We start from the raw sequence: 57,671 nt of genomic DNA, 5'->3' as shown, positions 1-57,671 counted from the left end.
GCAACACCGCCGCCGACCAGGCCAACTCGGTGGGCATGCACCATGACGGCATGCACTTCTTCCCGATCAATGGCAGCTCCGAAGACGGCCTGCTGGCGATCAACCACGAATACATCGACGCCGATGCCCTGCACCCCAACGGCCCGACCAGCGACAGCAGCGGCAAGCGTCCGGTCGAGGAAGTGCGCAAGGAAATCAACGCCCACGGCGCCGGGGTGATTCGCCTGAAAAAAGTCAGCGGTCGCTGGCAGGTGGTCGACAATGACCCGCTGAACCGCCGCTTCACCACCGCCACGGTGATGAACATCGCCGGCCCCCTGCGCGGCAGCGATCACGTCAAGACCCGCTTCTCGAAGAACGGCACCCAGGCCCGCGGCACCAACAACAACTGCGGTAACGGCTACACCCCATGGGGCACCTATCTGACCTGCGAAGAGAACTGGCCGGGGATTTTCGTCAACACCAGCAGCACCCTGCCAACTGACCAGAAACGCATCGGCGTCAGCACCAAGACCGGCAACTACAAGTGGGAAAGCGTAGCGGGCGATCCGTCGGAAGTGGACGGCGAATTCAGCCGCTTCAACGTCACCCCAAGCGGCGCCAGCGCCACCGACGACTTCCGCAACGAGGCCAGCACCTACGGCTACATCGTCGAGATCGACCCCTACAACGCCAGCACCCTGGCGGTAAAACGCACGGCGCTCGGGCGCTTCCGCCACGAGGGCTGCTGCCCGGGCTTGCCGGTGGTGGGCAAGCCGCTGGTCTGGTACATGGGCGATGACTCCAACAACGAGTACCTGTACAAGTTCGTCTCCACCGCGCTGTGGCAAGCGGCCGATGCCAACCCCGCCGATCGCCTGGCCACCGGCAACAAGTACATGGACCAGGGCAAGCTGTATGTCGCCCGCTTCAACGCCGATGGCTCGGGGGTATGGCTGCTGCTCGATGTCAACACCCTGACCAGCAGCGGCAAGACCCTGGGCTCGATCTACGCTGACCTGCCAGGGATCATCCTCAACACCCGCGGCGCTGCCGACGCCGTTGGCGCAACGCCCATGGACCGTCCGGAATGGACCACGGTCAACCCGCTCAATGGCGACGTGTACCTGACCCTGACCAACAACAGCGCGCGTACCGCCGCCAAGGTCGATGCCGCCAACCCGCGCGGGCCGAACCGCCACGGCCATATCATCCGCTGGCACGACAGCGACGATCAGCTGAGTTTCACCTGGGACATCTTCGTCTTTGGCGCCAACGCTGCCGGCACCGCCGACATCAACCGCTCGGGCCTGACCGAACTCAACCAGTTCGCCAGCCCCGACGGCATGAGCTTCGATAGCCGCGGCATCCTCTGGTTCCAGACCGACAACGGCGAAAAAACCCTGACCGACTACACCAACGACCAGATGCTCGCGGTGATCCCCACCGACCTTGTGAATGCCGCTGGCAAGCAGGTGCCGGTCAACGCCCAGAATCAGGTCGATCTGCGCCGTTTCTTCGTTGGCCCCAATGGCTGTGAAGTCACCGGGATTGCCTTCACCCCCGACAACAAATCGATCTTCGTCAATATCCAGCACCCGGATAACTGGCCATCCACCGACGTCGCCACGACGGTGACCCCGGCCGGGACCAAGGTACGCCCACGGGCGTCGACCGTGGTCATCCAGCGTGCCGATGGCGGTGAGATCGGCGTGTAAGCCAAGCCAGGTTCGCCGCAGCCCTCATCAGGGTTGCGGCGAACGGCTGAGCACCTGCACCTGCTGGGCCGGTACCAGTGCGTGCCACTGCACTATCCCTCTGGCCCGCAGCTGAAATTCGCTGTGCATCAGTTGCCCGTCCTGCTCGAACTCCAGCTGCAGGACAAAATCGCCGCTGTTGAGCAACAAGCCGTCGCTCAAGCGCGCGAACGTCGCGTCGTCCATCGCCCCCAGTGCCTGGCGCAATGCCCCGGCATCGTGATAGCCGCCTGCCGGTCGTGCAGTGATGATCCGGCTCAGCAACGAACGCGACACCTGCCCTTCATACATGGCCTCAAGCAACGGCAACTGTTCAAGACTCAAGGCATTGGCGTTCAAGCGCCAACCGCTGGTCTGCGGCAGGGCACACAACTGCGGATAGCGGGTTTGTCGCCGGGCATCGGGTTCGAGCAGCAGGTTCAGTTCGCTCATGTCGACCATCATCTGATTGGCCGCCAGACGCGCAGGCGACTGGCGCAGGTACTGGTCGCTCTCGGCGCCGTTGAGACGGGCCTGCTGGTCGGGGTCGATCCAGTCCGCCAGGGCATCGCTCAGCCGTTGCGCGGCCAGGTCATCGCCCAGCAGGTAGCGCAATTGCCGCCCGGCCCGTTCGGCCTCCTCGCCAATCAGCGCGTTGACGTTGAAGCAGCTGTGCAGGTCGCGGATGCGCAGGGCCGCTGAACCGCCGGCAAAGGCATAGGACAACGGCTGCCCGCGCAGGGCCTGCCAGAACAGCGGGCTGGCGCGCCAGGCCGGATCTTTCAGAGCCTGCTCGGCAAAGGCCAGGCCAGCGGTTTCCATGGCCCTGGCCTGCACCCGTTGTTGCACCAGGCGCACGCTGTCGACCTGCTGGCGACCGTCCTGCACCAGCCAGGCCAGGCCGCCGGCGAGCATCGCCAGCACCACCAGCACCATCAACAGCGCCGCCCCTTGTTGTTGCTTTGCACCCATGACCTGCACATCCCGAGCAAATGAGGCGTCAGTCAACACAACGGATGTTGCAGGCACATGGCAAATACATCTGCACGTCACTTTGGCGTCATAAAGCCCAGGCAGGATAAGGCCTTCTTTTTCATGAGCTTGGAGCGCTTTTCATGGGTGGTATCGGGATCTGGCAGTTGCTCATCGTGTTGATGATCGTGTTCATGCTGTTCGGCACCAAGCGCCTCAAGGGCCTGGGTGCCGACGTCGGTGATGCGATCCAGGGCTTTCGCAAATCCATGGGCAATGGGCCGAGCGAGGAAGACGCCATCAGCCAGGCCAAACCCCAGGCGCCACTGCAGGCCGACAGCGTGCAGCACACGGAACACCAGCGCTGATGTTCGAAGTCGGTTTTACCGAACTGCTGCTGGTGGGCATCGTCGCCCTGCTGGTGCTTGGCCCCGAGCGCCTGCCGGTGGCGGCGCGCACCCTGGGCCGCGGCGTTGCCCAGGCCAAGCGCGCTTTGGCCACCATCAAGGCCCAGGTGGACCGCGAACTGGACACCCAGGCCTTGAGCCAGGAGCTCGATGCCCTGCCCTTGCAGCGCCTTGAGCAGGACCTGCGCCGCGGCGTCAGCCTGCAACCGGACAACAGCCCAACCAGCGGAACCCCTTGATGGACACAGCAACCCAAGATCCCGGCATGCCGCTCACCGGCCACCTGCGCGAATTGCGCAGGCGCCTGCTGCGCTGCCTGTTGGCCATCGCCGTGATTTTCCTCGGCCTGTTCCCGTTCGCCCAAGCCCTCTACACCCAGGTCTCGGAGCCGCTGCGCCGCTACCTGCCCGAGGGCGCGAGCATGATTGCCACCAGCGTCACCTCGCCGTTCCTGGCACCGTTCAAACTGACCCTGATGGCAGCCTTGTTCGTGGCCATGCCGGTCCTGCTGCATCAAGCCTGGAGCTTCATCGCCCCAGCGCTGTACCGCCAGGAAAAACGCATTGCCCTGTCGTTGCTGGTGTCGAGCATCGTGCTGTTCTACTCGGGCATGGCCTTTGCCTTCTTCGTGGTGTTCCCGATGATGTTCGGCTTCTTCGCCAGCGTCACCCCGGACGGGGTGGCGATGATGACCGACATCGGCCTGTACCTGGACTTCATCCTCGCCCTGTTCCTGGCCTTTGGCCTGGCCTTCGAAATTCCGGTGGCGACCTTCATCATCGTCTGGGTCGGCGTCACCGACGTTGCCACCCTGCGTAAAAGCCGCCCATATGTAATCGTCGGTTGCTTTGTGGTCGGCATGCTACTGACCCCGCCGGATGTGTTCTCGCAAACCCTGCTGGCGGTGCCGGTGTGGATATTGTTTGAAGTCGGATTGCTGGCCTGTGCCGCTATTGAGCGCAAGGGCAACCAGGAGATATCTGCCCAGGCTTCCTGAAGCCGGGCCAAAGATACAGGCGATGTGACGCCCTGCTCAGTTGAGCAGGGCGCAAGCCAACGCTATCAGACGTACTGCTTTTTACCCTTGCGTTCCAGCGGTTCACCTTTGAATACGTGCGGACCGTCCATGGTCAGCTCCAACTGCTCCCCTTTGCGCGTAAGCCATGGCGTGGCCTCGCTGCCGGATTTGGACGTCGCCCCACTCGGGCTGAGCACGATGTGCTCGTGATCGATTTCAATCAGCCCGATCACGTAGGTGTAAATCAGGCTGCTGAACAGCCCGCTCTTGAATTCGAATGCACATTCGACCACCTGGTTGCCGTACTCCATGCGCATCTTCGGCTTCAGCGCCGCCACCGATACCGCACCGTTATCAACAGCCGAGTAAACGCTGCAGACTAGCGCGACCTTGCCACCCATCAGTTGGGAAATGGCCGGGTTGATTTCCACTGTTTCCACGGCCGGGGCCGAGGCGCTCGCGCTCACAACGTCACCGGTATGGAACACGAAGGGATCAACGTCAAAGGCACCGCCTTTGTCCGGCGCCTGGATGATCGACATGCGGCCATCCGGACGCAGAATGCCGATGCGCAGATCCAGGTCGTCATTGTCCTGGCCATCGCCGTTGTCGATCCAGGTGGCGCTGACCTTGATCGACTTGGGCGCAGCAGCACCTTTCTCCAGGGAAACCTTGTGAGAGGTGCCGGGCTTGTCCAGGGTGATGACCGTCTTCGTCATGTTGACCGGCTTCGACGCGGGCGGCGCCTGTACGCTTGGCGCGGCTGGCGCTTGCTCTTCGACCTCGACCCCGTACAGACCGCACAAGCCGGCAAGCCCCGAGGCGAACCCCTGCCAGACCGAGCGGGCCTTCGCCTCGCCGTTGCGCACATACAGATCGACGACGATGATCCCGGTCTCCCGGTCAAAGGGCTCAGGTGCCAACTCCAGCACCTGATCGCCAGTACGCACCTGGGCACAAAGGTCACGCACCTGCGAGAAGCCACCGGCACTGCCATCCTGGGTCAGGGTGATGGCAATTTTGCTGATCGAGGCCGGCAGCCGGTCAAGGTCGAAGCTGATGCTGTGGCTGACGCTGCCGCTCTGAGTCACAGGAGCACTGAACGCGGCTGCACCCGAGGCATGTTCCGGGGCATTGAAGAACACCATGCCGCTGTCATCCAGCACTTTGCCGGCGTCTGTGACGAGGAACGCGGTGAGGTTCACGTCCAGGTTACTGCCGGCTGCGTGGCTGACCACGACCTGCCCTTTGCGCTGGCTGAGTGAGGTGTTCTGACCTGGTTTGAGGGACTGATTCAACTGTGATCGCCTATTCCTTGGTTGTCATGACGGCGCTCAGCGCCTGTTCTGTGCAGCACGATACATCCCGCGAATTAAAAAACCACCTTTGCCAGCGCAGCGTGATCCAGGCGAATAGACAAGTGGTATTGACGTGGTATTCAAGTGGTATTAGATTTTCAATACCACTCGCTAGCTGAAGCCTATGCCATGCCTCCGTTGACCGCCCTGCGCCCCGACGACACCCTGGCCACCCCGCTGTACCTTCAGGTGGCGCGCAACCTTGAACAGGCCATTCATGCCGGGCAATGGAAAGCCGAACAGGCGCTGCCGTCGGAAAGAAGCCTGAGCGAAGCCCTGGACATCTCCCGGGTCACCGCGCGCAAGGCCCTGGAAGTGCTGCTCGAACAAGGCCTGATCCGCCGCATCCAGGGCTCCGGGACCTTCATCACCCCGCGCCTGGAACAGCCGCTCTCACGCCTGTCGAGCTTCAGCGAAATGCTCCGCCTGAAGGGCTTCACGCCCACGTCGCAGTGGCTGGAGCGCAGTGTCGACGCGCCCTCGGCCGATGAACTGGTACGCCTGGGCCTGTCGCCCAACGAACAGGTGGTGCACCTCAAGCGCCTGCGCAAGGCCGATGACATTGTCATGGCAGTCGAGTACAGCACCCTGCCCGCCCGCTTGCTGAACAACCCCGAAGCCATCGGCGATTCGCTGTACCAGCACCTCGACCAGATCGGCAAGCCTGTGGTGCGCGCCCTGCAACACATTCGCGCAATCAACGCCAGCGCCGAGCTGGCTGCACGGGTCGGCATCCAGCCCGGCACCGCCATGCTGCTGATGACCCGGGTCGGCTACCTCGACGACAACACCCCCATCGAACTGACTGACACCTACTGTCGCGACGACTACTACGATTTTGTCGCCGAGCTGCGACGCTAGCGGAGCCCCCATGAGCGAACACAACATACTCACTCCCGCGGGCTGGGTACGCGGACGCCTGTTGCTGCGTGACGGCCGCGTCGCCGCCATCGACGGTCAGCCGTGCGACCCGCAGGACAACGATCTGCCCTATTTGCTGCCCGGCTTCATCGACCTGCATGTGCATGGCGGCGGTGGCAGCGACGTGATGGAGGGTGCCAGCGCCTTCGCCACCATTGCCCGCACCCACGCAAGGTTCGGAACCACCTCGCTGCTGGCCACCACCATGACTGCGCCCAAAGAAGAGCTGACCCGGGTGCTGGGCGAACTGGGCCACTACGCCCGCCAGCCGCGCAGCGACGGCGCCCGAGTGCTGGGCGTGCACCTGGAAGGCCCGTATATCAACCCCGGCAAGCTCGGCGCCCAGCCCAACTTCGCCCACCTTGGTCTGCTTGAAGAAGTCGATGCCTATCTGGCCCTGGCACCGATCAAGGTAATCACCATCGCCCCGGAAATCGCCGGCCACCTGCCATTGATCCGCACCTTGAGCGAACGTGGCGTGCGCCTGCAGATCGGCCACACCCTGGGCAGCTATGAAGAGGGCGTGGCAGCCCTTGAAGCCGGTGCTACCAGCTTCACCCACCTGTACAACGCCATGAGCGCGCTGCATCACCGCGAACCTGGGATCGTTGGCGCAGCCCTGGCCCATGCACGCTTTGCCGAACTGATTCCCGACCTGCTGCATGTACACCCCGGCGCCATGCGCGTGGCCCTGCGCGCAATCCCCTGCCTGTACTGCGTGACCGATTCCACCGCTGCCGCAGGCATGCCCGATGGCGAGTACAAGCTGGGCAGCCACACCGTGACCAAATGCCTGGGTGGCGTACGCCTGCCCGACGGCACCCTGGCCGGCAGCACCCTGACCATGGACCAGGCCCTGCGCAACCTGGTGAAGATCGGCCTGCCCCTGGCCGAAGCCTCCCAGCGCCTGTCGCAGTTCGCCGCCGATTACCTCGGACTGCAAGAGCGCGGGCGCCTGCAAGCCGGCAGTTGGGCCGACGCGGTAACCCTGGATCGCAACCTCAACCTGATCGGCGTAATGGTCGAAGGAGAACACCTTGAGCTCTAAGATGCTTGCAGAAGCCCTGGCCTCGGCCAACGTCGTACAGACTCAACTGGAGCGTTGCGACGCCCGTATCGCCAGTGTCGCCGAACAGTTGCGCGGACTTGCCCCCGCCGTCGCCCTGACCGTCGCCCGCGGCAGCTCCGACCACGCCGCCAGCTACTTCGCCTACCTGGCCATGCAGCAGCTTGGGTTGCCGGTGGCCTCGCTGCCGATGTCGGTGGTGACCCTGCAGAACTCCCCCTTGCAGGTGCGCGGTCAGGTCGCCCTGGGCTTTTCCCAGTCGGGGCAGAGCCCGGACCTAGTCAACAGCCTGCAGACCCTGCGCGAGCGCGGTGCCATCAGCGTCGCCCTGGTCAACGCCGAGGATTCGCCACTGGAGCACGCCTGCCAGTACAGCCTGCCGCTATGCGCCGGCCCCGAACTGAGCGTCGCCGCGACCAAGAGTTTTATCGCCACCCTTAGCGCCAGCGCCCGCCTGGTCGCCCACTGGCAGCAGGACCCGGCACTGCTCGAAGCCGGCCTCGCCCTGCCTGGGCAACTGCGCGAAGCGGCGGCCCAGGACTGGAGTTTGGCCATCGAGCAACTGCGCGACTGCCAGCGGTTGATGGTGATCGGCCGTGGCGCCGGTTTTGCCATCGCCCAGGAAGCGGCGCTCAAGTTCAAAGAGACTTCGGCAATCCAGGCCGAAGCCTTCAGCAGCGCCGAAGTCCGCCACGGCCCCATGGCACTGATCGATGCCCACTACCCGCTGCTGGTGCTCGCCCCTCGCGGCGTCGAGCAGGCGGGCCTGCTGCAACTGGCCGAAGACATGCGCCAGCGCGGCGCCCGGGTGCTGCTGGCGGCGCCGGCGGATATCCCCCAGCGCAACCTGACCTTGAGCAGCGCCGCCCACCCCGGCCTCGACCCGCTGCTGGCGATCCAGAGTTTCTATGTCATGGCCGCAGGCCTGGCCGAAGCCCGTGGCCTGGACCCGGATCAGCCCCGTCACTTGAGCAAAGTGACCCGAACTCACTGAGGCACCGAGGACCTTGCGCATGCCCAACAACAAGAACATCACCCTCCATGCCCCCCTCGAAGGGCCGCTGTTGCCACTGGACCAGGTGCCTGACCCGGTGTTCGCCGGCGGCAGCCTGGGCAATGGCATCGCCATCGACCCACTCAACGACTGTCTGCAGGCGCCTTGTGCCGGCACCATCATTCACCTGGCGAAAACCCTCCATGCCCTGACCTTGCGGGCCGACAACGGCGCCGAGATCCTCCTGCACATCGGCCTTGATACCGTGCAGTTGCAGGGCCGCGGCTTCCAGGCACTGGTGGCTAATGGCGAACGGGTCGAACAGGGCCGGCCACTGATTCGCTTTGACCTGGACCTGGTTGCGCAACACTGCACCAGCCTGATCACCGTGATGATCCTGAGCAACAGCAGCGACTACCGCGTGCTGCCACGCACGACCCGCTCGGTGACCCTGGGTGCGCCGCTGCTGGATGTCATCCCTATCGTTGATGTCGGTACCGTCAAAACGGCCAGCGCCGGTGAAACGGTACGTGCCAGCGCCAGAGTCGCTCATCATGGCGGCCTGCATGCGCGCCCTGCGGCCTTGCTGCGCCAGACCGCGCAAGGCTTCAGCAGCCATGCCGAGTTGCACTTCAACGGCCAGGTCGCTGCCCTCAACAGTCTGGTGGCGATCATGGGGTTGGGTGTGGGCGAACAGGATGAAGTCGACATCGTCTGCAGTGGCGCCGACAGCGCAGCGGCCTTGCAAGCCCTGGTGGCGGCAGCCAGCACCGCGACCGTCGGCGAACAGCATGCCGCCCCGACCGTCAGCACCCTGAGCAAACCTGTCGCCAACCTTGAGCCGGGCATCCTCAACGGTGTCTGTGCATCGCCCGGCCTTGCCAGCGGCCCGTTGGCGCGCCTGGATGTGATACGCCTGCCACACGACTCGGGTGGCCACCCACCTGGCCCGCAGCATCAAGCCCTCGACACCGCACTGGCCAGCGTCAAGCGCGCCATCGAAGCCGATCTGCAGCAGTTGCAACAAGGCGATGCCGCCGCCATCTTCGCCGCCCACCTGGCCCTGCTCGAAGATCCGTCCCTGGTCGACGCCGCGCGCCAGCACATTGACCAGGGTATCGCCGCCAGCCACGCCTGGAGCCAGGCTATCGACGCCCAGTGTGCGATCCTCAAGGCCCTCGACAAGCCGCTGCTGGCCGAACGCGCCAACGACCTGCAAGATCTGCAGCAACGAGTGTTGCGCGCCCTGCTCGGCGAAACCCGCGAACTGGACCTGCCACCTTCGGCGATTATCGTCGCCCATGAACTCACCCCTTCGGACCTGCTGCTGCTCGACCAGCACGCGGTGGCCGGGCTGTGCATGGTTGCCGGCGGTGCGACTTCGCATGTCGCCATCCTCGCCCGCGCCCGCGGCCTGCCCTGCCTGGTAGCACTGGGCGCGGACCTGATGAACCTGCAAGCGGGCCAGGTACTGATTGTCGATGCTGACCAGGCCCGGCTGGAAACGGCGCCAGATGCCGAACGCCTGGCCCAGGTCGCGCAGCTTCGCCAACATCAACAGCAACGTCGTGATGAACAGCAAGCCGCCGCCCAGGGCAGCGCGCAAACCCGTGACGGGCGCCTGATCGAAGTCGCCGCCAATGTCGCCTCCGCTGCCGAGGCCGCTCAGGCCTTGCGCCAGGGCGCCGACGGCGTCGGTCTGCTCCGCACCGAATTCCTCTTCGTCGACCGCCACACCGCTCCGGATGAACAGGAGCAGCGCGGCGCCTACCAGGCCGTGCTGGACGCCATGGCCGATCGCCCGGTGATCATCCGTACCATCGATGTTGGCGGCGACAAGCAGCTCGACTACCTGCCACTGCCCCACGAAGCCAACCCGGTACTGGGCCTGCGCGGCATTCGCCTGGGCCAGCTGCGCCCCGAGCTGCTCGACCAGCAACTACGTGCCCTGTTGCAGGTCAGCCCGCAACGTCGCTGCCGGATCATGCTGCCGATGGTCAGCGAGGTCGATGAACTGCTGGATATCCGTCAGCGCCTGGACCGCCTGGCCGCCGAGCTGGGCATCAATCAGCGCGCCGAGCTGGGGGTGATGATCGAAGTACCGGCCGCCGCCCTGCTCGCCGAGCGCCTGGCCGAACATGCCGACTTCTTTTCCATCGGCACCAACGACCTGTCCCAGTACACCCTGGCCATGGACCGCGACCACGCAGGCCTGGCCGCTCGCGTCGACGCCTTGCACCCGGCGCTGCTGCGCCTGATCGAGCTGACCTGCCAGGGCGCGGCCCAACATGGGCGCTGGGTTGGGGTCTGCGGCGCGCTGGCTTCGGACCCGCTGGCTACTGCGGTACTGGTTGGCCTGGGAGTCAGCGAACTGTCGGTCAGTGCCCCGCAGGTGGGCGAGATCAAGGCGCGCGTACGCCAACTCGATAGCCGCGAATGCCGCACCTTCAGTCAGCAGTTGCTAGGTCTGTCCAGCGCCCGTGCCGTGCGTCAGGCCTGCCAGGATTTCGCCGTACGCCCGACACACCCTCGCCACTCCCCCTTAAGCACAGAACAATAACCGGAGCGCACCATGTACCAGCACTTTATCCAGGGCCTGCAACGGCTCGGCCGCGCCCTCATGCTGCCCATCGCCATCTTGCCGATTGCCGGCCTGCTGCTACGGCTGGGCGACACCGACCTGCTCGACATCGCCCTGGTGCATGACGCCGGACAAGCGATCTTCGCCAACCTGGCGCTGATCTTCGCCATCGGCATCGCCGTCGGCTTTGCCCGCGACAACAACGGCACCGCAGGCCTGGCCGGCGCCATCGGCTACCTGGTGCTGGTGTCGACGCTCAAGGTGATCGACCCGCACATCAACATGGGCATGCTCGCCGGGATTGTCTGCGGCCTGCTCGGCGGCGCACTGTACAACCGCTTCAAAGACATCAAGCTGCCCGAGTACCTGGCCTTCTTCGGTGGCCGGCGATTCGTGCCGATTGCCACCGGGCTGTCAGCGGTGGTCCTGGGCTTGCTGTTTGGTCTGGTCTGGCCGCCTCTTCAGGACGGCATCAACAGCCTTGGCCAGCTGATGCTCGACAGCGGCAGTATCGGCGCGTTCTTCTTTGGCGTGCTCAACCGCCTGCTGATCGTCACCGGCCTGCACCATATCCTCAACAACCTGGTGTGGTTCGTGTTTGGCAGTTTCCAGGGTGCCAACGGCCTGGTGGTGACCGGCGACCTGACCCGCTACTTTGCCGGTGACCCGCAAGCCGGGCAGTTCATGGCCGGGATGTTCCCGATGATGATCTTCGGCCTGCCTGCCGCGTGCCTGGCCATGTACCGCCACGCCCTGCCGGAGCGGCGCAAGCTGATTGGCGGCATCCTGTTGTCGATGGCGCTGACCTCGGCGCTGACCGGGGTGACCGAACCGATCGAGTTCGCCTTCATGTTCCTGGCGCCGTTGCTGTTTCTGATCCACGCGGTGCTCACCGGCTTTTCCATGGCCCTGTGCGACCTGCTCAATGTCCGCCTGGGCTTTACCTTCTCCGGTGGTGCCATCGACATGGGCCTGGGCTGGGGCCGCTCGACCAATGGCTGGCTGGTGTTCCCGCTGGGGCTGCTGTATGCGCTGGTGTACTACTTCGTGTTCGATTTCTGTATCCGCCGCTTCAACCTCAAGACGCCGGGCCGCGAAGATCAGCCCAACGAAAACGCGCCGGTAGCGAACAGCAGTGCACCACGTGGTACGCGCTACATCGCGGCCCTGGGCGGCGCTGACAACCTGCTCTCGGTGGACGCCTGTACCACGCGTCTGCGCCTGCTGCTCAAGGACCGAGGCCTGGCCCAGGATGGTGTGCTCAAAAGCCTTGGTGCCATGGCCGTGGTGCGCCCAGGCTCTGCTGGCAGCCTGCAGGTTGTGGTCGGACCGCTGGCCGATACCCTTGCCGATGAAATTCGCAATCAGTTGCCCCATGCCTTGGCAAAGGCCGTCGAGCCCTCGCAGGTGCAAGCCGAGGCGAGCCAAAGCATGGCCGCTGAAGACTGGCTGAACGCTCTGGGTGGCAAGGACAATCTGGTGAAAGTGGATTGCGTGGCCCTGACCCGGGTGCGGGTCGAGTTCAAAGATGCGCGCAAGATGACACGCGAGCGCCTGCTGGCGTTGGGGTGCCTGGGGGTCAGCCCAGTGGCGGACGGGACCTGGCATTTGTTGATGGGCACGCGTGCTGCGGCCTTGAGTAACGCCTTGAATTCTTAGAAACATCGCGGGGCAAGTCGGGTCGCCGCATCGCCGCTCCCACAGGGTCACCATCAACCTCTGTGGGAGCGGGCTTGCCCCGCGATATGGCCCTCAAAAGTCCGCGAGCTGCCAGACCTCATAAGCCGGGGTTTCATAAGGGTGGCTACCCTTGAGGGCAGCGACCACCGCGCCAATCAGCGCGTCGGCCACCACCAGCTCGACCCGCCACTCTTCGACCTGCTCGACCACGCCAGCCTGCCCGAGGAACGGCTGGCTGCCGTCCAACGGGCGGAACTGGCCCTGGCCCAGCACCTGCCAGGCACAGCAGTCGTAGTCGCCGATGCGTCCGCCGCCGACGGCGAACACAGCAGCCTTGACCACCTCCACATGGCTTGGCGGGACGAAGAAGGCCAGCTTGTACACCCTTAGTTCACCCAGACGCGGGCGTTGCGGAACATGCGCATCCACGCCGCGTCTTCGCTCCAGTCATCCGGACGCCAGGAGTTCTGCACGGCACGGAAGACCCGCTCAGGGTGCGGCATCATGATGGTGACGCGACCGTCGCGGCTGGTCAGGCCGGTAATCCCGCGCGGCGAGCCGTTCGGGTTGGCCGGGTAGCTCTCGGTGACCTTGCCGTGGTTGTCGACAAAGCGCAGGGCCACGCAACCGGACAGGTCGGCTTCGAGCAAGGCTTCTTCGCTGGCGAACTCGGCATGGCCTTCGCCGTGGGCGATGGCGATCGGCATGCGCGAACCGGCCATACCCTGCAGGAAGATCGAGTTCGACTTCTGCACCTCGACCATGGCCACACGGGCTTCGAACTGCTCGGAACGGTTACGCACGAAGTGCGGCCAGAACTCGCTGCCCGGCACCAGCTCGTGCAGGTTGGACATCATCTGGCAACCGTTGCACACACCCAGGGTGAAGCTGTCGGTACGCTCGAAGTATTGCTGGAAAGCTTCACGGGCGCGGCTGTTGAACAGCGCCGACTTGGCCCAGCCTTCACCGGCACCGAGCACGTCGCCGTAGGAGAAGCCGCCACAGGCCACCAGGCCTTTGAAGTCGTTGAGGTCAACGCGACCGGCGAGGATATCGCTCATGTGCACGTCGATGGCGTTGAAGCCGGCGCGGTCGAAGGCAGCCGCCATCTCCACTTGGCCGTTGACGCCCTGCTCGCGCAGCACCGCCACTTGCGGGCGCACGCCTTTCTTGATGTACGGCGCGGCGATGTCCTGGTTGACGTCAAAGCCGAGCTTGACGCTCAGGCCCGGGTTGTCTTCCTCAAGCAGCACATCGAACTCCTGATCGGCGCAGTCGGCGTTGTCACGCAGACGCTGGATCTGGTAGCTGGTCTCAGCCCACTGGCGTTGCAGCAGGCGGCGATCGCCCTTGAACAACTCTTCGCCGGCCAGCTTGATCAGCACTTCGCCGTTGTTGATCGGCTGGCCGATCACCGCGACGCAGTCTTCACCCAGACCAGCGGCACTGAACTGGGCCAGTACATCCGGGGTGGCGTCCTGGCGCACCTGGATCACCGCGCCCAGCTCTTCGTTGAAGAGGATAGCCGCGACTTTCTCGCGCTTGCTGGTCAGGGTGTCCAGTTCCAGGTCCAGGCCGCAGTGGCCGGCAAAGGCCATTTCCAGCACGGTGGTCAGCAGGCCGCCGTCGGAACGGTCGTGATAGGCCAGCAGGTGACCGTCGGCGTTCAAGCCCTGGATCACGGCGAAGAAGGCCTTGAGGTCTTCGGCGTCGTCGACGTCCGGAGCAACGGCGGCCAGCTTGCCGTGGGTCTGGGCCAGAATCGAGGCACCCATGCGGTTCTTGCCGCGGCCCAGGTCGATCAGGATCAGGTCGGTCTCGCCCTTGTCCATGCGCAGTTGCGGGGTCAGGGTCTTGCGAATGTCGGTGACCGGCGCAAAACCGGTGACAATCAGCGACAGCGGCGAGGTGACGGATTTCTCCGCGCCCTCTTCGCTCCACTTGGTCTTCATCGACATGGAGTCCTTGCCCACCGGAATGGTCAGGCCCAGCTCCGGGCATAGCTCCATGCCGACAGCCTTGACAGTGTCGTACAGGCGGGCATCTTCACCCGGGTGGCCGGCGGCGGACATCCAGTTGGCCGACAGTTTGATGTCGGACAGCTTGCCGATGTGCGCGGCAGCCAGGTTGGTCAGGGTCTCGCCAATGGCCATGCGCCCGGACGCCGGAGCATCGAGCAGGGCCAGCGGGGTACGCTCGCCCATGGCCATGGCTTCACCGGTGTAGACATCGAAGCTGGTGGCGGTGACGGCGCAGTCGGCCACCGGTACCTGCCACGGGCCGACCATCTGGTCGCGGGCAACCAGGCCGGTGATGGTGCGGTCGCCGATGGTGATCAGGAAGCTCTTGCTGGCAACAGCCGGGTGACGCAGCACGCGCTCGACCGAGTCGTTCAGTTCCAGGGTACTTGGGTCGAAGTCATCGCCCAGCTCCGCTTCGCGGGTCACCGAACGGTGCATGCGCGGCGGCTTGCCCAGCAGCACGTCGAGTGGCATGTCCACCGGCGTGTTGCCGAAATGGCTGTCGGTTACGGTCAGGTGCGGTTCGGCAGTGGCCTCGCCAACGACCGCGAACGGGCAGCGCTCACGCTCGCAGATGGCCTGGAAGCGCTCGAAATCGCCAGCGCTGACCGCCAGAACGTAACGCTCCTGGGATTCGTTGCTCCAGATCTCGTGCGGGGCCATGCCCGGCTCGTCGTTGGGCACGTTGCGCAGCTCGAAGCGGCCACCGCGGCCACCGTCGTTGACCAGCTCGGGGAAAGCGTTGGAGATACCGCCCGCGCCGACGTCATGGATGAAGGCGATCGGGTTGTTGTCACCCAGCTGCCAGCAGCGGTCGATGACCTCTTGGCAACGGCGTTCCATTTCCGGGTTCTCGCGCTGCACCGAGGCGAAATCCAGGTCAGCGGAGCTGGCGCCGGTATCGACCGACGAAGCCGCGCCGCCACCCAGGCCGATCAGCATGGCCGGGCCACCGAGGACGATCAGCTTGGCGCCGACAGTGATTTCGGCTTTCTGTACATGGTCTTCACGGATGTTGCCCATGCCGCCAGCGAGCATGATCGGCTTGTGATAGCCGCGCACTTCTTCACCGTGCGGGGTCTTGATCGACTGCTCGAAGGTGCGGAAGTAGCCGGTCAGGGCTGGACGACCGAATTCGTTGTTGAACGCAGCGCCACCCAGCGGGCCATCGACCATGATGTCGAGGGCGTTGACGATGCGGTCCGGCTTGCCGTAGGCCTGCTCCCATGGCTGTTCGAAGCCCGGGATGCGCAGGTTGGACACGGTGAAACCGGTCAGGCCAGCCTTGGGCTTGGCACCGCGGCCGGTAGCGCCTTCGTCGCGGATCTCACCACCGGAACCGGTGGAAGCACCGGAGAACGGCGAGATGGCGGTCGGATGGTTGTGGGTCTCGACCTTCATCAGGATGTGCACCGGCTCCTGCACCGCGCCGTACTGGCGGGTTTCAGGGTTCGGGAAGAAGCGCCCGGCCACGGAACCGACGATCACCGAAGCGTTGTCCTTGTAAGCGGACAGCACGCCTTCGCTGTGCATCTGGTAGGTGTTCTTGATCATGCCGAACAGGCTTTTTTCCTGACTCTGGCCGTCGATATCCCAACTGGCGTTGAAGATTTTGTGGCGGCAGTGCTCGGAGTTGGCCTGGGCGAACATCATCAGTTCGATGTCGTGCGGGTTGCGCTTGAGGCCCTGGAAGCTGGTGACCAGGTAATCGATCTCGTCTTCGGCCAGGGCCAGGCCCAGCTCGACGTTGGCTTTTTCCAGGGCGGCGCGGCCACCGCCGAGGATGTCGACGGCGGTCAGCGGCTTGGGCTGGGCGTGGCTGAACAGGCCGGCGGCCTCGTCGAGCTTGCTCAGCACCAGCTGGGTCATGCGGTCGTGGAGGATCTGGGCAACGGCGGCGACATCAGCGTCGCTCAGTTCACCGCTGACGTAGTAGGCAATGCCCCGTTCCAGGCGCTGGATGTTTTCCAGACCGCAATTGTGGGCGATGTCGCTGGCCTTGCTCGACCAGGGCGAGATGGTGCCGAAACGCGGAACCACCAGGAACAGGCGGCCGGCAGGCTCCTGTACCGGTACGCTCGGGCCGTACTTGAGCAGGCGCGCGAGCACGTGCTGTTGCTCGGCACTCAGTTCACCGTCAACCTCGGCGAAATGCGTGAATTCCGCATACAAACCACTAACAGCGGGGACTTTCTGGCTCAGTTGCTCGATTAACTTACCGTGGCGAAAGGCAGAAAGGGCAGGAGCGCCGCGCAGGATCAACATCGTCGGGACAGCCTCAGGAAGGGGGTGTGCTTAGAGGCCGTGCATTCTAGCCTAATTCAAGCGCTTCCGGCACCCGAAACACAGCATTGCGACACCTGGACATGTCGGCCCGGCAAAGCGGACTCGGGGGTCAAAAAAAACCCTCGATTTCTGCCCGTAACCGACCCTTGACGCAAAGATCGCTAGCAGACAAGCAAACCGTTGTCGAGATATGGCGGGAACGGTCCTTTGCGTATACTGCAAGCTATGTTCGCCCAAACAGCTTTGCGCCAGCGTTGCGCCAAATGGCTCTTCGCAACCGGACTCTTCCTGATGCTCGGTGCCTGTGTTGAAAAACCCAGCACCCTCGAGCGCGTCAAGGAGGATGGCGTGCTGCGCGTGATAACCCGCAACAGCCCGGCCACCTACTTCCAGGACCGCAACGGCGAAACCGGCTTCGAGTACGAGCTGGTCAAGCGTTTCGCCGACGATCTGGGCGTAGAGCTGAAGATCGAGACCGCTGACAACCTCGACGACCTGTTCAACCAGCTCGGCCAGCCTTCCGGCCCGGTGCTGGCGGCGGCAGGCCTGGTCAGCAGTGAACAGCGCAAGTCGCAGGTGCGTTTTTCCCACCCGTACCTGGAAGTCACCCCGCAGATCATCTACCGCAACGGCCGCCCGCGCCCCACCGATGCCAAGGACCTGGTCGGCAAGAAGATCATGGTGCTCAAGGGCAGCACCCATGCCGAGCAGATGGCCGAGCTGAAAAAGCAGTACCCGGCGCTCGAATACGAAGAATCCGACGAGGTTGAGGTAGTTGACCTACTGCGTATGGTCGATGAAGGGCAAATCGACCTGACCCTGGTCGACTCCAACGAACTGGCGATGAATCAGGTCTACTTCTCCAAGGTACGTGTGGCCTTCGACCTCGGTGATGCCCGCGACCAGCGCTGGGCCGTGGCCGCCGGCGAAGACAACAGCCTGCTCAACGAGATCAACGAATTTCTCGACAAGGTGCAAAAAAATGGCACTTTGCAGCGCCTGAAAGACCGCTATTACGGGCACGTCGATGTACTTGGCTACGTAGGCGCCTATACCTTTGCCCAGCACCTGCAACAGCGCCTGCCGCGCTACGAGAAACATTTCCAGGCCTCGGCCAAGAAGGAGCAGGTCGACTGGCGCCTGCTCGCCGCCATCGGCTACCAGGAGTCGATGTGGCAGGCCGAGGTCACCTCCAAGACCGGTGTGCGCGGCCTGATGATGCTGACCCAGCGCACCGCCCAGGCCATGGGCGTGTCCAACCGACTGGACCCGGTGCAGAGCATTCGTGGCGGGGCCAAGTATTTCATGTACGTCAAAGCCCAACTGGACGACAGCATCAAGGAACCGGACCGCACCTGGTTCGCCCTGGCCGCCTACAACGTCGGCGGCGGCCATCTGGATGATGCGCGCAAGCTGGCCAAGCGCGAAGGCCTGAACCCGAACAAGTGGCTGGACGTGAAGAAAATGCTGCCGCGGCTGTCGCAGAAGCAGTGGTACAGCAAGACCCGCTACGGTTATGCCCGTGGCGGCGAGCCGGTGCACTTCGTCGCCAACATCCGCCGTTACTACGACATCCTCACCTGGGTGACCCAGCCGCAGCTCGAAGGCAGCCAGGTGGCCGAAGGCAGCCTGCATGTGCCCGGTGTGAACAAGACCAAGCCGACCGAGCAAACGCCGCCGTTGTGAGATTGGAGGGGCGATGCAGGGCTCTTGTGGGAGCCGGCCTTGCCGGCGATTGGCCGCATAGCGGCCCTGGGTTTACGCCTTCGCCCGCCGCGCCTTGAAGAACTCGGACAAAATAGTCCCGCACTCTTCTGCCAATACCCCACCCTCGAATATCACCCGATGGTTGAGAAACCCCTGGGTAAAGAACTGCCCCTGGCTCTGCACCACGCCGGCCTTGGGCTCCAGCGCGCCGTACACGACCCGGCTGATACGTGAATGGACGATGAGCCCTGCGCACATGCTGCACGGTTCCAGGGTCACGTACAGGGTACTGCCGGGCAGGCGGTAGTTGCTCGCGGTTTGGGCGGCGGCGCGAATGGCGACCATTTCGGCATGAGCGCTGGGGTCGCTGCCACTGATCGGGCAGTTGAAGCCTTGGCCAATCACCTGGCCATGCTGCACCAGCACCGCGCCCACCGGCACCTCGCCCATGGCCGCACCTTGGGCGGCCAGCTCCAGGGCCAGGCGCATGAACTGCTGATCGCGGCTGCGATCGATGATCTGCGGCTGACGCATCACGCTACCTCGATGGCGGCCATCAGGCCGGTTTCCATGTGGTCGATCACGTGACAGTGGAACATCCAGGTACCCGGATTATCCGCCACCAGCGCCACTTGCGCGCGCTCGTTCTTGCCCAGCAGGTAGGTGTCGGTAAAGTACGGTTCGACCTTGCGCTTGTTCGAGCCGATCACCTTGAAACTCATGCCATGCAGGTGAATCGGGTGCTGGTACTGGGTCATGTTTTTCAGCTCGAAGATGTAGCTTTTACCCTTTTTCAGCGTGGCGATCGGCCGGTCGGCGCAGGTCTTGTCGGTAATGTCCCAGGCTTTGCCGTTGATCTGCCAGAGGCTCGGCGGCCTGCCGTTCTCGGTGTTCACCGAGACCGAGCCGACCCATTCGAAATTGAAGTTGAGCTTTTCGGCGTTGGCCAGGTCCGGCTCGGCAACCGGGTTGGCCGGCAAGGCTGGCGGCCAGTCACCAGCGGCGTCGCTGCTGGCCACCGAGCGCAGGGTGCCCAGGCGTACCGAGCCGTCACGCAGGGACAACTCTTCACCGGCCGGCGGCATCTTGATCGCAAGGCAAATACGCATGCCCGGGCCCAACCAGTAGTCCTTGCCCAACGGCCGCGGAGTCACCGGATTGCCGTCCAGGGCGTAGACCCGCGCCTCGAAGCTGCCTTTGAGGTTGATGCGGTAGGTCAGGGTGTTGTCGAGGTTGAGCAGGCGCACCCGCACGATCTGCCCGGCCGGCATCTCGACCACGGCGTTGGCCTGGCCATTGATGGTGATCAGCCGCCCTGCGGTACCGCCACGGGCTGCTTCACGGGGGATGCTGAAGGGCAGGTAGGCGCCCTGCTCGTCCACGTGCCAGTTTTTCAGGCTCAGGGTACGCTCATGCTTGAAGCCGGTGGGTTCGCGCTCTTCGACGATCAATGGCCCGACCAGGCCTTTACCCAGCTCTTCGCTGCTGTTGACGTGCGGGTGATACCAGTAGCTGCCGGCATCCGGCACACGGAACTTGTAGTCGAAGTACTCGCCCGGCAGCACCGGCAGTTGCGAGACGTAAGGCACGCCGTCCATCTCCAGCGGCAGGCGGATGCCGTGCCAGTGGATGGTGGTGGCCACCGGCAGTTGGTTGATGAAGCGCACCCGCAGCCATTCACCCTGGCGCACTCGCAGCTCGGTGCCCGGCGCCGACGGGCCGAAGGCCCAGGCCTGGGTCTTGAACCCCGAGACCAATTCGACATCCAGCGGTGCGGCAATCAGCTGGTAATCATGCCCCGCCTCGCCTTCCACCTTGCCCAGCCAGTAACGCGCGGTGCCACCGGCGCCCAGGCCAACCACCACCAGGCCGGTCAGCCCCTTGAGCATCTGTCGACGGGTAAAAGACATGCAGCGGGCACCTCGTATAGCCAAACCAGTCAGCCAGCCCCCACAGGAGCTGGCGATGAAGGGCAAATACGATACACCTGCAATTGAGAAATATTAAGTGAAGAGTTGTCGCATCAAGGCTGCAGGACGCCTGGCGGCGCAAGGGACGGGTCAAGAAACTCGAAAGGACGCTCGCGAACCTTGAGCGCCAGGCGCCAGTCTGCCTTGACAACACCCTGGGGCCGCCCCATGGAAGGTATATACCACTCGCCGGGATCTAACGTCATTTCAGTGTGCTGGCCTTGGCCTGCATCGACGATACGCACACTGACAACGTCCTCCAACTGCGCCAGGCCCGGGACGCCCTTGTAGGTACTGGCATGAGAGTCTCCAACAAAAGCCACCCACTTGCCTGCTCCGGGCTGAAAACGGGTGGCCTGGATGATTCGACTGGCATAGTAGCTGAACACTTTCTGGCGCAAGACCTCCTGTAGATCCAGCCCGTCCAGCCGGTAACTGGCGGCACAATCGAGCGCGATGATACGAATGCCGCGCCTAGTCGCCTCCCAGACTACGTTGTAGAAGGTGTCCACTGCTGTTGAATCCGTGAAATGGCCTTCGTCGAGCTCGCGCAGGTAGTCGCGCAACCTGGCACTCATCTTGCCATCCCGCAAAAGCACCTCCAGATCGGTCTGATGCAGATCGGTCAACAGGTGCTCCATGTACAAGGTATCGACACCACCAAGGGCCAGCGCCTTCATATGCTTGATCAAAAAGCGCTTGCTACCGATCGCCTGGTGGGACTCACCAATCACCACGCCCTGGGCATCATCGTACAAGCGCTGGAACGACAATAGAGCCGACAATTGTGGATCAGGCGCTGGCACAGTGGAGCGTGACAATCTTGGCAGCGAATCGATGTACTGTTCGGCCTCTAGCGTCAGACGGGCGCGCAAGAGGAGAAAGTCGTCCAGAACCGGATTGAGTACAGACTCTGGGTCATAGAAATCTCCTGCCAACATCCTGCGATTGCTCTGCTTGAGCAGGTCACTCACCGCGCTGCGCTGTTGTGCGGGCACATGGTAGCGGCCCAACACGAGATCGCCAGCGCTCTCGCCGCCAGGCAGAATATGCCGTGAACCCAGACTCCCCAGGCATTGCCCGCCACCACGCAAGCAGGCACTTTCGATCAGTTCCCAGCGCAATTGTGCATTCAACCGCACCGGGAAGTTGCCATGAAAGGCAAAGGGATTGCCCGGGTCGATCACCAGCCAGGTCTTGAGTGAGGCGTCGTAGCGCACGCGATAAAGTCCCCCCTGCAAACGAATGTACTGCCCCTGCTCACCGGTCAGTATCCCTTGCGCCGACGGGATGGCCGGCTCGGTCGGCGGCACCGCGAGCGGCGCCTTGAACACTGCCAATTCCTCATCCGCCGGGATGGCGCCCGGCAGCAGCAGGGTAAGATTCAGCACCAGTTCCACACCCGAGACAATGGCACCCACCAGGGCAGCCTGGCGTTCTTGCGGGTCCCGCGCATTGACCGCCTGGTCGATATTCAGGCCCAGTTTCGCCACGCCAGCCAGAATCACCGCCACCGCAACCGGCCACGACAGCATGGCAACAGGTGTAGCCAGTTGCAGCCCTGCCCCCAGGTAACCGATCCACAGTTGCTTGCGCAAATCGGCATTGCTGCGCAACTGCAGGTCCGCCTCAGCGGCCATCCGCGCTTGCGTCTGCCTGACCAGCCAATCACAGAGGTCGGCGGAAACTGCCCGGCGCTCTACCGAATCAGCCAGCTGTTCATCGGTACCTTGGGCGATCCGCTTGAAGCGGGCAATGCGCTGCGCAAGCGCGACCGACGAAACCACCTCTCCATAGCTGGCCAGTTGCTTGCGGGCGGCCTTGTCAGTCACCTGGCTGCGCAACCAACCATAGATACCCTCAGGCCCCTGGAACGTCTCGAAAACCTGTGCGCCACCGGGGACATAGAGGATCTGTCGACCGGACGGATGGGAAAACCAAAGGATGTTCACCAGGTCATGCCCGGCAAACCGCAGGCAACTGACCGACAGTTCACCTTGAGCCGGTCGCAACCCTGCGACGTCTTGCAAGCGCAGCGCCATGGGCCGCTCAACCCCCAACGCCTGAATCACCCAGTGCAACTGCAAGCGCGTGAGCTGCCCGGACTCGCACGCCAACGTGCCGGCGGCCAGGATGTTCAGCCGCACCACGGTTCTCAAGTCATCGCCCGAGGTTTTCCAGAAGGCTTGCAAGGCTTTGCGGTAAACCGAGGAAAAATCCACCTGCCACAACGCCTGCAGCAACGACGAGGGCGACAGGCGCACTTCATTGCGCTGATCGTAGCGCTGCGCCTGCGGCCCTTGCTGATAGAAGCCGCCCCAATTGTGCAGGACATCGGCATTGTCCTGGTCCGCCACCCGAAAGCGGCGGATCACCAGTTCGGTGAGGGTCATCGATTCCTCTGGCGCACCTACATGCTCCCAGCCGGTAAAGCTGGTCGAACTGGACTGGGCATTGTCAAACCGGTGCCAGTAGATCTTGTCCGGATCGCCTTCGACTTTCATCGAGGCCAGGATCCGCCGCGCGGCCTGCCAGGCCATCAGGTGCAGATCCGGAAGTTGCCTCATCACCTGGGAGGTGAACTGGCTGAGGGGCGCTTGCAGGGTGTTGCTGTCCGAAGTGGTATTCATTGCGGGTACTCCACAGTCATCGAGCGCTGACTGTGCTAGCCCCTTGCCTAGCCTTGGCGGTACATACATCAACGCCTGGATACAACTATGTAGCGCCATCGACCACTGACCGTCACCCAAGCTGGTTCCCTTCAGCCAAGAGAACCGCCCCATGACCGAAAATCACGCACTACCCGTAATCAATGACTTGCAACTGACCCTGCACAAACTGGCCTCGAGCGTCGTTGAGCGATGCCCGGACATGTGGGAGATGGCCCGCCTGGCTGCGGTGCAGATCTTGCACACCTATGGCCAGGGCGCCCACGCCCCGGACCAGGTGTACTGGCATCGGTTCGACAACGGCCAGAGCAACCCACGCAGCTTCACCGGTTGGGAGCACGTTGGCCCTCCGCTGGAATCGGTCAGCCTCACGCAACTGGTCATGCGCAGGTTCACCCCCCATGACCAGGACAACGCCGACCTGCTGGTCGACTGGGGCGGTTTCTACACCGCCGACGCGCGCACCCATCTGTTCAACGAAAGCAATGAAGTGCCGCTGCTGCCCCAGGACGTGCTGCACGACTTCTGGAAACTCGACTTCGCCACGCAATTCAACACACGCCTGAATGAGTTCTGGACACAAGACAAGGATGCCTACCGGGCGCTGACAAAAATCAACTTCCTTGCCAGAGCGTTTGAAGACCTGGACAACGGCACTCTGCATCCCCGGCACTTCACATCGGTAATGAAAGCCGCAGCGGGCAGCTTCAGCACCCCGGCCTCACTGGCGAAAATCCATCAACGGGATCAGGCCCCCGCGGGCTTGAGCATCAGGGCACTGGACATCGGCGGCTACCAGGCTACCGATATCCTGCGCATCGTCGATGAACACGGGCGTCAGATCATCTATATGCCTGATGAGGATGGCTCGTTTCATGTGTTCGAATCAGTGGCCGACCTGCACTGGTGGCTGCTGGTGCAAACCAACGACCCCGGCAAGCTGCCGATCTTCATGTCGCACTTTGCGCTGTCGGCCTATGCCGCCGATGGTACCGATGTCGGCTTGCACGATGTGCTGATCACCTTGTTCATGTCCCATGCCCGGGGCGATCACAGCTGCATCAACCAGAACGACCTGGCGATTGCCGGCGATCCTTTCGACTGGCTGAGCGATCAGGCCCGTGAGCGCATGCACAAGGAGGCGAAAACCGCCTTGCACAGCAATTCTCAACTGCGCAAAAAGCTCTGGATCGGCTACCTCAGCACCACGGCCAACCTCACCGGTGCCTTGGGCATGCTGTGCTGGCCTGTGGCACTGGCCGCCGTGGGCGCAGACCTGGCCAGCCTGGGCTTGAACATCGACCAGGCAGTCAACGGGCGCAACACTGCAGAGCGCAAGGCCGGTGTAATGGGCGCCATCTTCAGCAGTATCGATGCCCTGCTCAACACCCTGGTAGTCGTCGGCGCCGCAGGCGAGCTCAAGGCCCTGGGCGAAGACTCACGGCTAGCCGAGGCCAAAGCCGTGCCGCCTCTGCCCCTGGAACCGCTGCCGCTGCCCAAGCACCTGGCGGTCGAACTGGAACACAATCCGCTCAATGACTTTGTCGCCAACGTGCTGTTGAGCGACGAGGAGCTGGCCAACAAAGGCACCCTTGCTGGCGTATACAACCCCGGAGATGGCCATTTCTACATTCAACTCGACGAATTGCCCTACCAGGTCCGTTACATTGGCGAACTGAAAACCTGGGTCGTCGTCGACCCCGGCGAACCCTTCTCATTCTTTCGCCACTATCCGGTCGAACTGCAAGCCGACGGCAGTTGGGCCCTGCGCGAAAGGCCCGGATTGCGAGGCGGTACCGGCAGGCTCTTCGGTCGCAGGCCCTGGGGCAGTGCTCGCACCGCCGCAGCACCCCAGCCTGCTGCTGCAAGCCCTTACGATATTCCTGAGCAATACCGGGCAAAACTTGCGGAGACTGCAGCCAGATCACAGTACTACCGAGAGGGATTTATCAAAGTAAACGACGAGGAATTTAACCAGGCGACAATCAAGTTCGAACAGTTGCGCAAAGATCTTCTGGACGATGCCGGGACCTTTTTTGATCTGTATAAACAAGCCCCTCGTCCGACTATCCCCACGCTGGAGGCCAATACCCCAGCCAAGGGCATCATCAAGTCGATCTATGCCCAGACCGATGGCTTGGTCATCGGCGAAACCCATGACTCGATCGCCAGCAAGCAATTTCTGATCGACAACATGACTACCCTGAGCAAGCAGAAAGTCAAAACCCTTTACTTCGAGCACCTGATGACAGACATGCATGCCAGCGGGCTGGAGGCGTTCAATCGTACCGGCGTGATGGATGAAACCCTGCTGCGGTATGTGCAAAATCTGGACGCTGGGCACGGCACCGATGCTCTCGGCAACTTTACCTTTGAAGCCGTGCTCAAAAGTGCCAATGAGCATCACATCCAGGTCCGCGCGATCGATTGCCTGAGCAGCTATGTGCAAAACGATCTGCCTCGTCCGGTGGCCAATGCGCGACAGAAGATGATGAACTTCTACGCCAGCAAAACCATCACCGCCGACCAGCAACTCAATGGTCCCCATCGCTGGGTGGCCCTGGTCGGCAACAGTCACAGCAATACGTTCGAAGGCGTGCCAGGGGTCAGTGAAATGAACCACGCCATCGGCCTGCGCATTGCCGATGTGCCCCTGGGTACTGCCACCAGTATTGGTGAAGACGCGGGCGACTCTTTCAAGACCAGCGGTATTGGCAATGCTACCGCCTTCGTCAAGGGCGACCTGCTGCTGAGCATCGCCACAAAACCTGCGGTGATTGCTGCCGATATCTCATCGCGCTTGCCACAGGCCGGCATGTTTCTGGTTGATGCAACTGCTGACCCACACCTGCTGGTGCACCGCAGCAGGTCAGGCGAACTGATACGCACGCCCATTGAACACGCATTTGCTGGCGTAAAGGTTACACGCAATGGCTGGCCAAGCATTAGCGGCCGCTGGTATCGCAACGAAGAAAAACTACTGGAGGCCATCAGGGTGGTACTGGGCATGCGTCAGGTCAGGTGAACTGCAGCCAGCAAAAAGGGCGCCGAAGCGCCCTTTTTGTTGTTCAACTAACTGTCATTCCCACTCGATGGTCGCCGGTGGCTTGCTCGACACGTCGTAAGTCACGCGGGAAATGCCTTCGATCTCGTTGATGATCCGGCCGCTGACGGTTTCCAGCAGCTCGTAAGGCAGGTGCGCCCAACGGGCGGTCATGAAGTCGATGGTTTCCACCGCACGCAGGGCCACGACCCAGGCGTAACGACGGCCGTCACCGACCACGCCCACCGATTTCACCGGCTGGAACACCACGAAGGCCTGGCTGACCTTGTGGTACCAGTCGGCCTTGCGCAGTTCTTCGATGAAGATGTGGTCGGCGCGACGCAGCAGGTCGGCGTATTCCTTCTTCACTTCACCGAGGATCCGCACGCCCAGCCCCGGGCCCGGGAACGGGTGGCGGTAGACCATGTCGTACGGCAGGCCCAGCTCCAGGCCAAGGCGACGAACCTCGTCCTTGAACAGCTCGCGCAGCGGCTCGACCAGCTTGAGGTTCATCTCTTCTGGCAGGCCACCAACGTTGTGGTGCGACTTGATCACGTGGGCCTTGCCGCTCTTGGCGCCCGCCGACTCGATCACGTCCGGGTAGATGGTGCCCTGGGCCAGGTACTTGATGTTGTGCAGCTTGGTCGACTCGGCATCGAACACGTCGATGAAGGTACGGCCGATGATCTTGCGCTTCTTCTCAGGGTCAGCTTCACCGGCCAGGTTGCCGAGGAACTGATCTTCGGCGTTGGCGCGGATCACCTTGACGCCCATATTCTCGGCGAACATGGCCATCACTTGCTCGCCTTCGTGCAGGCGCAGCAGGCCGTTGTCGACGAACACGCAGGTCAGCTGGTCGCCGATGGCCTTGTGCAGCAGGGCTGCAACCACCGAGGAGTCAACGCCGCCGGACAGGCCGAGCAGGACGTTGTCAGTGCCAACCTGGGCGCGGATCTGGGCGATGGCGTCTTCAGCGATGTGCGACGGGGTCCACAGTGCTTCGCAGCCGCAGATGTCGAGGATGAAGCGCGAAAGGATACGACCGCCCTGCTTGGTGTGGGTCACTTCCGGGTGGAACTGCACGCCGTAGTAGCCACGAGTATCGTCGGCCATGCCGGCGATCGGGCAGCTCGGGGTGCTGGCCAGGATGTGGAACTCTTGCGGGATGCGGGTGACCTTGTCACCGTGGCTCATCCATACGTCCAGGCCAAACACGCCATCGGCGTCGACGTGGTCTTCGATGCCGTCGAGCAGGCGGCTCTTGCCGACCACGTCAACGCGGGCATAACCGAACTCACGCAGCTCGGAGCCTTCCACCTTGCCGCCCAGCTGTTCGGCCATGGTCTGCATACCGTAGCAGATACCGAATACCGGTACGCCCAGGTCCCAGACGGCCTGTGGCGCGCGCGGGCTGTTGGCTTCGTGCACCGACTCGGGACCGCCGGCGAGGATGATGCCGCGCGGGGCGAATTCGCGAATCGCGTCATCGTCCATGTCGAACGGGTGCAGTTCGCAGTACACGCCGATTTCGCGCACGCGGCGGGCAATCAGCTGGGTGTACTGGGAACCGAAGTCGAGGATCAGGATGCGGTGAGCGTGAATGTCGAGGGCCATGACTCAATCTCGTCAGTGGAAATCGGAAACGACGCGGGGCTGTCGATAACAGCCCCGCTAGCAAGTGTTGCCTGAAGCATCAACCTACGCGGTAGTTTGGCGCTTCTTTAGTGATCTGTACGTCATGCACGTGGGACTCGGCCATGCCAGCACCGGTGATACGCACGAACTCAGGCTTGGTACGCATCTCTTCGATGTTGGCGCTACCGGTGTAACCCATCGAGGAACGCAGGCCACCCATCAGCTGGTGAATGATCGCGGTCAGGGTGCCCTTGTACGGCACACGGCCTTCGATACCTTCAGGTACCAGCTTCTCGGCACCGGCCGAAGAGTCCTGGAAGTAACGGTCGGAGGAGCCCTGGGCCTGGGACATGGCGCCCAGCGAGCCCATGCCGCGGTAAGCCTTGTAGGAGCGACCCTGGAACAGCTCGATCTCGCCCGGAGCCTCTTCGGTACCGGCGAACATCGAACCCATCATCACGGCCGAAGCACCGGCCACGATGGCCTTGGACAGGTCACCGGAGAAGCGGATGCCACCGTCGGCGATCAGCGGGATGCCCGTGCCTTCAAGGGCGGCGGCGACGTTGGCGATGGCGCTGATCTGCGGCACACCGACACCGGCGACGATACGGGTGGTGCAGATCGAGCCTGGGCCGATACCGACCTTGACCGCGTCGGCGCCGGCTTCGGCCAGGGCCTTGGCGGCAGCGCCGGTGGCGATGTTGCCACCGATGACCTGAACCTGCGGGAAGTTCTCCTTGACCCAGCGAACGCGATCGATCACGCCCTTGGAGTGACCGTGAGCGGTGTCGACCACCACCACGTCAACGCCCGCGGCAACCAGTGCGGCAACTCGGTCAGCGGTGTCCTTGCCGGTGCCGACTGCCGCGCCGACGCGCAGGCGACCCTGGTCGTCCTTGCTCGCCAGCGGGTAGGCCTTGGCTTTTTCGATGTCGTTGACGGTCATCATGCCCTTGAGGGCAAAGTTGTCGTCGACGATCAGCACGCGCTCGATACGGTGCTTGTGCAGCAGCTCGCGGGCTTCGTTCTTGTCGGCGCCTTCCTTGACAGTGACCAGGCCTGCTTTAGGCGTCATCACTTCACGGACGGTGGCATCCAGACGGTTTTCGAAGCGCACGTCGCGAGAGGTGACGATGCCGACCAGGTCGCCATCGTGCAGCACCGGAACGCCGGAGATGTTGTTCAGACGGGTCAGTTCGAACAGGTCACGGACCGTGGCGTCAGCCTCGATGGTGATCGGGTCCTTGACCACGCCAGCCTCGAACTTCTTGACCTTGCGCACTTCGGCAGCCTGCTGCTCGATGGTCATGTTCTTGTGGATGATGCCGATGCCGCCTTCCTGGGCCATGGCAATGGCCAGGCGGGCTTCGGTCACGGTATCCATGGCGGCAGAGACCAACGGAATATTCAGCTCGATGCCACGGGTCAAACGGGTCTTGAGACTGACTTCATTAGGCAGCACCTCGGAATAACCAGGCACTAGGAGAATGTCGTCGAAGGTCAGGGCTTCTTGGCTGATACGCAGCATCGCAGGGGCTCCCGGGCGGGAAAAATGGAAGCGCGCCATTATACTCATCCATTGCCCTTCGCTCAATGCAAAGATGGGCCTTCGGTCAGTTACCTGCGCGGTTGACCTGCACCACGGCCACCGGCTGGTCGAGCCAATCGGCGAAGTTATCCAGAAAAGCCTGCTTGAACCCCGCCGCACTCCAGTTATTGAAGATGAAACCCAGGTTGGAAAATGCGCAGGGCTGAAGGAACAGAAAGCCGTTGATGTCGTCTTCATGAGCGCACAGCGGGCAGACGAAGTTTTCCGTGCGCCCGGGCATCCAGTCTTCCAGGCTTTCGAACAGCGCCACACCAACTTCCTTGCGGCATTCGGCGCAGCCGGCCTCTTCGAGAAAACCCTCGGTCGGGGTATAGATGCAGCGCTTGGTAATGACCTCAAGGCCATTGACCGGCTGACCGTATGGCAGCAGCTCGGGGTGCTTGACCACCTTGCGCGCACCTTCGGCGATGGCATAGGCCATGCGGCTGCCGGTGCTGCCACAGGTGCTCAGTTGCTCCTCGATGACTTTCTCGCGCACCAGCCAGCGCAGGATTGCCCGGGCGCGGGCCTCATGTACGGGAACGGTGGAAATCTTCGGGACAATAATGCTCTGGGTCGTCATGACAGCGGCCAAACAAGTTCAAAGCTGCCAGTTTACCTCACTCAGGTAGCGGCCGATCAGGACAATACCACTGGCCAGTACCAGCCAGGTGACCAGGCGCACGAAGGTTTCGCGCGACATGTTCAGGGTCAGGCGCCGGCCCAGGTACACCCCGGCCAGCATCATCGGCGCCAGGCACAGCGCTAGCAACAACAACGGCAGGTCGGCATAGACGCCAGCGATCAGGAACAGACTCAGGCGCACCACGGTACTGCAACTGATCAGCGCGCTCTGGGTGGCCCGCGCCTGCTCCTTGGAGGGCAGACGGGCATTAAGGTAGATGGCATAGAGAAAGCCGCCGCTGCCGAACAAGGCACCGAACAGGCCACCCACAGTCCCCATCGGCACCGACCAGGCGGGCGACAGCTGCGCCGGCTTGACCTTCACCGCCAGGCTATACAAGGCATAGGCGCTGATAAACAGCCCCATCAACAGCAGCAACAGGTCGGACTTGAGGTTGAGCAAAAACACCACACCCAGAGTACAACCCAGCACCATGCACGGCAGCAGGCGCATCAGTTCCGGGCGCGCCACGGCCTTGCGCGCCGGCAGCCAGTTGCCGAAGGCGGCGACGAAATCCAGCAGTACCAGCAACGGGATGATCCGTGACAGCGGCATGAAGTTGATCAATACCGGCCCGGCCACCAGCGCCGTACCAAAGCCGGCAATGCCGAAGACGATATAGGCAGCGCCAATGCCCAGCAGGATCGGCAGCCAGTCGAGGGAGGTAAAGGGTAATTGGGCAAACAGGGTCGAGAGCATGGCGGTCTTCACCAGTGGGGGTGTGGAAACTTTAGCCAGTTGCAAGACATGCCGACTAATATGCAATTACCTTACAAGCCATCTTGAAACGGCATAGCATCGATGATCTCTACCCGCCAGTTGCGTTACTTCGTCGAAATCGCCGAAAGCGGCAGCTTCAGCGCCGCCGCCGAGCGCCTGTTCATCGCCCAGTCGGCCCTGAGCCGACAGGTCAAGGATCTGGAGTCGCAACTCGACACCCTGCTGTTCGAACGTACGGCACGCCAGCCGCGACTTACCGCAGCGGGCCAGGCCTTTTTGCCAAGGGCTCGCACCTTGCTGGTAGACCTGGAAAAAGCACAACGCCTGGCTCGGGAAGTTGGCCAAGGTGTACGCGGCAGCTTGCGTCTGAATCATTCCAGTACGGTGCCGCTGACCGGGCAGTTGCTGGTGCGGCTCAGCGGCTATCTGAATGACAACCCCGGCGTGTCCATGGAAATCGCCCAGCAGTCCTCCGAGGCACAACTTGAGGAACTGGCCGAAGGACGCCTTGAACTCGGCCTGCTGCGCCTGCCCGTGTTGCGCCAGCATGAAGGCCTGTGCGTGCAGCCGCTATTCGAAGAGCCGCTGATGCTGGCGGTCGCCGAGCAGCATCCACTGGCGCGAGAAAGCCGCGTGTGCCTGGCGCAACTGCGCGAAGAAGCCTTTATATCCATCCCCCATCGCCAGCGTGGCGGCCTGAGTTACCTGTCTGCCGAGCTGTGCATGGCGCAAGGGTTCTTTCCCCGGGCAGCAAGGGTGGTGTCGCGCAAGACCACCCAGTTGCAGCTGATCCAGGCGGGGTTTGGTGTGGCCCTGCTGCCACAGTGCATGCAGGAGATCGCCCCGCCTTCACTGCGCTTCATCGCCCTGGCGGACGCGGGTTGCAGCAGTACCGTGGCGCTGGCCTATCGGCGCGATGCAGGAGCGCTGGTTGAGCAGTTTGTGAGTCATATTCAAGGCTAAGGGCCCAATCGCTGGCAAGCCAGCTCCCACAGGTAATGTATGCACTAATACTGTGGGAGCTGGCTTGCCAGCGATGAAGACTCCGCCGAGCCACTGCCACCCTGCCACCACAATCCTTTATGATGCGTCCATGATCAAAGACCCCTTCGAAAGACTCGGCCTGGACCGCGAAGTCCTCACCGTCAGCCAACTCAACGGCCGCGCCCGGGTGCTGCTTGAAGACGTGTTCCGCAATGTCTGGGTCGAAGGCGAGATCTCCAACCTCGCCCGCCCGGCCTCCGGCCATGTCTACTTCACCCTCAAGGACAGCGGCGCCCAGGTACGCTGCGCACTGTTCCGCCAGAACGCCGCGCGGGTTCGCCAGGCGCTGCGCGATGGCCTGGCGGTCAAGGTGCGCGGCAAGGTCTCGCTGTTCGAAGGCCGTGGCGACTATCAGCTGATTCTCGACACGGTCGAGCCGGCCGGTGATGGCGCCCTGCGCCTGGCCTTCGAAGCGCTGAAGGAAAAACTCGCCGCCGAAGGCCTGTTCAGCGCCGAAACCAAGCGCCCCCTGCCCGCGCATCCGCAGCGCATTGGCATCGTCAGCTCGCCCACCGGCGCAGTGATCCGCGACATCATCAGTGTGTTCCGCCGCCGTGCGCCACAGGTCGAACTGACCCTGATCCCCACCGCCGTGCAGGGCCGCGAAGCGATCGCGCAGATCGTCCGCGCCCTGCAACTGGCCGACAGCCGCGGCTTCGACGCACTGATCCTGGCCCGCGGTGGCGGCTCGCTGGAAGACCTCTGGTGCTTCAACGAAGAAGCCGTGGCGCGCGCCATCGCCGCCTGCAAGACGCCGATCGTCAGCGCCGTCGGCCATGAAACTGATGTCTCGATCAGTGATTTCGTCGCCGACGTGCGCGCCCCGACGCCATCTGCCGCCGCCGAACTGCTGGCTCCGGACAGCAGCGACCTACAACGGCGCATCGACAGCCTCAAGCGCCGCCTGCTGCTACGCATCCAGAGCCGCCTGACCCACGATCGCCTGCGCCTGGACAGCCTGACCCGGCGCCTGCGCCACCCCGGCGAACGCCTGCGCCAGCAAGCCCAGCGCCTGGACGACCTGGACATGCGCCTGCGCCGCGCCTTTGAACAGCGCCTCAATCAGCGCCGCGAACGCCTCGCACGCCTGGACACGCGCCTGGCCGCGCAGCACCCCGGGCGCACCCTGGCCCTGCTCAAGCAGCGCCTGGACAGCCTCGCCGAACGCCTGCCGCGGGCCATGCGCGAGACCCTCAAGGATCGCCGCCAACGCCTGCAGGCGCAGGTGCAGACCCTGCACGTGGTCAGCCCCCTGGCAACCCTGGGGCGTGGCTACAGCATCCTCCTCGATGAGCGCGGCCAGGCCATCCGCACGGCCGCCCAGACCCACAACGGCCAGCGCCTGACCGCCCGCCTGGGCGAGGGTGAACTGCAAGTGCGGGTCGAAGACAACCACCTGACGCCGGTCACGCTCTCTTTACTGGACTGAATCATGCCTCGTTTATTCGCCCCCCTGTTGCTGTTGTGCCTGGTGTTCGCCAGCAGCGCCCAGGCCAGCTACATCACCCGCCAACTGAACAAGCCGGTACCCGGCGGCGTTGCCGTCGTCGACCTGGGCCCGGCCGCCACGGCGCCCAGCGCGCGCTTCGACGGCAAGCCGGTGCTGGTGGTCAAGGAACAGGACACCTGGCTGGCCATCGTCGGCTTGCCGCTGACGCAAAAGCCCGGCACCGCGCAGCTCACCCAGGGCAGCCGAAACCTGAACTTCAGCGTCGCCAGCAAGAAGTACCCCGAGCAGCGCATCACCTTGAAAAACAAGCGCCAGGTCAACCCGGACCCGGCCGACCTCAAGCGCATCGACGCCGAGCTTGCCGAGCAGATCAAGGCCTACCGCAGCTTCAGCCCTACCCTGCCGAGCAACCTGATCCTCGACAAACCGGTCAACGGCCCGTTGTCGAGCAAGTTCGGCGTGCGCCGTTTCTTCAACGGCGAAGAGCGCAACCCCCATGCTGGCCTGGATTTCGCCGTACCCGCCGGCACACCAATCAAGACCCCGGCCAATGGCAAGGTGATCCTGATCGGCAATTACTTCTTCAACGGCAATACCGTGTTTGTCGATCACGGCCAGGGCTTTATCAGCATGTTCTGCCATATGTCGAAAATCGACGTCAAAGCCGGCCAGCAACTGAGCCGCGGCGCCGTGGTGGGCCGCGTCGGCGCCACCGGACGCGCCACCGGTCCGCACATGCACTGGAACGTCAGCCTCAATGATGCCCGGGTGGATCCGGCAATCTTCATCGGCGCCTTCCAGCCCTGACACCGCGCTTGCGCCATTCAAAAAGACCGCGCAACTGGCGCGGTCTTTTCATTCATAAAAAGCTATAAAATCTCGATAAACAACTTTTTTTAAGCATTCCTCTCAATCTTTTCCCAAGGCTTGCCATCTTTAACCCCACTGGTTAGGGTTTAAGCCATGAAAACCTTTCAGACCCTCATCCTGCTTCGTCAACATCGCAGCCTCTGCCTGGTCAGTGCACGACTACCAAGCTGAATCGCGTCGCCTCGCCTTTTCATCTCGTTTTTGTCCGGCGGGCCCCTTTCAAGGCCGCACATTCAAGGATTGCTTTCATGACCATGCTCAAAGACCCTTCGAAAAAATACAGCGCCTTCGCCACCGTCAACTTGCCGGACCGCACCTGGCCTTCGAAGACCATCACCCAGGCGCCGATCTGGTGCAGCTCGGACCTGCGCGATGGCAACCAGTCGTTGATCGAGCCCATGGATGCGGCGAAGAAGCTGCGCTTCTGGAAGACCCTGGTCAGCGTTGGCGTGAAAGAAATCGAAGCCTCGTTCCCGTCCGCATCGCAAACCGACTTCGACTTCGTGCGCACCCTGATCGAAGACGGTCACATTCCTGATGACACCACCATCCAGGTGCTGACCCAGGCCCGTGAAGATTTGATCGCGCGTACCTTCGAATCGCTGCGCGGAGCGAAAAAGGCCATCGTTCACCTGTACAACGCCACCAGCCCGTCGTTCCGCCGGATTGTCTTCAACCAGGACAAGCAAGGCGTCAAGGACATCGCGGTGAACGCGGCGAAACTGTTCGTCAAATATGCCGCCCAGCAGCCGAACACCCAGTGGACCTTCCAATACTCGCCGGAAACCTTCAGCGCCACTGAGCTTGAGTTCGCCAAGGAAGTCTGCGATGCGGTGATCGAGGTGTGGAACCCGACACCTGAGCACAAGATCATCCTCAACCTGCCGGCCACCGTCGAAGTCTCGACGCCAAACATCTACGCCGACCAGATCGAGTGGTTCGGCCGTAACGTCAACCGCCGCGACAGCGTGATCATCAGCCTGCACACCCACAACGACCGTGGCACCGGTGTTGCCGCCACCGAACTGGGCCTGATGGCCGGCGCCGACCGCGTCGAGGGCTGCCTGTTCGGCAACGGCGAACGTACCGGCAACGTCGACCTGGTGACCCTGGCGTTGAACCTCTACACCCAGGGCATCAACCCCGAGCTGGATTTCTCCGACATCGACGGCGTGCGCAAAGTGGTCGAGGAATGCAATCAAATTCCAGTGCACCCACGTCATCCGTACGTCGGCGACCTGGTGCACACCGCATTCTCCGGCTCGCACCAGGATGCCATCCGCAAAGGCTTAACCCAGCAGAAGGATGACGCCAAGTGGGAAGTGCCGTACCTGCCAATCGACCCGGCCGACATCGGCCGCAGCTACGAGGCGGTGATCCGCGTCAACAGCCAGTCGGGCAAGGGCGGTATCACCTACCTGCTCGAACAGGAGTACGGCATCAGCCTGCCACGGCGCATGCAGATCGAATTCAGTCAGGTGGTACAAGGTGAAACCGACCGCCTGGGCCTGGAGATGACCGCCCAGCAGATCCACTCGCTGTTGCACCGCGAGTACCTGCAAGCCAACGCGCCTTACGCGCTGGTCAGCCATCGCCTGCAAGAAGAGAACGGCAACAGTGCGGTGGAAGTGGAAGTCGCCGGTGAAGGCGAGACCACCCTGCACTGGCGCGGCAAGGGCAACGGCGCCCTCGAAGCCCTGGTGGCCGGCTTGCCGATCGCCGTCGAGATCATGGACTACAACGAGCATGCCATTGGCGCGGGCACCAACGCCAAGGCGGCAGCCTACATCGAGCTGCGTGTGGCCGGTGGCCGCCCGGTGCACGGTGTGGGTATCGATGAAAACATCACCACGGCCAGCTTCAAGGCACTGTTCAGTGCACTGAACCGTTCGCTGAGCCAGCAGGCAGCCAAGGCGGCCTGAACCGTACGCTGAGTCAACGCTGCAACTGAAATGCCCACCCCTCGCGAGGTGGGCATTTTCGTTTGTACACGCGCAAATCGCCGGTCAACTGGCAGGCAACCCCCGGTATACTCCCCTCCTCGCTTTACCTTGCGCTGTGCGCACATCATGAAAGGACACTCGATGAGCAACTACCTCGAACGCGCGCTGAGCAGCCTGCGCACTATCGGCATCAATCTTCTGCGCCCCGTTCAGGATGCCCCCGTACTGGTGTTGCTCGACCGCGTGGCGCAGTACGACAGCAGCAAGGTCACCTCCATCGCCGCCGTGCTGCAGCAATCCACTGCCTTCAACGGCATGGTCCGCGAGCAGATCGAGGGCATGGACATCTCCACCCGCTTCATGGACATCACCCAGAGCTTTACCTCGATCCGCGAAGACGCTGCCGCCATGGCTGGCTGGATGGACGATGGGCGCCTGGACAGCATGGAGAAGCTCAAGCTGACGTGGATGAATGTGCGCCGTGGCTCGATCCCCAGCCGCTTCAACGACATTCGCGACAACTACCTGCAAGTGTGCAAGTCAGCCAACGACCAGATCAGCCGCGAGACGGTGATCCTCGAGTCCTACATGGATTTTCGCATGGCCATGAAAGCCGCCGAGGTCGAAGCCCAGCAAGTGCTGGCCATTGCCGGCCAGGCGCTGGAACAGCGCACCGCAGCACTGAACGAGGCCAACCAGCAGGTCGCCGCTGCCGAAACGGCCGAACCGGCCCAGCGCGCCGCGCTGGAACTGCGCCGCGACGAAGCCGTACGCGCCTTGCAGGATGAAGACAAGCGCTACCAGATCGTCAAGGACATCGCCGATGACCTCAAGGTCGGCTACAACACCGCCGAGATGGTCTTCGCCCGCATCAATCAGGTGCACGTGATCAAGGAGCGCCAGTACCAGCGCATGGTCTCGTTCTTCTCCACCAACGAAGTGGTACTGACCGGCCTGGCCGTCTCCTTTACTGCCAACAGCGGCCTGGCCGAGGCGACCCATACCCTCAACGCCACCACCGATGGCATCAGCAAGGGTCTCGAAGCCCTGGGCAGCACCGGAAACCAGCAGCTCGAAGCAGCAGTCAAAGCCAGCTATGGCTCGACCATCAAGGTCGATTCGGTACGCGCCCTGGCCGATGCCACGCTGTCGTTCCAGAACGACATGCACAGCCTCACCGAAACCTACCGGGCCGAATCGAGCAATGCCTCGCGCGACATCGCGGCTGCGGTCGAGGATGCCAAGCGTAAATTCGCAGCCCTGCTCAGCAAGGCAGCCTGATGAGCAGCATTCCACTCTCCGAACAGCTCGGAGCGATGGCGTTCGTCGACGAATTGCGCCACCAGCACATGCAGGTCCAGGAACACCTGAACCTGCCCAAGCGCCGCGCCGATGTTGCGGCGCGTATTCGCGACTATTACCAAAGCCATAACATTGCCTTTGACGAGGCGCTGATCGATCAGGGCGTTCGCGAGTTTTTCGCCCGTCGCCTGATGTTCGAAGCCCCGCCCCTTAGCTGGAAGCAAAAGCTGCTGAGCAAGGCGTCGATGGCGCGCGGCCAATTGTTCAAGCTGTTCCTGACGATCATCGCTGCGCTGCTGATTACCCAGTGCACGCGCCTGGTCCACGACAGCGGCGTCACCATCGAGATCGACAACAGTGCCCGTGACCTGCGCCTGCACGATGAAGACCTGCGCGCCGAAATCCAGCTCAAGCACGAGAAACTTGAGCAGTGGCAGCAAAAGGCGTTAGCCCGGCCCGATGCTGCGGTCAGCCGTATTCTTGATGAAGTCCGGCAAACATTGCCGCCGCTTGCGCAAACCTTCGCCAGCGATGTGCCGCAGTTCGTCGACAAGACCAATCGCGACAGCGTCAAGGCCCTGGTCGAGAAACGTGAAGCACAGATCAAGCAGATCCGCGATGCCATGTACCCGACGCGCTCCGCCTTTGCCACGGTAGAGGGTATCTACGAGCAGCGCGATGAACTGGCTAGGCTCATGGCCCTGCCGACCTACCTGAAAGGCCTTGCGCAGTTCCCCAACCTCAAGGAGCTTGCCAACTCGGCCGACCAGCAACTGCTACAGGTCAAAGATAACTCAACACTGACCGCCGCCAGCCGGTATGTCGGCCAACTGCGTTTGCAGATCGATGAAACCGGCGACTGGCTGGACAAGATCGCCCTGCGCGACCAGCTAGCCCAGCGCCTCAAGGCGATGCCCCTGAGTGCCGGCGATCGGACGCAGTTGCAACTGTTGCTCGCTCAGGCCAACACCAGCCTGGACGCTCGGGAGGCCACTCAAACCCACTATCGACTTCGCCACCTGGAGCAGATGCTCGACTTCGCCGCTGCGGCGCTGACGATCCAGATCGTCGACCGCACCGGCGTCAAGTCCGGGGTGGAGCGTTGCTACGACCCCGCCGGTTGCAACCGCGGCGAGGCCACCGACAAGGGCAAGAGCTGGTTCGTGGTAGTCGAGGCCACCAACCCGGCCGGCATCAGAGTCGAAGTACCGGTGACCAGCGCCGAAACCGGCAAACTGCAATGGAACGGCTACTTCGCTGTGCGTGTCAGCCAGGCCGAATACCTCAAGGTCAAAGAGGACAAGCTCGATGACGGCCACGTCGATGACCGCATGATGGGCAGCAAGGCTGCCAACTCGCTGACCCTGCGCTTTAACCAGCGCACCACGAGCAACCCTGACATGATCATGGACTGGTGAACACATGACACCCTCTACCCTCACCAGCACCGTCGCGCAGAACGCCCGCGACAACGAGTCATTATTGCGCAGCGCCGAGCAGTTGCTGTCGACCCTGAGCGATCAGGAAGCGCGCCTGGAGCAGGACATTCTCACCCGGCTGAGCAACATCGCCACCCTCAAGCTTGAGCATCGCCCGGCACTGGACCAGGACACCGTGCTACAACTGCAGGCTCGCCAGGACGCCGAAGCCCAGTTACGCGCAGACCTTGCCCGGGTCGAATGCGATATTGCCGCCTCGTTGGCCGAACAGCACAACGTGCGTGTGCGCATCGAAGACATCGACCGTCAGGTCAAGGATCAACTGGCGCTCGAACCCGACTGGCGCAAGCTCGGCGAGCAGTTGCTGGCAGCGCAAGAGGCCAACGAAGAGGCCGTTACCGGCTACGCCGAGATCCGCCAGGAGTGCGTCGACAAACTGCCCTCCTACAGCGCCAACCCGATCTATTACCACCTGCTCAAGCGTGATTACGGCACCGAGCAGTACCGCTACAACTTCCTCCACCGCTGGCTCGACAGCACCCTGGCCAAACGCGTCAACTTCCAGGGCAACCGCAATAACGAGCTGATACTGCGCGCCATGCAAACGCGTAACGAAGAACTGCAAGGCGAGCGCCTGACCCTGATTGCCGAGCTGCACAAAGCTGTCGAACAGCACCTGGCCCAGGCACGAACAACGGCGGGGATGGACCCTTTAAGTGGTGAAGACACCACGCTGAACAAACACATCGCCGCCGCCAAGGCCCGGGCCAACGAGCAGCACCAGCAGTTGGCCAACTTTGCCGGTAAACAGGACCCACACTACCTGCGGATCCGCCAGAACATCACCGAACGCCTGCAGACCCAGACCATCGAGCAACTGCTGGTCGAAGTACAAAAGACCCCGGACAGCAACGACGACCGGATTGCCGCCCAGCTCAAGGAACTGTACCAGCGCCTGCGAGAGGTCCAGGACCGCCTGCCGCAGTTGCGCGACCAGCATGACCGCGCCCTGCGCGACTACGAGCGGGCCAAGGAGCTGGAGCGGGCGTTGCGTACCGACTACTACCGCGACAGCGATTACAACTTCCATACCAGCTTGGGTTTCGATCGCCTGCTGGCCGACTACATGACCCGCGACCTCAGCCTGCATGCCATGGAGACCCTGCTGCAAAGTGGCCGGCGCCTGGTGCCGCGCAGTACCTCCTCCAGCAGCTCGTCGTCGTTCAGCTGGTCGAGCTCAGGCTCCAGCAGTTCCAGCTCAAGCTCCAGCGACTACTCCACCTCCAGCAGTAGCGGCGGTGGCAGCTTCAGCACCAGCGACAGTTTCTGAGCGGCAAAAAAAAACGGTGCGCCGACCAAGCGCACCGTAAAGCCGTGTTGCACACAACCAATCAGATCAATCCAGCAGCGCCAGGGCCTCGGCGGTGCAGGCCTGGATACGGGCCCAGTCGCGGTTTTTGATCCAGCTGCTGTCGAGCATCCAGGTGCCGCCCACGCACATGACGTTGGGCAAAGCCATGTAGCTCTTTACATTGCCCGGGTTGACGCCGCCCGTGGGGCAGAAACGCACATCGCCAAACGGGCCGCCGTAGGCCTTGATGGCCGCCACGCCGCCGCTGATCTCGGCAGGGAACAGCTTGAAGCGCCGGTAACCCAGGGCATAGCCCATCATGAGTTCCGACGGTGTGCTGATGCCGGGCAGCAGCGGGATATCGCTGTCGACACCGGCCTCGAGCAGATCCTGGGTAATGCCCGGGGTGACCACGAACTGCGCGCCAGCGGCCTGGACCGCAGCAAACATGCTGCGGTCCAGTACGGTGCCGGCACCGATGCACAGCTCGGGGCGCTGCTCGCGCAGCACCTGGATGGCCTTGAGGCCATGGGAGGAGCGCAAGGTCACTTCCAGGGTCTTGATGCCACCGCCTGCCAGGGCATCGGCCAGCGGCAGGATGTCTTCTTCGCGGGCGATGGTGATCACCGGCAGAATGCGCGCCTGGGTGCAGATCTGATCGATCCGGGCAATCTTGTCGGCCATGGAAGCTCCCGGCTGTTTCAGTTCATGCGTGGTCATAACGGCGGATCCTTGGCTCATGGGCACCAGTAAATATCCAGAGGGTCTTGTAAGAAGGCTCGAATCGGCATCTGCGCCAGGTCATCGCCCGCCAGCGCGGCGCGCAGGGTAGCGAGTTTACCCGGGCCTTGCACCGACAAGGCGGTAAACCCGGCGCTGGCCAACAGCGCGCGGGTCATGCTCAGGCGCTGATGCGGCACGCTTGGCGCCAGCATCGGCAGGCAGCGACGAGAACTCTGCGGATCAAGGCCTTCGACAAGGTTCGGGCTGTTGGGGAACAACGAAGCGGTATGACCGTCATCGCCCATGCCCAACACCAGCACATCAATCCCCGGCAGTTCGGCCAGTGCCTGGTCGGTTTCCAGCGCTGCGGCGTCTAGGCTGCCAGCAGCGCGATAAAGGCTGAGGAAAGTTGCCTTGGCAGCAGGACCGGTCAACAGGTGACGCTTGAGCAGGCCGGCATTGCTGTCGGCATGTTCCACCGGCACCCAGCGCTCATCGGCCAGGCTCACCAGCACCTTGGACCAGTCCAGCGGCTGCTTGATCAGCGCCGTAAAGAACGCCACCGGGCTACGGCCACCGGAGACCACCAGGGTGGCCCGGCCGTTGGCCGCAATAGCGGCATTCAGGCGCGCTGCCACGTCCTTGGCCAAGCCTTCGGCCAGCGGCGCTGCAGCGTTGTAGTCATGCGCCGTGACGTTCGCCGGCAGTTGCAGTTCAGATATCGCCATACCAGGACCTCCCATCGCGGGTAATCAGTGCAATCGAGCTCATCGGCCCCCAGGAGCCGGCGGCATAAGGTTTGGGTGCATCGCCCGACTGTTTCCAGCCGGCAATCAACTGATCGCACCACTTCCACGCGTATTCGATTTCGTCTTTGCGCACGAACAGGTTCTGATTGCCGCGCATCACTTCCAGCAACAACCGCTCGTAAGCATCGGGGATCCGCGCACTGCGCCAGGTATCGGAAAAGTTCAGCTGCAACGGCCCGCTGCGCAGTTGCATGCCCTTGTCCAGGCCCTGCTCCTTGGTCATCACTCGCAAGGAAATACCCTCGTCCGGCTGCAGGCGAATGATCAGTTTGTTGCCAATCTGCAAACGCTGTTCCGGGGCAAAGATGTAGTGCGGGGTTTCCTTGAAATGGATGACGATCTGCGACAGTTTTTGCGGCATGCGTTTGCCGGTGCGCAGGTAGAACGGCACGCCGGCCCAGCGCCAGTTGCGGATATCGGCGCGCAGGGCGACGAAGGTTTCGGTGTCACTCTGGGCGTTGGCGTTGTCTTCTTCCAAGTAACCGGGCACCGGCTTGCCTTCGCTGTAACCGGCAATGTACTGGCCGCGCACCACCTGGGTGCTCAGGCCTTCGCCCTTGATCGGCGCCAGGGCCTTGAGCACCTTGACCTTCTCGTCACGGATACTGTCGGCCGACAGGTCGCTGGGCGGGTCCATGGCAATCAGGCAGAGCAGCTGCAACAGATGGTTCTGGATCATGTCGCGCAGTTGCCCGGCCTTGTCGAAATAGCCCCAGCGCCCTTCGATACCGACTTTTTCGGCGACGGTGATTTCCACATGGGAAATCGAGTTCTGGTTCCACTGGGTTTCGAACAGGCTGTTGGCAAAGCGCAGGGCAATGAGGTTCTGCACCGTCTCTTTGCCCAGGTAATGGTCGATGCGGTAAACGCGGTTTTCCGGGAAAAACTGAGCCACGGCATCGTTAACCCGCCGCGAGGACTCCAGGTCATGACCGATGGGCTTTTCCAGCACCACCCGAGTACGGGCACTGAGGCCGGCTTTGTCGAGGTTTTCGCAGATACCGCCATACACCGCCGCGGGTGTGGCGAAATAGGCGATCAGCTGGCTGTCGCTGGCGACCTGCTCGGCCAGGGCCTGGTAGTCCTCGGCCTTGAGAAAATCCACGTGCAGGTAGCTCAGGCGGGCAAGAAAGCGCTGCAGCACCGGCGCCTCGATCTGCCCGGCGGGTACGAACTCCTGCAGGTGCGCCTCGATCGAGGCCAGGTGCTCAGCGACACTGCCCGGCTCACGGGCCAGGGCCAGCACCCGGGTGTCGGCGTGCAGCAGCTCGGCGCGGTCGAGCTGGTACAGCGCCGGGAACAGCTTGCGCAAGGCCAGGTCGCCAAGGGCGCCAAACAGGGCAAAGGTGCAGGGTTCTACGCTGATCGACGCCATGATGTTGGTTCTTTTATCAAGTTGACCTAGAAATACCGTTTTCAATCGCAGTTTTCAAGAGATAATGTAGTAAAAACCACAACATTTTACCCGGCAAACAGATTCAAGTGGTGTGCCATCCATGCCATCAGTACGATAGGCCACCGTGTCAAAAGCCCGCTGCTGTCGCCAGCCGGCTGTCTCAACGACCCAAGGAAAACACCCATGGACCGCGTGCGAAACCTCCTGGAACAGATCCAGGGCCGCCTCGAAGAGCTGAACAAGGCTGAGCGCAAAGTCGCCGAAGTCATCCTGCTCAACCCCCAGCAAGCCACCCGCTTCAGCATTGCCGCCCTGGCCCAGGCAGCCAAGGTCAGCGAGCCGACGGTCAACCGCTTCTGCCGTTCGTTCGGCGTCAGCGGCTACCCCGAGCTCAAGCTGCAACTGGCGCAAAGCCTGGCCAGTGGCGCCGCCTATGTCAGCCGGGCGGTGGAAGCCGACGATGATCCGGCCTCCTATACCCAGAAGATCTTCGGCAGCGCCATCGCCTCGCTGGACAGTGCCTGCCAGCAGCTTGATCCCCAGTTGGTCAGCCGCGCCGTCGACATGCTGATCCAGGCCCGGCAGATCCACTTCTTTGGCCTCGGTGCCTCGGCCCCGGTAGCCCTGGATGCCCAGCACAAGTTCTTTCGCTTCAACCTGGCGGTGTCGGCCCATGCCGATGTGCTGATGCAGCGCATGCTCGCTTCGGTGGCCCACACCGGCGAGCTGTTCGTGATCATCTCCTACACCGGACGCACCCGCGAGCTGGTCGAAGTCGCGCGCCTGGCCCGCGAGAACGGCGCCTCGGTACTCGGCCTGACCGCTGCCGACTCGCCCCTGGCCAAGGCCAGCAGCCTGAGCCTGAACATCCCGCTGCCCGAAGACACCGACATCTATATGCCGATGACCTCGCGGATCATCCAGCTGACCGTGCTCGACGTGCTGGCCACCGGCATGACCCTGCGCCGCGGCGTCGACTTCCAGCCGCACCTGCGCAAGATCAAGGAAAGCCTCAACGCCAGCCGCTACCCGATCGACGACGAACTCAACTGAGCATCTGCGCCTGCAACCGCAGGTGCGCTTGTTCACCCGGCGCCAGACTCAGGCTGTCACTGCTGCCGCTAGCCGCCTCGACACAGACGAACCCCAGGGTTTCGCTGCCGCTGACGCCCATCAACGGCCGGCTGCCGGGGTGCCAGACCACGGTGTCTTCGCTGTCACCGGTATCGATGCATAACTGGCGCTGCCAGGCCGGATCGTGCAACTGCAGGGTCGCCGCATGGGGGAACACCCGCTGGCAGCCACCGTGGACCTTCAAGGCGCCCTTCTGACGACAGGCCTGACGGTTCAAACGGTCGTAACCGTCAATGTTTTCTAGCCCAGATAGCGCTATCTCAGAAACGTCACTAATACGCCAGTAAGCCAGCAGAGCATGACTCAACTGACAAGGCTGACTGTCCTGATGCTCGGTACTCAGTTGCAGTTCCATGCGCTTGCCCAGCCTGGCCAGCAGGTCGACCTGCCAGTCGCACAGTTGCAGGCGCCACTTGAGGGTCACGCCGTCGGCATCTTCGCTGCTGTCGATCAGTTTCCAGTCGAGCAAGCGCGCCCACCCGTGGGCCGGCCACATGTCTTCGCTGGGGTGGCGGCCGTACCACGGCCAGCACACCGGCACACCGCCACGGATGGCGCCGACTTGCGGCCACTGCGCCGCACACCATAACCACGGGCGCTCGCCCTGGGGCTGGAAGTGCAGCAATTGCGCGCCCTGGCGGCTGAAGACTGCCTGGCATTGCGGGTGATCGATGATCAGCACATCGCGCTGCTGGTAACGCTCCCACTCGAAGGTCGGCCGCGGCCGCTGCGAGGTGAAGAAACGTTGTAGCGGGTGCTCTGGCATGGCTGAAAGCTCTTGTTATTCATTGGGAACGCTATCGCTGGCAAGCCAGCTCCCACAGGATCTGCGCAATCCCTGTGGGAGCTGGCTTGCCAGCGATCGACCGCACAGCGGTCGCAATATGCGTAAATTTACAACATATTGCCTCAGAACGACGACTGAATCTTCAACCCGGCGACCAGCGCGTTATCCACCTCATCCACGCCGCCCGGGTGGGTGATGTATTGCAGGTTGGGCCGTACGGTCAGCCAGTTGGTCACGTGGAAACCATAGTTGATTTCGTAGTTGTATTCAGTCTTCTGGATCGGCACAAAGTTCGCGTCGTTGTAATTGCTGATGCCGGCGGAGGCATTGAGCAACTCGGCGTTTTTCTTCACGTCGTCGTTGACATGAATACGGGCGAAACCAATGCCGAAGTCATCCTTTGGACGTGCGTCGAACAGCCCCTTGTACACGAACATCAACGACTGGTAGTTGTCGATGAAGTTGGTGTCCTTGTCGTGGAAAGTGGCATTCGCCGCGATGTGCAGGCCACGGCTGGCATCACCGTTGTGGGTAGTGAGTTGCTGTTGCGCGACAAACCAGTAGCCATGCTTGCTGTCATGCACGCGATAACCGTTACCGCTGGTCACAGCGTCCTGACCGTTGTCGTCCTCGCGCACATCACTGGCGTCGGCTGTGCTCTTGTAGTAACCCACACGGTATTCACCTGGCAGGCTGTTGAGCTTGGGCGACCAGACCAGCTCGACCGGCAACACGGTACCGGCAGTGCCGCTACCACTGAGCTTGAAGCCGTTACCATGCTCCAGTTGCGACGGGTTCTGGTTGTATGCGCCGACTTGCGCGTAGAGCTCGTCATTGATGTTGTATTTGACCCGAATCGCCGCCTGGCTGACCGGCCAGTTGTACCAGATATTGGTCGCCCAGTTACCCACCTGGGAGCCACAGAACGCCAGGTTCTGGAACTCGCAGGGGAAGGTGTTGAAGTCTTCGCCTTCACCGAAGTAACCGGCTTTTACGTCGAGCTTGTTATCGAAGAACTGATGCTGAATCCACAGTTGGGTCAGGCGGACCATATGGCCACGGCCGTAGACTTCCTGCGAGGAGCTCAACATACCGGCACGCGGATCGCCGATCCGGTCATTGGAAAGGCTCTCGCCGTTTCGGTTGGTCAGTTGGATCTTGGCCTGGGTGTTGTCCCAACCCAGCAGTTTCTGCAGATCCAGCGCTGCCCCCAGGCCGAATTGATCGCTGTAGCGCGCCGTCTTGTCGTCGTTGAAGCCACCATTGAGGTTGCCAGCGACTTCACCGACGTAATCGATCTTGATGTCGACACCCTTTTCCAGCAGCTCGGTACGGGTGCCGCCCCAGTCGCCGGTCATCCATTGCGACTCTGGAGCAAAGGCGCCGGCCGCCTGTGCCCCGCAACTGACGCCCAAGGCCGCCAGCAGGGTCAACGGCGCCAGTGGCTTGATACGCTTGAAGTGATCCATCCCTTGTTTCCTCGTTTTATTGTTCTCGATGGGGTCTCGATGTGTTCTATGTTCTTTTCTAACGAATTCAGCGCCCCTTGAATTGGGCGACATTGTCCTTGCCTTCCTGCACCGGCGCTACGACGCCCAGGCGCTCACCGCTGGCGGCATCGAACAGCAATACCCGCGCCGGATCGAACTGCAGGGTCAGGGTGTCACCCACCTGGGTCGGCACATCCGGCGCCAGGCGGCAGCAGACCTTGGTCTGGTTGAGGGTGACGAACACCAGCAGGTCAGGCCCGGTGGGCTCGGTGATCTGCACCTCGGCGCGAATGCTCGGCAGGCCGTTGGCGTGAGCCGGGGCCAGGGCAATCTGTTCCGGGCGAATACCAAGGATCACTTCACGGTCCTCAAGGCCAGGCACATTGAACCCCAGGGGCAGTTCGCAACGCGCCTGACCACTGTCGAGCAGGGCCAGCAAGCGGCCGTCTTTGCGCTGCAGGCGCAGGGGAATGAAGTTCATCGGTGGCGAGCCGATGAAACTGGCCACAAACAGGTTGGCCGGATCGTTATAGATCTGCTGCGGGGTGCCGAACTGCTGGATCAGCCCGTCCTTCATCACTGCCACCTTGTCACCCAGGGTCATCGCCTCGATCTGGTCGTGGGTGACGTACACCGTGGTGGTCTTCAAGCGCTGGTGCATCAGCTTGATTTCGGTGCGCATTTCCACCCGCAGCTTGGCATCGAGGTTGGACAACGGCTCATCGAACAGATAGATCTTCGGCCGCCGTGCCAGTGCCCGACCCATGGCCACACGCTGCTGCTGGCCGCCGGAGAGTTGGCCAGGTTTGCGTGTGAGCAGGTGCTCGATCTGCAGCAGCTTGGCCACTCGCGCGACCTCTTCATCGATGGCGGCGGCAGGCATCTTGCGCATCTTCAGGCCAAAGGCGATGTTGTCGCGCACGTTCATGGTCGGGTACAGCGCGTAAGACTGAAACACCATGGCGATGTCGCGATCCTTGGGGCTCATGCCGCTGATGTCGGCATCGTCCACCAGAATCGCCCCGCCGCTGATCTGTTCGAGGCCGGCAATGCAGTTCATCAAGGTCGATTTGCCGCAGCCGGACGGGCCGACCAGAATCAGGAACTCGCCGGAGTCGATCGACAGTTCGATGCTCTTCAGGGTATCCGGCAGACCGTTACCGTAGCTCTTGTTGACGTTGCGCAGTTCAAGCGTTGCCATTGTTGTTTACCCCTTGACCGCGCCGGCCGTGAGCCCGCGCAGGAAATACTTGCCAGCCAGCACATAGACCAACAGGGTCGGTAACCCGGCGATCATCGCCGCCGCCATGTCGACGTTGTATTCCTTGACCCCGGTGCTGGTGTTGACCAGGTTGTTCAGGGCCACGGTGATCGGTTGGGCATCGCCGCTGGCGAACACCACGCCGAACAGAAAATCGTTCCAGATCTGGGTGAACTGCCAGATCAGGCAGACCATGATGATCGGCACCGACATCGGCAGCAGGATGCGCCCGAAGATGGTGAAAAACCCTGCGCCATCGAGCCGCGCCGCGCTGACCAGGGCCTGCGGCACACTGCAGTAGTAGTTGCGGAAAAACAGCGTGGTGAAGGCCAGGCCATAAACAATGTGCACCAGCACCAGGCCCGTGGTGGTGCTTGCCAGGCCGAGCTTGCCGAGGGTGAACGAGGCCGGCAGCAACACGGTCTGGAACGGCAGGAAACAACCGAACAGCAACAAGCCGAAGAACAGCTGCGAGCCCCTGAAGCGCCACATCGACAGCACATAGCCGTTGAGCGCACCGAGCAGGGTCGAGATCACCACCGCCGGCACGGTGATCTTCACCGAGTTCCAGAAGTAACCACCCACCGTTTCCCAGGCCTTGATCCAGCCAATGCTGGTGATCACTTCGGGCCAGCTCAACAGGTTGCCGGTACGGATGTCCTCCGGCGACTTGAAACTGGTCAGCAGCATCACGATCAGCGGGATCAGGTACAGCGCACAGGCCAGGATCAGTGTCGAGTAGATGGCCAGGCGACTGAAGCTCAACGAGCGGGGAACCAGGGAGCTAGTCATGGCGCTTGTTCCTCAGTTCCGAATACAGGTAAGGCACCAGGATCGACAGGATCGCGCCGAGCATCAGGATCGCGCTGGCCGAGCCCAGGCCCATCTGCCCGCGGCTGAAGGTGAAGGAATACATGAACATTGCCGGCAGGTCCGAGGCATAGCCGGGGCCGCCTGCGGTCATGGCCGCGACCAGGTCGAAACTCTTGATCGCGATGTGCGCAAGAATCATCAGTGCGCTGAAAAACACCGGGCGCAAACTCGGCAGGACGATGCGCAGGTAGATGCTCGGCAGGCTTGCGCCATCGACTTGCGCGGCGCGGATGATCGACTGATCGACACTGCGCAGGCCGGCCAGGAACAGCGCCATGACAAAGCCCGAAGCCTGCCACACCGCAGCGATCACCAGGCAGTAGACGACCCGGTCGGGGTCCACCAGCCAGTCCAGGCGAAAGCCCTCCCAGCCCCAGTCGCGAAGCATCTTGTCCAGGCCCAGGCCGGGGTTGAGCAGCCACTTCCAGGCGGTGCCGGTGACGATCATCGACAGCGCCATGGGGTACAGGTAGATGGTGCGAATGAACCCTTCGCGGCGGATGCGCTGGTCGAGCAGCACCGCCAGCAGCACGCCGACCACCAGGCTGATGGCGATGAACATACCGCCGAACAACAGCAGGTTCTTGCTGGCCACCCACCAGCGGTCGTTGTCCATCAGCCGCGCATATTGCGCAAAGCCCACCCATTTGTAGCTGGGCATGAAGCTTGAGTTGGTGAAGGACAGGACAAAGGTCCAGAGGATGTAGCCGTAAAAGCCGACCAGGACAATCAGCATGCTCGGCGCCAGTACCAGTTTCGGTAGCCAACGCTGCAAGGCGTCCAGAGGTGAGGCCTTGTTGAGTGTGGCAACAGTGCTCATCAGAAATGTCTCGTGTGGAGGCAATCGCGGGCCTGTGGGAGCGGGCTTGCCCCGCGAAGGGTCCGAGAGCCCGCCCCTACAGATTCAACCCATCACTTGGCCGACTTGATCGCCGAATTCAACTGTTTGACCGCCGTCGCCGGGTCGGCTTTCGGGTCGTTGAAGAAGTTGGTGACAACATCGAAGATCGCCCCTTGCACCGCCAGGGTGGTCGCCATGTTGTGGGCCATGCTCGGTTGCAGGCCGTCGCCTTTTTCCGCGTCCTCGAAGTCGACCTTCGACTTCTGCGTACAAGCGTCGAACTGGCTCATGTCCATGTCCTGACGCACCGGCAAGGAGCCTTTGTTCTGGTTGAACACTGTCTGGAACTGTGGCTCCAGGGCGACCTTGGCCAGGTCGTTCTGCGCCTTGATGTCGTTGTCGTTCTTGAGCTTGAACATCGCCAGCGAATCGATGTTGTAGGCAAAGCTGCCCTGGGTGCCGGGGAAGGCCACGCACTGGTAATCCTTGCCCGCCACCTTGCCGGCGGCGGTCCATTCGCTCTTGGCCCAGTCGCCCATGATCTGCATGCCGGCCTTGCCATTGATGACCTCGGCGGCGGCAATGTTCCAGTCACGCCCGGCACGGTTGGCGTCCATGTAGGTCCCCAGGCGTTGCAAGGTCTTGAACACCTCGACCATCTTGGCGCCGGTCAGGGTGCTCTCATCCAGTTCGACGAAAGCCTTGTGATAGCCCAGGGGCCCGAGGATGCTCAACACCAGGTCCTCGAACACAGTGCTGTCCTGCCATGGCTGACCACCATGAGCCAAAGGTATGAAGCCTGCGGCCTTGAGCTTGTCGGCGGCAACGAACAGTTCATCGAGGGTGGTCGGCACCTTGGCCCCGGCCTTGTCGAACACCTGCGGGTTGATCCACAGCCAGTTGACCCGGTGGATGTTCACCGGCACCGCCACATAGTGGCCGTCGTACTGCATGATCTGGGCGACTTTCTGCGGCAGCAGGGCATCCCAGTTGTTGGCCTTGGCAACATCATCAAGATTGGTGAGCAGGCCCAGCGAACCCCATTCCTGGATATCGGGCCCCTTGATCTGCGCAGCACCCGGTGGATTGCCGGCGACGGCGCGTGTCTTCAGCACGGTCATGGCCGCAGCACCACCGCCACCGGCGACGGCATTGTCCTTCCAGGTGAAGCCGTCTTTCTCGACTTGTTCCCTGAGGGTTTTCACCGCCGCCGCTTCACCGCCGGAGGTCCACCAATGGGTGACTTCAACCGTACCGTTTTCGGCGGCAATGGCACTCAGGGGCAACAAGCAGGTAAGGGAAATGGCAGCGGCGAGGCGATTGATCGCATTCATCGAGAGAAACCTTTTCTTGTTGTTATGCAGGTGCAAGTCGTGGTGCTTGCGCTTGCATCGAAGTCTAACCAGCGGCACAGGCACCGGAGGTAACGAAGGGATGCGCGAATGTCACCACGTGGTGACATTCGCCCAGACAGGCGTTCAGTCACTGCTGCGCGGCAGGCTCAAGGTCACCCGCAAACCGCCTTCACGCAGGTTGCGCAGGCTCACCTCGCCGCCGTGGCTGTGGGCGATGTTGCGCGCAATGCCCAGGCCCAGGCCGTAGCCCTGTTGCTGCCCGGCCAGGCGAAAATGCGGCTCGAATACCTGTTCCAGGCGCTGCTCGGGCACGCCCGGGCCTTCGTCATCAACCTGCAGGACAAAACCGCTGTCGCTGTCGAAAATCCGCAGATGAGCGCGCTCACCGTACTTGAGGGCATTGTCGATCAGGTTGCCGATGCAGCGCTTGAGCGCCAATGGCTTGCCGGGGTATGGCGCCAGGGCGCGGCCCTCCAGGGTGATCTGGCCGCTGCCCAGGTACGGCTCGACCAGGCAATCAAGCACCTGATTAAGGTCGATAGGCTCGATGTTTTCGTGGATGTCGGTATCTTTCACGCATTGCAGCGCACCTTTGACCAGCATCTCCAGCTCGTCCAGGTCGCGGCCGAACTTGGCCTGTACTTGTTCGTCATCCAGCAGCTCGACCCGCAGACGCAAGCGCGTGATCGGCGTGCGCAGGTCGTGGGAAATGGCGCTGAACAACTGGCTGCGCTCGGTCAGGTAGCGGCTGATGCGTTCGCGCATGGCGTTGAAGGCCCGGCCCACCTCCTCCACCTCGCTGCCACCGCCTTCGGTGACCGGCTCGACGTCAGCCCCCAGCGACATCTCCCGCGCCGCCAGGGCCAGGCGCTTGAGCGGGCGGCTCTGCCAATGCACCAGCAGGCCGATGAACAGCAGCAAAAATGAACTGGTCAGCACGATGAACCACAGCTGCTGGCTGGGCAGGCCCTGCTCTTCGAGGCTGGTGTAGGGCTCGGGCAGCAGCGAGGCGATATACAGCCATTCGTCTTCGTCGAGACGGATCTGGGTCACCAGCACCGGCGGATTGATCGGCTCCAGAGTCAGCGCATAGTGGGCCCAGGAGCGCGGCAGCTCATCGAGTTTCAGCCCGCTGTTGAAGATGCGCAGCTCCTGCGGGCTGACGAACTGGATGGAGATTTCCAGCTGTGCGCCAAGGCGCTGGTGCAACACCTCGCCGACGGCATCGATCACCGCGGCCTTGCGCGGCGTGGCCGTCAGTACCTGCATGTCCAGCGGCTTGTCGTTGAGGGTCACGACAAATCGGGTGCCGCCCATGCTGCGCAACTGATCGAGCACCATCGGCCGGTAGGCCATCGGCAGCGAGCGAAAGTAACTGACGCTGGCACTCATCGAGTGGGCCAGGCTGCGCGCGCTGGCGACCAGGCCTTCCATCTGGCTGGCGCGCAGTTGCGACAACCAGATCAGGCTGGACAAGCCTTGCGCCAGCAACACCACCAGCAGGGTCAACAGCAGCATGCGCCCCAGCAACGAGCGCGGCAGCCGCAGGCGCCAGCGCCCGTCAGTGTGCGGGCGCAACGCTGGCCGCCAGCAGGTAACCACTGCCGCGCACAGTACGAATCAGCCGTGGCGGTTTCTCGTTGTCGCGCAGGCGCTGGCGCAGGCGGCTGACGGCCATGTCGACGATGCGGTCCAGCGGCATCGGCTCGCGGCCACGGGTGGCATTGCCGATGGTGTCGCGGTCGAGGATTTGTTGCGGGTGATCGAGAAACAACTTGAGCAAGGCGAAGTCGGCCCCGGACAGGATCACCTCTTCACCATCGCGGTGGAACAAGCGGTGGCTGATGGTATCCAGGCGCCAGTCGTCAAAGGCCAGCACGTCACTGCCGTGGCGCTCCTGGCCAAACCCGGCGCGGCGCAGCAAGGCCTTGATCCGCGCTTGCAGTTCACGCGGACTGAAGGGTTTGCCCAGGTAGTCGTCGGCACCCAGTTCCAGACCAATAACCCGATCGGCCTCGTCAGAGCTGGCAGTGAGCATGATGATCGGCACCTGGGCCAGGCGTGGATGCTGGCGCACCCAACGGCAGAGGCTGAAGCCGTCTTCATCGGGCAGCATCACATCGAGGATCACCAGATCGCAATCGCTGGCGTCCAGGGCCAGGCGAAAGCTGCGCCCGTCGGCCACCGCCTGGACGCTGAATCCGGCGCGGCTCAGGTAGGTCTGCAGCAGTTCACGGATGTCCTGGTCATCGTCGACCATCAGTATCGACTTGCTCACGCATCACTCCTTGTGGATCAGGGTGAGGGTTTCGCGGGGCAAGCCCGCTCCCACCGAACCTGTCAGCCGGCTTGTTGCAAGGCCACGCCGGCGCCGAGCAAGCCGGAGAATTCAGCGGTCACCAACCATACCGGGACATCTTTGAAGTAGCCACTCATGCAGCCCTTGTCGGCAAAGCTGGCGCCAAAACCACTGGCCAGGAACAGTTCGGCAAAGCGCGGAATGATGCCGCCGACGATAAACACCCCACCGCGCCCACCCAGGGTCAGCACATTGTTGCCCGCCACCCGGCCAAGAAAACGACAGAACTGCTCGATCACCGCCAACGCCAGCGGCTCGCCGGCCAGGGCCGCATCGGTGATTGCCGCCGGGCTCTGCAACGTTGCCGGTTGGCCATCCAGGGCGCAGATGGCCTGGTACAAACGCAACAAGCCGCCGCCGCTGAGCACGGTTTCGGCGCTGACGTGACCGATTTCGTTTTCGATCTGCTGGCGAATCTGCGCTTCGCGGGCATTACCCACCGGCAGGTCGACATGCCCGCCCTCGCCCGGCAAGGCCATCCAGCGCTCGTCACCAAGGCTGAGCAAGGTACCGACACCAAGGCCGGTACCCGGGCCGATCACCACCGCCGGGCGGCTGGCATCTGGCGTGCCTGGGCAAACAGTACGGTATTCATCCGCCTGCAGGCGGGTCATGCCCAGGGCCATGGCGGTGAAGTCGTTGATCAGCAGCAAGCGCTCGATCTGTAAGGTCTGGCAGAACGCCTGGCGGCTGAGGCGCCAGTGGTTGTTGGTAAAGCGAAACTCATCGCCGTCGACCGGCCCGGCCACCGCCAGGCACACCGCGCCCAGCTCGCCGCGAGTCAGCCCCTGACCTGCAAGGTAGGCGCCAATGGCCTGTTCCGGGCTGGTGTAATCGGCCGTGGCAAAGACCTGCACCGCGTGCATGCGGTTGTCTTCCCAGAGGGCAAAACGGGCATTGGTACCACCGATATCGCCGACCAGTGCGCGCTTCATTTGAGCGTCTCCAACGCCGAGGTGAAGGCGCTGGCGCCCTTCTCTGCCGGGCTCAAGGCGGTACGCAGAAAGCCGAACAGCTCGCGGCCGCACCCCAGGTCGTTGCCGGTCGGTGCGGCGGGCAGTTCACGGTCGGCAAGTTCGGCTGCGCTGAGCTTCACCGTCAAGGTCCCGGCGACGCCATCGACGCGGACGATATCGCCATCGCGCAGGCGCGCCAACGGGCCGCCGTCAAAGGCTTCGGGGCAGACATGAATAGCCGCCGGGATTTTCCCCGAAGCGCCGGACATGCGCCCATCGGTCACCAACGCCACCTTGAAGCCGCGATCCTGCAGCACGCCCAGGAACGGCGTCATCTTGTGAAGCTCGGGCATGCCGTTGCAGCGCGGGCCCTGAAAACGCATCACGGCGACAAAATCACGCTCCAGCGCCCCGGCCTGGAAGGCATCGGCCAGCGCCTGCTGGTCATGGAACACCAGCGCTGGTGCTTCAACTACCTGATGTTCGGGAGCAACCGCAGACACCTTCATCACCCCGCGACCGAGGTTGCCTTCCATGACCCGCAGGCCGCCCTCAGGCGAAAACGCCCGTGCCACCGGACGCAGGATCGCCTCATCGAGGCTCGTCGACGGGCCCTCGCGCCAGACCAGCTTGCCCTCCTCAAGGAACGGCTCCTGGGTGTAGCGGCGCAAGCCGTGGCCGGCGACGGTGTTGACGTCTTCATGAAGCAGACCGGCATCGAGCAGTTCACCAATCAGCAAGGCCATGCCGCCCGCCGCCTGGAAGTGGTTGATGTCAGCTTTGCCGTTCGGATAGACGTGGGACAGGGTCGGCACCACTTCCGAGAGTTCGGCCATGTCCTGCCAGGTCAGCTGGATGCCAGCGGCCTGGGCGATTGCCGGCATGTGCAGGGTGTGGTTGGTCGAGCCGCCGGTGGCATGCAGGGCAACGATGGAGTTGACCAGGGCTTTCTCGTCGACGATCTCGCCCAGCGGCATGAAGTTGCCGCTGGCCTTGGTCATGCGCGTGACCTGCTGCGCAGCCTCGGTGGTCAGAGCATCACGCAGCGGCGTATAGGGGTTGACGAAGGAGGCGCCCGGCAGGTGCAGGCCCATCACTTCCATCAGCAGTTGATTGGTGTTGGCGGTGCCGTAGAAAGTGCAGGTGCCGGGGCTGTGGTAGGACTTCATCTCCGACTCCAGCAGCTCTTCGCGGCTGGCCTTGCCTTCGGCGTAACGCTGGCGCACGTCGGCTTTCTCTTTGTTGGAGATGCCCGAGGGCATCGGCCCGCCCGGAACGAAAATGGTCGGCAGGTGACCGAAGCGCAGCGCGCCCATCAACAGGCCGGGGACGATCTTGTCACAGATACCCAGCATCAGCGCCGCGTCGAACATGTTGTGCGACAGGGCAATGGCGGTGGACATGGCGATCACTTCGCGGCTGGCGATACCCAGCTCCATGCCCGGCTCACCCTGGGTGACGCCATCGCACATGGCCGGCACGCCACCGGCGAACTGGCCGACCGAGCCGATATCGCGCAGCGCCTGCTTGATCTGTTCGGGGTAGTGCTCGTAAGGCTGGTGCGCCGAGAGCATGTCGTTGTAGGCGGAGATGATGGCGACGTTGGCCGCGTTCATCAGCCGCAGGCTCTGCTTGTCCTGGCTACCGCAACCGGCCACACCGTGAGCGAAGTTGGCGCACTGCAACTTGGCACGCATCGGCCCGTCACTGGCGGCCCCGCGAATCAGCTCAAGGTAGCGTTCACGGGTGGGGCGACTGCGGGCGATCAGCCGTTGGGTGACCTCAAGAATGCGCGGATGCATGTACTGGACTCCAGGCTAACGGTGGTTGCGACCTCTGCGGCGGTTTCCCTTATCAACGATCGCGGCCTAGGCTCAATGGCAGGGGCGATGCGCTGTGGGAGGAACGGCTTGGCCGATCGCTCGTTGTAGATTAAATAAAATACTGCCAGCAAAAATGCTTGTTTTCTATTTTTTTACGAATAATCTTGTAATTCCAACAACAAAATCAGATGCAGTGAAGCAAAACTTCAATTGCCACGGGCTTTACCCGTTCTGCCAGAGGTAGCTCCATGACCCTTCGTATCGCAATCAATGGCTTTGGCCGCATCGGCCGCAACATCCTCCGCGCACTCTATACCCAAGGCTATCGCCAGGACCTGCAGGTCGTCGCCATCAATGACCTGGGCGACAGTGCAATGAACGCCCATCTGCTCAAATACGACAGCGTCCACGGCAGCTTCGCAGCCACGGTCGAATCCGATCACGAGAGCATTACCGTCAACGGCGACCGCATCGCCGTCAGTGCGATCCGCAACCCGGCGGAACTGCCGTGGAAAGCCGAAGCCATCGATGTGGTGTTCGAGTGCACCGGCTTGTTCACCGAGCGCGCCAAGGCCGCCGCCCATCTTACTGCCGGGGCTGGCAAAGTCATTATCTCGGCACCGGCCAAGGGCGCTGACGCCACCGTGGTGTACGGGGTCAACCACGACATCCTGCGCCCTTCGCACCAGATCATCTCCAGCGCTTCGTGCACCACCAATTGCCTGGCACCGCTGGCCCAGGTGCTGCACCGTGAGTTCGGCATCGAGCAGGGGCTGATGACCACCATCCACGCCTACACCAATGACCAGAACCTCACCGACGTCTACCACAGCGACCCGTTCCGCGCACGTTCCGCGACCCAGTCGATGATCCCGAGCAAGACCGGCGCCGCCGAAGCCGTGGGCCTGGTGCTGCCGGAACTGGCCGGCAAACTCACCGGCATGGCCGTGCGGGTACCGGTGATCAACGTGTCGCTGGTCGACCTCACCGTCAACCTTGAGCGCGAGGCCAGCGCCGAGGCTGTCAATGCGCTGTTCAAGGAAGCCAGCCGGCACTCCAAGGTGCTCGGCTACAACAGCCTGCCGCTGGTGTCCTGCGACTTCAACCACAACCCGCTGTCGTCGATCTTCGATGCCAACCATACCCGGGCCAATGGGCGCATGCTCAAGGTGCTGGCCTGGTACGACAACGAATGGGGCTTCTCCAACCGCATGCTGGATAACTGCCTGGCGTTGTGCAACGCCCACTAAAATCACCCCCTCGTAGGAGCGGGCTTGCACCGCGATAGGCATAGGTATCTACACATCTCTAGCAAGTCAGCCTATTGACTCTTGATAGGCGTGCTTATCCAGTTGATGTGGTGACGCTGCCGGCCCCTTCCGCCCTTACGGCGGCTCACTTTTTTCTTGGGTGGACGGTGCGTGTCAAT

The 57,671-nt window shown here is 62.6% G+C and carries 44 protein-coding genes (1 of these 44 running past the window's edge); 20 read left to right on the top strand and 24 right to left on the bottom strand.

The genetic code is table 11. The features are described 5' to 3' along the window. On the top strand, positions 1 to 1,697 hold the 3' portion of the coding sequence (locus M5G17_RS11250; protein WP_273892980.1) for a PhoX family protein. Its footprint begins 352 nt before the window's first position; the window shows 1,697 of its 2,049 coding nt (coding positions 353–2,049); the start codon falls outside the window, past its left edge; it ends in the stop codon at positions 1,695 to 1,697. A gap of 27 nt (positions 1,698 to 1,724) precedes the next feature. Here M5G17_RS11250 and gspK read toward each other — a convergent pair whose 3' ends face one another. Continuing rightward, on the bottom strand, positions 1,725 to 2,687 hold the full coding sequence (gene gspK / locus M5G17_RS11245) for a type II secretion system minor pseudopilin GspK (protein ID WP_273892979.1): 963 nt from the start codon (positions 2,685 to 2,687) through the stop codon (positions 1,725 to 1,727). Positions 2,688 to 2,830: 143 nt separating this feature from the next. Between gspK and tatA the strand changes: the two genes are divergently transcribed. The 3 genes from tatA to tatC are packed head-to-tail and all read left to right on the top strand — an operon-like array spanning position 2,831 to position 4,091. Then, complete coding sequence (gene tatA / locus M5G17_RS11240) at positions 2,831 to 3,055, top strand: twin-arginine translocase TatA/TatE family subunit (protein ID WP_273892978.1); 225 nt, start codon at positions 2,831 to 2,833, stop codon at positions 3,053 to 3,055. Next, entirely contained in the window at positions 3,055 to 3,333 is a 279-nt protein-coding gene (tatB, locus tag M5G17_RS11235) for a Sec-independent protein translocase protein TatB (RefSeq protein WP_273892977.1), read from the top strand. Before tatA ends, tatB begins: the two co-directional genes overlap by 1 nt. Further along, positions 3,333 to 4,091, top strand: coding sequence for a twin-arginine translocase subunit TatC (tatC, locus tag M5G17_RS11230; protein WP_273892976.1), 759 nt, complete (start codon positions 3,333 to 3,335; stop codon positions 4,089 to 4,091). The genes tatB and tatC overlap by 1 nt, the downstream gene beginning before the upstream one ends. Before the next feature lie 65 nt (positions 4,092 to 4,156). On the opposite strand, the gene M5G17_RS11225 is transcribed toward tatC, so the two are convergent. Beyond that, positions 4,157 to 5,410, bottom strand: coding sequence for a TerD family protein (locus tag M5G17_RS11225; protein WP_273892975.1), 1,254 nt, complete (start codon positions 5,408 to 5,410; stop codon positions 4,157 to 4,159). 189 nt (positions 5,411 to 5,599) lie between these two features. Between M5G17_RS11225 and M5G17_RS11220 the strand changes: the two genes are divergently transcribed. Genes M5G17_RS11220 through nagE form a run of 5 tightly spaced genes read left to right on the top strand, consistent with a single transcriptional unit; the run spans position 5,600 to position 12,691 of the window. Beyond that, on the top strand, positions 5,600 to 6,331 hold the full coding sequence (locus tag M5G17_RS11220; protein ID WP_273892974.1) for a GntR family transcriptional regulator: 732 nt from the start codon (positions 5,600 to 5,602) through the stop codon (positions 6,329 to 6,331). Positions 6,332 to 6,341: 10 nt separating this feature from the next. Continuing rightward, the gene (gene nagA, locus M5G17_RS11215) at positions 6,342 to 7,439 is read left to right on the top strand and encodes an N-acetylglucosamine-6-phosphate deacetylase (RefSeq protein ID WP_273892973.1); all 1,098 of its coding nucleotides are present in this window, start codon (positions 6,342 to 6,344) and stop codon (positions 7,437 to 7,439) included. After that, on the top strand, positions 7,429 to 8,451 hold the full coding sequence (locus M5G17_RS11210) for an SIS domain-containing protein (RefSeq protein ID WP_273892972.1): 1,023 nt from the start codon (positions 7,429 to 7,431) through the stop codon (positions 8,449 to 8,451). The genes nagA and M5G17_RS11210 overlap by 11 nt, the downstream gene beginning before the upstream one ends. Positions 8,452 to 8,470: 19 nt before the next feature. Continuing rightward, positions 8,471 to 11,011 (top strand): phosphoenolpyruvate--protein phosphotransferase, encoded by a 2,541-nt coding sequence (ptsP, locus tag M5G17_RS11205; protein ID WP_273892971.1) that lies wholly within the window; start codon positions 8,471 to 8,473, stop codon positions 11,009 to 11,011. 12 nt (positions 11,012 to 11,023) lie between these two features. After that, positions 11,024 to 12,691 carry an N-acetylglucosamine-specific PTS transporter subunit IIBC gene (nagE, locus tag M5G17_RS11200; protein ID WP_273892970.1) on the top strand — a complete coding sequence of 556 codons (1,668 nt, stop codon included), beginning with the start codon at positions 11,024 to 11,026 and terminating at the stop codon, positions 12,689 to 12,691. 93 nt (positions 12,692 to 12,784) lie between these two features. Here nagE and M5G17_RS11195 read toward each other — a convergent pair whose 3' ends face one another. Continuing rightward, positions 12,785 to 13,096 carry a YqfO family protein gene (locus M5G17_RS11195; protein ID WP_273893044.1) on the bottom strand — a complete coding sequence of 104 codons (312 nt, stop codon included), beginning with the start codon at positions 13,094 to 13,096 and terminating at the stop codon, positions 12,785 to 12,787. A gap of 2 nt (positions 13,097 to 13,098) precedes the next feature. Beyond that, positions 13,099 to 16,998, bottom strand: a complete 3,900-nt coding sequence (purL, locus tag M5G17_RS11190) for a phosphoribosylformylglycinamidine synthase (protein WP_273892969.1) — start codon at positions 16,996 to 16,998, stop codon at positions 13,099 to 13,101. A gap of 246 nt (positions 16,999 to 17,244) precedes the next feature. Here purL and mltF point away from each other — a divergent pair, with 246 nt between their 5' ends. Further along, on the top strand, positions 17,245 to 18,705 hold the full coding sequence (mltF, locus tag M5G17_RS11185; protein ID WP_273893042.1) for a membrane-bound lytic murein transglycosylase MltF: 1,461 nt from the start codon (positions 17,245 to 17,247) through the stop codon (positions 18,703 to 18,705). A gap of 72 nt (positions 18,706 to 18,777) precedes the next feature. On the opposite strand, the gene tadA is transcribed toward mltF, so the two are convergent. From tadA to M5G17_RS11170, 3 genes are all read right to left on the bottom strand, one after another. Next, positions 18,778 to 19,260, bottom strand: coding sequence for a tRNA adenosine(34) deaminase TadA (tadA, locus tag M5G17_RS11180; RefSeq protein ID WP_273892968.1), 483 nt, complete (start codon positions 19,258 to 19,260; stop codon positions 18,778 to 18,780). Further along, positions 19,260 to 20,636: a multicopper oxidase family protein gene (locus M5G17_RS11175; RefSeq protein WP_273892967.1), complete on the bottom strand. Its 1,377-nt coding sequence runs from the start codon at positions 20,634 to 20,636 to the stop codon at positions 19,260 to 19,262. The genes tadA and M5G17_RS11175 overlap by 1 nt, the downstream gene beginning before the upstream one ends. Before the next feature lie 113 nt (positions 20,637 to 20,749). Next, positions 20,750 to 23,326, bottom strand: coding sequence for a membrane-targeted effector domain-containing toxin (locus M5G17_RS11170; protein WP_273892966.1), 2,577 nt, complete (start codon positions 23,324 to 23,326; stop codon positions 20,750 to 20,752). Between the two features lie 151 nt (positions 23,327 to 23,477). On the opposite strand from M5G17_RS11170, the gene M5G17_RS11165 reads away from it, so the two are divergent. Beyond that, positions 23,478 to 26,390 (top strand): membrane-targeted effector domain-containing toxin, encoded by a 2,913-nt coding sequence (locus M5G17_RS11165; protein WP_273892965.1) that lies wholly within the window; start codon positions 23,478 to 23,480, stop codon positions 26,388 to 26,390. A gap of 54 nt (positions 26,391 to 26,444) precedes the next feature. Here the strand turns inward: M5G17_RS11165 and guaA are convergent, their stop codons facing one another. The 4 genes from guaA to M5G17_RS11145 form a co-directional block, all read right to left on the bottom strand. Then, positions 26,445 to 28,022, bottom strand: a complete 1,578-nt coding sequence (guaA, locus tag M5G17_RS11160; RefSeq protein WP_273892964.1) for a glutamine-hydrolyzing GMP synthase — start codon at positions 28,020 to 28,022, stop codon at positions 26,445 to 26,447. Positions 28,023 to 28,101: 79 nt separating this feature from the next. Continuing rightward, the gene (gene guaB / locus M5G17_RS11155) at positions 28,102 to 29,571 is read right to left on the bottom strand and encodes an IMP dehydrogenase (RefSeq protein ID WP_130263340.1); all 1,470 of its coding nucleotides are present in this window, start codon (positions 29,569 to 29,571) and stop codon (positions 28,102 to 28,104) included. An 85-nt stretch (positions 29,572 to 29,656) separates the two neighbouring features. Then, entirely contained in the window at positions 29,657 to 30,214 is a 558-nt protein-coding gene (locus M5G17_RS11150) for a sugar ABC transporter ATPase (protein ID WP_273892963.1), read from the bottom strand. Between the two features lie 18 nt (positions 30,215 to 30,232). Next, positions 30,233 to 31,003 carry a sulfite exporter TauE/SafE family protein gene (locus M5G17_RS11145; protein ID WP_273893041.1) on the bottom strand — a complete coding sequence of 257 codons (771 nt, stop codon included), beginning with the start codon at positions 31,001 to 31,003 and terminating at the stop codon, positions 30,233 to 30,235. A 114-nt stretch (positions 31,004 to 31,117) separates the two neighbouring features. On the opposite strand from M5G17_RS11145, the gene M5G17_RS11140 reads away from it, so the two are divergent. From M5G17_RS11140 to M5G17_RS11110, 7 genes are all read left to right on the top strand, one after another. Continuing rightward, on the top strand, positions 31,118 to 31,999 hold the full coding sequence (locus M5G17_RS11140; protein ID WP_273892962.1) for a LysR family transcriptional regulator: 882 nt from the start codon (positions 31,118 to 31,120) through the stop codon (positions 31,997 to 31,999). 130 nt (positions 32,000 to 32,129) lie between these two features. Then, positions 32,130 to 33,509: an exodeoxyribonuclease VII large subunit gene (gene xseA, locus M5G17_RS11135; protein WP_273892961.1), complete on the top strand. Its 1,380-nt coding sequence runs from the start codon at positions 32,130 to 32,132 to the stop codon at positions 33,507 to 33,509. A 3-nt stretch (positions 33,510 to 33,512) separates the two neighbouring features. Continuing rightward, a complete protein-coding gene (locus M5G17_RS11130) occupies positions 33,513 to 34,337 on the top strand; it encodes a M23 family metallopeptidase (protein ID WP_273892960.1) in 825 nt (274 codons plus the stop codon). 311 nt (positions 34,338 to 34,648) lie between these two features. Next, positions 34,649 to 36,322 carry a 2-isopropylmalate synthase gene (leuA, locus tag M5G17_RS11125; RefSeq protein ID WP_273892959.1) on the top strand — a complete coding sequence of 558 codons (1,674 nt, stop codon included), beginning with the start codon at positions 34,649 to 34,651 and terminating at the stop codon, positions 36,320 to 36,322. Between the two features lie 162 nt (positions 36,323 to 36,484). After that, positions 36,485 to 37,624, top strand: a complete 1,140-nt coding sequence (locus M5G17_RS11120; protein ID WP_273892958.1) for a merozoite surface protein 3b — start codon at positions 36,485 to 36,487, stop codon at positions 37,622 to 37,624. Next, positions 37,624 to 39,063, top strand: coding sequence for a DUF6384 family protein (locus M5G17_RS11115; protein ID WP_273892957.1), 1,440 nt, complete (start codon positions 37,624 to 37,626; stop codon positions 39,061 to 39,063). The genes M5G17_RS11120 and M5G17_RS11115 overlap by 1 nt, the downstream gene beginning before the upstream one ends. Positions 39,064 to 39,067: 4 nt before the next feature. After that, complete coding sequence (locus M5G17_RS11110; protein WP_273892956.1) at positions 39,068 to 40,414, top strand: GumC domain-containing protein; 1,347 nt, start codon at positions 39,068 to 39,070, stop codon at positions 40,412 to 40,414. Positions 40,415 to 40,480: 66 nt separating this feature from the next. On the opposite strand, the gene M5G17_RS11105 is transcribed toward M5G17_RS11110, so the two are convergent. The 3 genes from M5G17_RS11105 to zwf are packed head-to-tail and all read right to left on the bottom strand — an operon-like array spanning position 40,481 to position 43,342. Further along, the gene (locus M5G17_RS11105; RefSeq protein ID WP_273892955.1) at positions 40,481 to 41,155 is read right to left on the bottom strand and encodes a bifunctional 4-hydroxy-2-oxoglutarate aldolase/2-dehydro-3-deoxy-phosphogluconate aldolase; all 675 of its coding nucleotides are present in this window, start codon (positions 41,153 to 41,155) and stop codon (positions 40,481 to 40,483) included. Between the two features lie 17 nt (positions 41,156 to 41,172). Further along, entirely contained in the window at positions 41,173 to 41,886 is a 714-nt protein-coding gene (gene pgl / locus M5G17_RS11100; protein WP_273892954.1) for a 6-phosphogluconolactonase, read from the bottom strand. Next, the gene (zwf, locus tag M5G17_RS11095) at positions 41,873 to 43,342 is read right to left on the bottom strand and encodes a glucose-6-phosphate dehydrogenase (RefSeq protein WP_273892953.1); all 1,470 of its coding nucleotides are present in this window, start codon (positions 43,340 to 43,342) and stop codon (positions 41,873 to 41,875) included. The genes pgl and zwf overlap by 14 nt, the downstream gene beginning before the upstream one ends. Before the next feature lie 213 nt (positions 43,343 to 43,555). On the opposite strand from zwf, the gene hexR reads away from it, so the two are divergent. After that, the gene (gene hexR / locus M5G17_RS11090; RefSeq protein WP_176794343.1) at positions 43,556 to 44,416 is read left to right on the top strand and encodes a DNA-binding transcriptional regulator HexR; all 861 of its coding nucleotides are present in this window, start codon (positions 43,556 to 43,558) and stop codon (positions 44,414 to 44,416) included. Here hexR and M5G17_RS11085 read toward each other — a convergent pair. From M5G17_RS11085 to edd, 10 genes are all read right to left on the bottom strand, one after another. Then, positions 44,409 to 45,263, bottom strand: coding sequence for a D-hexose-6-phosphate mutarotase (locus M5G17_RS11085; protein WP_273892952.1), 855 nt, complete (start codon positions 45,261 to 45,263; stop codon positions 44,409 to 44,411). The genes hexR and M5G17_RS11085 overlap by 8 nt on opposite strands. A gap of 143 nt (positions 45,264 to 45,406) precedes the next feature. Beyond that, positions 45,407 to 46,753, bottom strand: coding sequence for a carbohydrate porin (locus M5G17_RS11080; protein ID WP_273892951.1), 1,347 nt, complete (start codon positions 46,751 to 46,753; stop codon positions 45,407 to 45,409). A gap of 67 nt (positions 46,754 to 46,820) precedes the next feature. Continuing rightward, a complete protein-coding gene (locus M5G17_RS11075; RefSeq protein WP_273892950.1) occupies positions 46,821 to 47,975 on the bottom strand; it encodes an ABC transporter ATP-binding protein in 1,155 nt (384 codons plus the stop codon). Between the two features lie 6 nt (positions 47,976 to 47,981). Beyond that, positions 47,982 to 48,827 (bottom strand): carbohydrate ABC transporter permease, encoded by an 846-nt coding sequence (locus tag M5G17_RS11070; protein ID WP_273892949.1) that lies wholly within the window; start codon positions 48,825 to 48,827, stop codon positions 47,982 to 47,984. Further along, on the bottom strand, positions 48,820 to 49,728 hold the full coding sequence (locus M5G17_RS11065; protein WP_273892948.1) for a carbohydrate ABC transporter permease: 909 nt from the start codon (positions 49,726 to 49,728) through the stop codon (positions 48,820 to 48,822). The genes M5G17_RS11070 and M5G17_RS11065 overlap by 8 nt, the downstream gene beginning before the upstream one ends. Before the next feature lie 92 nt (positions 49,729 to 49,820). Next, the gene (locus tag M5G17_RS11060; protein WP_273892947.1) at positions 49,821 to 51,083 is read right to left on the bottom strand and encodes an ABC transporter substrate-binding protein; all 1,263 of its coding nucleotides are present in this window, start codon (positions 51,081 to 51,083) and stop codon (positions 49,821 to 49,823) included. Positions 51,084 to 51,227: 144 nt separating this feature from the next. Beyond that, positions 51,228 to 52,622 (bottom strand): ATP-binding protein, encoded by a 1,395-nt coding sequence (locus M5G17_RS11055; protein WP_273893039.1) that lies wholly within the window; start codon positions 52,620 to 52,622, stop codon positions 51,228 to 51,230. 43 nt (positions 52,623 to 52,665) lie between these two features. Further along, positions 52,666 to 53,364, bottom strand: a complete 699-nt coding sequence (locus M5G17_RS11050) for a response regulator (RefSeq protein ID WP_273893038.1) — start codon at positions 53,362 to 53,364, stop codon at positions 52,666 to 52,668. An 80-nt stretch (positions 53,365 to 53,444) separates the two neighbouring features. Continuing rightward, positions 53,445 to 54,398 carry a glucokinase gene (locus tag M5G17_RS11045; RefSeq protein WP_273892946.1) on the bottom strand — a complete coding sequence of 318 codons (954 nt, stop codon included), beginning with the start codon at positions 54,396 to 54,398 and terminating at the stop codon, positions 53,445 to 53,447. Continuing rightward, the gene (gene edd, locus M5G17_RS11040) at positions 54,395 to 56,221 is read right to left on the bottom strand and encodes a phosphogluconate dehydratase (RefSeq protein ID WP_273892945.1); all 1,827 of its coding nucleotides are present in this window, start codon (positions 56,219 to 56,221) and stop codon (positions 54,395 to 54,397) included. The genes M5G17_RS11045 and edd overlap by 4 nt, the downstream gene beginning before the upstream one ends. Positions 56,222 to 56,490: 269 nt before the next feature. Here edd and gap point away from each other — a divergent pair, with 269 nt between their 5' ends. After that, the gene (gap, locus tag M5G17_RS11035; RefSeq protein WP_273892944.1) at positions 56,491 to 57,492 is read left to right on the top strand and encodes a type I glyceraldehyde-3-phosphate dehydrogenase; all 1,002 of its coding nucleotides are present in this window, start codon (positions 56,491 to 56,493) and stop codon (positions 57,490 to 57,492) included. Positions 57,493 to 57,671 lie beyond the last annotated feature (179 nt).

The sequence above is a fragment of the Pseudomonas rubra genome, assembly GCF_028656935.1.
In the GTDB taxonomy this organism is placed as follows: domain Bacteria; phylum Pseudomonadota; class Gammaproteobacteria; order Pseudomonadales; family Pseudomonadaceae; genus Aquipseudomonas; species Aquipseudomonas rubra.
Note: the sequence above shows the minus strand (reverse complement) of the source record. Positions and strands in the feature narration are given on the sequence as shown.

Bases quoted from the DNA above. Each gene is read 5' to 3' on its own strand.
- M5G17_RS11045 (WP_273892946.1), bottom strand. From the start codon at position 54,398: ATGAAGCGCGCACTGGTCGGCGATATCGGTGGTACCAATGCCCGTTTT.
- nagA (WP_273892973.1), top strand. From the start codon at position 6,342: ATGAGCGAACACAACATACTCACTCCCGCGGGCTGGGTACGCGGACGC.
- nagE (WP_273892970.1), top strand. From the start codon at position 11,024: ATGTACCAGCACTTTATCCAGGGCCTGCAACGGCTCGGCCGCGCCCTC.
- M5G17_RS11175 (WP_273892967.1), bottom strand. From the start codon at position 20,636: ATGTCTTTTACCCGTCGACAGATGCTCAAGGGGCTGACCGGCCTGGTG.
- M5G17_RS11140 (WP_273892962.1), top strand. From the start codon at position 31,118: ATGATCTCTACCCGCCAGTTGCGTTACTTCGTCGAAATCGCCGAAAGC.
- ptsP (WP_273892971.1), top strand. From the start codon at position 8,471: ATGCCCAACAACAAGAACATCACCCTCCATGCCCCCCTCGAAGGGCCG.
- M5G17_RS11220 (WP_273892974.1), top strand. From the start codon at position 5,600: ATGCCTCCGTTGACCGCCCTGCGCCCCGACGACACCCTGGCCACCCCG.
- gspK (WP_273892979.1), bottom strand. From the start codon at position 2,687: ATGGGTGCAAAGCAACAACAAGGGGCGGCGCTGTTGATGGTGCTGGTG.
- M5G17_RS11080 (WP_273892951.1), bottom strand. From the start codon at position 46,753: ATGGATCACTTCAAGCGTATCAAGCCACTGGCGCCGTTGACCCTGCTG.
- tatC (WP_273892976.1), top strand. From the start codon at position 3,333: ATGGACACAGCAACCCAAGATCCCGGCATGCCGCTCACCGGCCACCTG.
- M5G17_RS11060 (WP_273892947.1), bottom strand. From the start codon at position 51,083: ATGAATGCGATCAATCGCCTCGCCGCTGCCATTTCCCTTACCTGCTTG.
- M5G17_RS11085 (WP_273892952.1), bottom strand. From the start codon at position 45,263: ATGCCAGAGCACCCGCTACAACGTTTCTTCACCTCGCAGCGGCCGCGG.
- M5G17_RS11170 (WP_273892966.1), bottom strand. From the start codon at position 23,326: ATGAATACCACTTCGGACAGCAACACCCTGCAAGCGCCCCTCAGCCAG.
- M5G17_RS11115 (WP_273892957.1), top strand. From the start codon at position 37,624: ATGAGCAGCATTCCACTCTCCGAACAGCTCGGAGCGATGGCGTTCGTC.
- tatA (WP_273892978.1), top strand. From the start codon at position 2,831: ATGGGTGGTATCGGGATCTGGCAGTTGCTCATCGTGTTGATGATCGTG.
- M5G17_RS11065 (WP_273892948.1), bottom strand. From the start codon at position 49,728: ATGAGCACTGTTGCCACACTCAACAAGGCCTCACCTCTGGACGCCTTG.
- xseA (WP_273892961.1), top strand. From the start codon at position 32,130: ATGATCAAAGACCCCTTCGAAAGACTCGGCCTGGACCGCGAAGTCCTC.
- M5G17_RS11110 (WP_273892956.1), top strand. From the start codon at position 39,068: ATGACACCCTCTACCCTCACCAGCACCGTCGCGCAGAACGCCCGCGAC.
- tadA (WP_273892968.1), bottom strand. From the start codon at position 19,260: ATGCGTCAGCCGCAGATCATCGATCGCAGCCGCGATCAGCAGTTCATG.
- M5G17_RS11165 (WP_273892965.1), top strand. From the start codon at position 23,478: ATGACCGAAAATCACGCACTACCCGTAATCAATGACTTGCAACTGACC.
- pgl (WP_273892954.1), bottom strand. From the start codon at position 41,886: ATGGCGATATCTGAACTGCAACTGCCGGCGAACGTCACGGCGCATGAC.
- M5G17_RS11105 (WP_273892955.1), bottom strand. From the start codon at position 41,155: ATGACCACGCATGAACTGAAACAGCCGGGAGCTTCCATGGCCGACAAG.
- M5G17_RS11070 (WP_273892949.1), bottom strand. From the start codon at position 48,827: ATGACTAGCTCCCTGGTTCCCCGCTCGTTGAGCTTCAGTCGCCTGGCC.
- M5G17_RS11150 (WP_273892963.1), bottom strand. From the start codon at position 30,214: ATGACGACCCAGAGCATTATTGTCCCGAAGATTTCCACCGTTCCCGTA.
- M5G17_RS11075 (WP_273892950.1), bottom strand. From the start codon at position 47,975: ATGGCAACGCTTGAACTGCGCAACGTCAACAAGAGCTACGGTAACGGT.
- gap (WP_273892944.1), top strand. From the start codon at position 56,491: ATGACCCTTCGTATCGCAATCAATGGCTTTGGCCGCATCGGCCGCAAC.
- M5G17_RS11120 (WP_273892958.1), top strand. From the start codon at position 36,485: ATGAGCAACTACCTCGAACGCGCGCTGAGCAGCCTGCGCACTATCGGC.
- M5G17_RS11050 (WP_273893038.1), bottom strand. From the start codon at position 53,364: ATGGTCGACGATGACCAGGACATCCGTGAACTGCTGCAGACCTACCTG.
- tatB (WP_273892977.1), top strand. From the start codon at position 3,055: ATGTTCGAAGTCGGTTTTACCGAACTGCTGCTGGTGGGCATCGTCGCC.
- M5G17_RS11130 (WP_273892960.1), top strand. From the start codon at position 33,513: ATGCCTCGTTTATTCGCCCCCCTGTTGCTGTTGTGCCTGGTGTTCGCC.
- mltF (WP_273893042.1), top strand. From the start codon at position 17,245: ATGTTCGCCCAAACAGCTTTGCGCCAGCGTTGCGCCAAATGGCTCTTC.
- edd (WP_273892945.1), bottom strand. From the start codon at position 56,221: ATGCATCCGCGCATTCTTGAGGTCACCCAACGGCTGATCGCCCGCAGT.
- zwf (WP_273892953.1), bottom strand. From the start codon at position 43,342: ATGGCGTCGATCAGCGTAGAACCCTGCACCTTTGCCCTGTTTGGCGCC.
- guaB (WP_130263340.1), bottom strand. From the start codon at position 29,571: ATGCTGCGTATCAGCCAAGAAGCCCTGACCTTCGACGACATTCTCCTA.
- purL (WP_273892969.1), bottom strand. From the start codon at position 16,998: ATGTTGATCCTGCGCGGCGCTCCTGCCCTTTCTGCCTTTCGCCACGGT.
- guaA (WP_273892964.1), bottom strand. From the start codon at position 28,022: ATGGCCCTCGACATTCACGCTCACCGCATCCTGATCCTCGACTTCGGT.
- leuA (WP_273892959.1), top strand. From the start codon at position 34,649: ATGACCATGCTCAAAGACCCTTCGAAAAAATACAGCGCCTTCGCCACC.
- M5G17_RS11055 (WP_273893039.1), bottom strand. From the start codon at position 52,622: ATGCTGCTGTTGACCCTGCTGGTGGTGTTGCTGGCGCAAGGCTTGTCC.